The sequence below is a fragment of the Kosakonia pseudosacchari genome, assembly GCF_015167415.1.
GTDB classification, from domain to species: Bacteria; Pseudomonadota; Gammaproteobacteria; order Enterobacterales; family Enterobacteriaceae; genus Kosakonia; species Kosakonia pseudosacchari.
In genome coordinates this window covers 1-57671 of record NZ_CP063425.1, presented here as the reverse complement: position 1 = coordinate 57671, position 57671 = coordinate 1, and the positions used below count along the sequence as shown (strand labels likewise).

Genomic DNA, 57671 nt, shown 5'->3' with positions numbered 1-57671 from the left:
GCGGTATCGCCACCCTTTCTGTCGGCACTTATTTGATGCGTCTTGGCGGCGCAAAACTTGGCAGCCGGCTGGCGCTTTCCGAACACTCGCAGGCGCTGCTGTCGGATGCGGCAACTACCCTGCTTTTCGCGGTCGCACTGGCGTCGATGCTCTATGAAGGTGAACATTTCGCTGGCATGGCGCGCGTACTGGGCGTGCTTTTCGCGCTGTTTCTCGCCTGGCGCAAAATGCCGCTGATTGTGGTGATCCTTTCCGCTGCGGTTGTCACCGCGTTGCTGCGCCTGGCCGGAATAGCATAAGAAACGGGCGCGTTAATGGATACTCACGGAAACCGGGTTAGCCGAACCGCCCTGCGCGCTCATGTCAACGCGCACCTCCCCCGCGTCAATACCGCGTATTTCCACCCCCTGCGCCACCGTCTGCCCGGTGGTGACCACCACTTTTCGCGGTGTCGCACCGGATGATGCTCGCCAGAGCACCCAGCGCGAACCCGATTGCTGATCGAAATGTAATGCCTGAGCGGGCACCGCAAAACCGTGTTCGTTCTGCCAGGTGATCACCGCCAGCCGGGCGCTCATCCCCAGCCGAATATCTTGCTGTAAATCCGCCAGTGGGGTATCTACCGACACCGTGACATCGTAATAAGCGCCCTGCGTCTCTGCCGGGCTGCTCTGCACGCCAATTTCGCGGATCTGCCCGCTGAGCGTTTTTCCGGCAAACCCTTCACCGGTGATGTTAACCGGCATCCCCTCTTTTAACTGGTGGAGATCCGCTTCCTCAACACGCGTTACCACCTGGATCGTGTCCAGCCCTGTCACCGTTAACAACGCCGCGCCCTGGCTCACCGACAAACCCGGCTGGAGAGTCACCGGTTTACCGCTATCCGGCGCGACCGGGCGCACGATAAAACCGGCATAGGGCGCACGTATGGTTTGTCGCTCCACCTGCGCCTTCAGCGCAGCGTAGCGGGCCTGCGCATTCGCCAGTTCCATATCGGCAATTTTGCTGTCCTCGCCTTTACCCCGCGCTTCTATCGTTTGTAACTCTTCCTGCGCGGCCGCCAGATCCTGCTGCTGCGTTTGTGCCTGCTGCGTCAGCGCATCGACTTCCATACGGGCGACAATCCCGCGCTTAAAAAGCGCAGTGGTATCGCGAAGGTTGGCCTGCGTATTGGAGAGCGTCGCGCGCGCGGCCTGCACCATGCGCCTGGCGCGCGAGACATCCGGGCTACTGTTCCAGTTGCGAAACAGCGCCACCTCCTTTTGCGCTTTCAAAAGCTCCGCCTGCGCCTGGCGAAGTTGGATCTCAATCTGTCCGGGATCAAGCACTATCAACATTTGTCCCTTTTCAACGCGCTGCCCTTCGTGAACCGCGATTTCGCGGATCACCCCATCAAATGGCGCGGCAAGGGTTTGCTGGCGGGCCGCCTGAATACGCCCCACCAGCCCCAGTTGGTTTTCCAGCCGCTGCGGCTGAACCGGCAGCCAGATCTCCTGCGTAACGCCACTGTCAGGTTCGTGTGCAACGGCCCACCAGAAGAGTGAGCCGCCAGCCATCACTGCAAACATCAGCAATAAAAGCAGGCGTTGCTTGTGCGTAAGAAACTTAATCATTGAGCGAAATATCCCAACTTTGCAGCGTGGTGCCCAGCGTTTGATCGAGCCCGGCCTGCGCATTCAAATAGCTGATAAGTGCATTTAGCCTGGCGTTTTCCGCGTTGCGAAGATCGTTTTCAAAGCTCAGCACCTGGAAGTTGCTGGAGCGTCCGGCGGTCAGTTTTTCCCGTTCAATTTCCAGTTTGCGGCGTGACAAATCCCGTGCGCGTTGGGCTATCTCAAACTGCCGCCAGCGGGTACCCATATCGCGCACGGCGTTGGTGACATCACGGTCAAGCTGCTGGTGCGCTTCCGCCAGCTGGATTTGCTGATTTTTCACATTGACCTGCGCTTGCACTTCCGCCTGCCGAGCGGTCATGTCGCCGATGGGGATCTCCACCTGAATCCCAACATAGTTATCCCAGTTGCGCGCGCCATCACCTCGCGCCGCACGGTTACGCTGCTGCGTCGCGCCGCCGACCAGTGAAACATCCCACAACCGGTCATTCCGGGCGACGGCGAGGTTAATCGCAGCCTGTTCGCCAACAAGCAGCTGCGCCAGGTAAGCGGGCTGCGACGCCTCCGCCTGTTTCAACGCGCGATCGGCCTGCACCTCGACAGGCTTTGCCTGTAGCGCTTCGGTCGCGACGATTGGCGCATGCAGATCCAACGCCAGCAATTGCAACAGCGCCAGCCGCGCTATATCCACCCGATTTCGCGCCTCTTCATGCGCCAGTTCTTGTGAGGCCACTTCGGCCTCGGTTTGCACAATTTCAAACTCCGCCATGCGCCCGGCGCTGATCATCGCCTGGTTCACGTCCACCAACTGGCGCGCCCGCGCCAGCGAGTCCTGAGCAATCTTCAACTGCTCCTGCGCCAGCAACAGATCGCGGTAAGCGGTAATAATTTGGGTGATCGTCTGCGAAACGGTGGATTTCAAATTCAGGCGGTTGATTTGCTCGGTCATCTGCGCAAGGCGAACCGGCGCGGTGGCAATATCTTTACCCGCCCCGCGCAACAACGGCTGAATAACAGAAAAGTTCGCGCCGTCATTGTGGGATAACCCCGCCAGGTTGGCGTCGGTGTGTTGATATGTCCAGCCGAGGCTAACGCGCGTGCCGTAAGGGGTGAGCAGCGTGGAGGTCGGCGTCAGGTTTCCCTGCCGGTAGCGGTCGTCCTGGTTACGCGTGGAGAGATAATTGCCGGAGAGCACCAGTTTTGGCGTGAAGCGATCTTCGGCCACGCGCAGGTCAAATTTCTGCGCAACCCTGTCGAGATACGCGCTACGAATGGCGCGGTTATCACGCAGTCCAAGATAGATGGCATCACTCAGGGTGAGATCGATACTGTCGCCTTTCAGCGCAATACGCGCTATCTCGCCGTCTCGCGTGGCGTGGGAAGGGTTCACCGGCATTTCCGCACGCACCGGGCAAACACTCAGGCTTGCCAGGAATATCAGCCAGACATTTTTACGCATCGCGCAACGCCTCCACCGGCTCCAGCCGGGACGCCGCCAGTGCGGGAGATAAGCCAAAAAACAGCCCAATAACAATGGCGCTGCCAATGCCCAACGGCAACGCCGCGGCGGATAAGGCAAAATCAGACCAGCCAGAAAACCAGACAAACAGCCACGCCGCCGCGAAACCCGCCGCCGCGCCAAGCAGCGCGCCTGCCGTCGCTAGCACGATGGCTTCCAGCAAAAAGAGCATCGCGATATCGCGCGGACGCGCGCCCAGCGCCATGCGCACACCAATTTCCCGGCGGCGCTCCGACACATTCATCACCATCACATTCATCACGCCCACCCCGCCGACCAACAGCGAGATGCCGCCAAGCCCGGCGAGCAACCCTGAAAACAGGCGCGACTGCTGCTCAATGCCTTCCAGCAACTGCTGAGGAACCTGCACATTAACCTCGAAGCCGGGCATCTTTTCGTTGAGCCACGCCTGTAGCCTGGGCGCGATGTGCTCCAGTTGTTCACCGCTGCGGCTACGCGCCGCGACGCCAGTGATTTGCGGAAAATCGATCACCCGGCGCATACCGGTTATCGGCAGCAAAATGGCATCATCCACGGAGACAGGAATGATCGGATTTGGTCCTTGCGCGCGCAGAATGCCGACTATCTCAAAGAGATAACCGCCAATCTGGATGCGGTCGCCCAGCAGTACAGGGCGGTCGGGCTGGGCCCATTGTGCGGCGACATTCGCCCCGATAACGGCGTAGGTGCTCTGCGCGTCAAAACGGCTCAGAAAGCGGCCCTGTTCCAGTTGCAGTCGCAGAACAGAAGGCAACTCAGCGCCGCTACCGACCAGTGTTGCCGCCGCCGTTCGGCCATTAAAACGCGCTTGCGTGTTGCTGGGAATGAGCGCAGAGGCAGCGTCAATTTCCGGGATATGTTGATGCAAGGCATCGATATCCAGATCGGCGGGGGCAACCAGCGGTTTTCGGCCGGAACCGACAGGCTGCTGAATGTTGGCAACCAGTAACTCACTGCCCATACCGCGAAAAATGCTCATCGCCTCACGTTCGGCGTTGTAGCCAATGTTGAGCAACGCCACCACCGCCGCGCAGCCCACCGCGATACCCAATAGCGCCAGCACCGCACGGCGCCCCAGCAGCCGCAGGTTATCCAGCGACTCCAGCAAAAGTTGCAGCCACGGCATTCCGTAGCGTGAAGGCGGAGAAACGCGCAGTGCGACGGGCAGGCGGCGATCAGACATGCGTGGCCTCGCTGATCCGCCCGTCAGCCACCTGAATGCAGCGCGACATGCGGCGGGCAATGGCATTGTCATGCGTTACCAGCACCAGTGTGGTGCCACTGTCGCGATTCAAGGCCAGCAGTAAGTCGATGATGTCAGCGGCGTTTTGGCTATCAAGGTTACCGGTGGGTTCATCGGCGAGCAGCAAAGCCGGTTCACCAACCAACGCACGGGCAATGGCCACACGCTGGCGCTGCCCACCGGACAAATCTGCAGGGCGGTGATGCGCGCGATCACTTAAACCGACGCGCTGAAGCTGCTTGCGGGCAGCCTCCTGAGCCTCATGGCGCAGGACGCCGCGGTAGAGTAGCGGCAAGGCAACATTGTCCAGCGCGGTAAGCCGGGGCAGCAAATTGAAACTCTGAAAGACAAAACCAATGATGTGATTACGCGCCGTCGCGCGGGCGTCTGCGCCACAGCGGGACATATCTTCGCCATGAAACATCACGCGTCCGGACGTGGGCGTATCAAGCAATCCCAGCAGATTGAGCAGTGTGCTTTTCCCCGATCCAGACGCGCCAACAATGGCGCAACTTTGCCCGGCGGGGATAGATAACGAAATATTGTGCAGGATAGTCTGCCGCGCGGCACCAGCGGCGTAGGAATAGGTCACCGAATCCAGGCGTATCAAATCAGCGCCAGATGTCGTGTGGTGAGTTTCGCTTATCCCTGAGTCGTGCGACCGTTCCATGTTTGCCAATAATTCATCCTGAAGAACACGGATATGGTGTGAACTACATATCAATATTAACGGCCAGAAAAACGAAACCTTTAGTGTTTTTGTCGTAGATGCATTTCAACAAAACCTACCAAAATTGATATCTAAAGAATTAACTGCAATCGCCGATAGGTATTTGGTACATTTTACCTAACATATTTAAATATTAAACAACAATTAAGCCATGCTTAATTAAAATAATAAGCATTGACAAAAATAAATATATTATCTAGCTTTCCATGGGCAAACGGAAATTAGAGCTGGCAAATAAGAATTATTGAGTTACCTTGTATTCACGCAGGGCAACTCAATAATTCCCATGATTTAAGGTAAATATCATGGATATGAGTTAGCTTACTCTTTAATGAGGCTTTAAATGAAACGGAAATCGATCCTGCTGGCTTTATCAGGCTTAATGTTTATCTCTTCAAGCGCATTTGCCACGGGTGGTACTGCCACTTCCTCAATGGTGCCGCCATCAATTAGCGTTAAAAACCAATGGTATAACAAAGCATTTCCTGTCCCTGCCGGTACACCATCAACCGGTAAAGTTGGCCAGGTTTATTACACCTGGACTTACAGTTCCTACCCGGCTGGAATGCAGGTTTACTTATGCTATAACAACGGTAATACCTGCTATGATGTCTCCAACGCGCGTTCAGGCAGCGTTAACTTTACCAACGATAATATTGCACCGAACCAGCCAATTAGTCTTTGGGCTCGTGTAAACGGCACCGGTAAAATGGTGACAGTCAATGGCCAGTCAAGCCAGGTTATTGTTAACTACACATTCTAATTAATAATTCGCTTCCCGCGTAATTTTATTATTACTGATAACGCACTGTAATAATAAGAATGTGAATTTACTTTACCCATAATAATAATGCCCGATGTCTTATATGCCATCGGGCATTTCAGTGATATATGGATATTTTTAAAACACTTCAGGAAATGGCTGAATACCACTACCTCCCCGGTAATACGCTATCATCCCATCATAGAAATAAAAAAAGCGCCCGCAGGCGCTCTTTCGACAGGACAACATTGCTTATTTGCTCAGTTCAGCGGTCATGTGAACCTGGTTGCCGGTATAGGCTTCAGTGATCTGGTAAGAAGATGCACCAGCCTGCTGAGCCTGAGCAGCAATTTTCGCTTCAGCGCCGGCAAGTGTGGTGTCCGTTGCGGTCACAGACTGTGCAGCGAAAGAACCAAAAGAGGTAGCCAGAGCGATAACTGCGACAAAAGTTTTGATGCTTTTCATGATATAAACCCTTACGTTAATTTGTTTGAGTGAGGCGTTCTGCCTCGATGAAATAAATAATAGGCCTGTTTACTCACAACAAAAAGCGGAAGTATTTGCCGTTAAAATTCAAAATTACTGAACAAACGAGTTTCCGATGATAGCGACTGAATTAGCACCGCTGCTGGCGGGTCGAAAAACGGTACAGGTCAGCCCGACAACAACCCTGCTCAGGCAGGGTGACAGGCAACAAAACATGTTTGTCTTGCAGGAGGGTATTGCCAGGGCGGTCTGGCATTCGCCGGAGGGGAACGAACGGATCAAAGAGTTTTATTTCCCCGGCGAGTGCTGCTTTCTCTATCTCAGTTGGCTAACCGGTAGCGTGGCGGATTACAGCCTGCAAATGCTGACGTCAGGCGCGCTCTGCGAAGTACCGCTGCGTTTACTGGAACAAGAAGAACATCAGGCGGCCAAAATAGCGCTCCTGCGCCAGCAACTGATCTTTAAAGAGAAGAAGGAGCAGATGTTTTTGCTCAATAACCCGGAGCAACGCTATCGCTATGTGCAGACCCATTTCCCGGCATGGGAGGCACAATTAACGCAAAAAGATCTCGCCAGTTATATCGGCATCTCGCCGGTGAGCTTGTCGCGCATCCGCGCGCGTCTTAACAAAGGTTAACGAAAGCCTGCCGCCGGGCCGCTACCATCGCCGTCATCTCGCACCCGAGGAGACGATGATGAGCGCTTTTTGGTTATCACAAATGCTGGCTGGCTTTTCTTTCATTTTTGATTTGTTGGCGTTTCAGTTTGCCCGCCGGCGGATCACCCTGGCGATACTTGCCGCCTCCACCAGCCTGCTGGCGATACATTTCTGCTTGCTGAACGCGCCTGTAGCCGCGAGTTTGATGGCGCTGGCCGCATGCCGTTATCTGACCGCCATCATGACGACCGCGCGGAAAATGAAAAATGGATTTATTGTCGCAACCTGCTTGTGCAGCGCACTAAGCTGGCAGCAACCCACCGATGTTTTACCGCTACTCGGTAGCCTGCTGATGACCAGCGCTGCTTTTCACCCGGCGGCCAAAAGTATGCGGCGGCTCACCCTCTGCGGGAGCGGCTGCTGGCTGGTGAATAATATGGTGATCGGATCGCCCGTGGCGGTTGTCATGGAGAGCGCCTTCATTCTCAGTACGCTGGTGTCGTACTGGCGGCTCACCCGGCAGGCGGGATAACAGGCAAAAAAAAGCGCCCGCAGGCGCTCTTTCGACAATACAGCGTGACTTATTTGTTCAGTTCGGCGGTCATATGAACCTGGTTGCCGGTATAGGCTTCAGTGATCTGGTAAGAAGATGCGCCAGCCTGCTGAGCCTGCGCGGCGATTTTCGCTTCTGCGCCGCTCAGGGTTAAATCAGTTGCGGTCACAGACTGTGCAGCGAAAGAACCAAAAGAGGTAGCCAGAGCGATAACTGCGACAAAAGTTTTGATGCTTTTCATGATATAAACCCTTACGTTAATTTGTTTGAGTGAGGCGCTGTGCCTCGATGAAATAAATAGTAGACCTGTTTACTCACAACAAAAAGCGGAAGGATTTGTTCTCAATATTCAACTTTTTTGACTAATTTATACACCGATTAATCTCTGCGGATGGGTATAAATGGTCGCCCTGCCCGGCTTGCAAAAACCCACCAGCGTCAGGTTACAGCGCTGCGCCACTTCTACCGCCAGCGTGGTCGCGGCAGAGACGGCAAACAGGATCTCAACGCCGCACATGGCGGACTTTTGCACCATCTCATAGCTGGCGCGGCTGGAAACCAGCACCGCACCGCTCGCCCAGGCTCGCGCTTCACGGGCGCGATGACCAAGCAGCTTATCCAGCGCGACATGACGCCCGACATCTTCATGGCCCCCCGCTAACGCACCGGATGGCAACATCCAGGCAGCGGCGTGCGTGCAGCCGGTTAGCTGCCCGGCAGGCTGAAAATCGGTTAAATGCGCCAGCCCGGCATCCAGCGCCTGTAAGTCAAAAGTCTGCGTAAAAGGCAGCGGCGCGATGGGTTTGCCAATGTCGTTTAGCTGCTCGACGCCGCATACGCCACAACCGGTGCGCCCGGCCAGCGCGCGTCGCCGCTCTTTTAACCCCATAAAACGGCGGCTGGAGAGCTCAATTTGTACTTCAAGGCCGTTACAGGAGGGGACCACATCCATCCCGTAAATGTCTGATGCGTTTTCGATAATCCCTTCGGATAAGGAGAAGCCGATCGCGAAGAGTTCGAGATCCTTTGGTGACGCCATCATCACCACGTGCGAAATGCCGTTGTACACCAGTGCAACAGGCACTTCCTCCGCCAGCATATCCGGCACGGCATGCTGCAAATCAGCGCGTTTCCACAGGCTAACCTCGCGGGCTCCTGTGACTGATGTTGCATTTTTGTGCTTTTTTGTCTGCAAATCGTTCACTTTGTCTTAACCGTTATCGAACAAGCGTATCGACATTATGGTATTCTCCGCGCATATCCCTTGGGGAAAAGAGGGAATAGCAGCAGTTCTGAACCCTTCACGTCAGAATGAGCATACCTACATTGTGGTATTCTTCGTTGCTAATCCCCCTGGATATGAGGGATTAACAGCAATTCTGAACCTTTGCGAAAACCACCGCAAAGAAAAAAACGATAAGAGTAATGTCGAACCAGGAGCAAACCATGCAGGTCAGCAGAAGGCAGTTCTTTAAGATCTGCGCTGGCGGTATGGCAGGAACCACGGCAGCGGCGCTGGGCTTTGCCCCGAGTGTTGCGCTCGCGGAAACACGGCAGTATAAGCTGCTGCGTACCCGCGAAACCCGGAATACCTGCACATATTGTTCCGTCGGCTGTGGGCTGTTGATGTACAGCCTCGGCGATGGAGCGAAAAACGCCAAAGCGTCAATCTTCCATATCGAGGGTGACCCCGATCATCCGGTAAACCGTGGGGCGCTGTGCCCGAAAGGGGCAGGTCTGGTGGATTTCATCCACTCAGAAAGTCGCCTGAAATACCCGGAATACCGCGCGCCAGGCTCAGATAAGTGGCAACAAATTTCGTGGGATGAAGCCTTTACCCGCATTGCCAAACTGATGAAAGCGGATCGTGACGCCAACTATATCGCGCAAAACGCGGAAGGGACGACCGTCAACCGCTGGCTGAGCACCGGGATGCTGTGCGCATCCGCATCCAGTAACGAAACCGGCTATTTAACGCAAAAATTCACCCGCGCACTCGGCATGTTAGCCGTCGACAACCAGGCGCGTGTCTGACACGGACCAACGGTAGCAAGTCTTGCTCCATCTTTTGGTCGCGGTGCGATGACCAACCACTGGGTCGACATGAAAAACGCCAACCTTATCGTTGTGATGGGGGGGAACGCGGCAGAAGCGCATCCGGTGGGATTCCGCTGGGCGATGGAAGCCAAGATCCACAATGGCGCGAAGCTGATTGTTATCGATCCGCGCTTTACGCGTACCGCCTCTGTGGCGGATTTCTATGCGCCGATTCGTTCCGGTACTGACATTGCCTTCCTGTCAGGCGTGTTGCTGTACCTGATGACCAACGAAAAATATCAGCGCGAATACACCGAGGCCTATACCAACGCCACGCTTATTGTGCGTGAAGATTTTGGCTTCGAAGATGGCCTGTTCACCGGCTATGACGCGGAAAAACGTAAATACGACAAAACCAGCTGGAACTACGAGCTGGATGAGAAAGGTTTCGCCAAACGCGATACCACGCTCACCCATCCGCGTTGCGTGTGGAACCTGCTGAAAGCGCACGTCTCCCGCTATACGCCGGACGTGGTGGAAGACATCTGCGGGACGCCAAAAGCGGACTTCCTGAAGGTGTGCGAATACATCGCCGAAACCAGCGCTCGTGATAAAACCGCGTCGTTCCTGTATGCACTTGGCTGGACGCAGCACTCCGTTGGCGCGCAGAACATCCGCACCATGGCGATGATTCAGTTGCTGCTCGGCAACATGGGGATGGCGGGCGGCGGAGTGAACGCCCTGCGCGGTCACTCCAACATTCAGGGGCTGACGGATCTTGGCCTGTTGTCACAAAGCCTGCCGGGCTATATGACGCTGCCAAATGAAAAACAGACCGATCTCCAGACCTATCTGACCGCCAACACGCCAAAACCGCTGCTGGAAGGCCAGGTAAACTACTGGGGCAACTACCCGAAATTCTTCGTTTCGATGATGAAATCCTTCTTTGGCGACAAAGCGACAGCGGAAAATAGCTGGGGCTTTGACTGGCTGCCGAAGTGGGACAAGGGTTACGACGTTCTGCAGTACTTCGACATGATGAACCAGGGCAAGGTCAACGGCTATATCTGCCAGGGCTTTAACCCGGTGGCGTCGTTCCCGAACAAAAATAAGGTGGTCGCCTCACTGTCAAAACTGAAGTTCCTGGTAACGATTGACCCGCTCAACACGGAAACCTCGAACTTCTGGCAGAACCACGGCGAATTTAACGACGTCGATCCGTCGAAAATTCAGACCGAGGTGTTCCGACTGCCATCAACCTGCTTCGCGGAAGAGAACGGTTCTATCGTTAACTCGGGCCGCTGGTTGCAGTGGCACTGGAAAGGCGCGGACGCCCCGGGCGATGCGCTGAACGACGGCGAGATCCTGGCGGGCATCTTCCTGCGCATGCGTAAAATGTACGCGGCAGAAGGCGGCGCCAACCCGGAACAGGTGCTGAACATGACCTGGAACTACTCGACGCCGGAAAACCCGTCGCCGGAAGAAGTGGCCATGGAAAGCAACGGTAAAGCGCTGGCGGATATTATCGATCCGGCAACCGGCACCGTGCTGGCGAAGAAAGGCGAGCAACTGAGCACCTTCGCTCACCTGCGCGATGACGGCACCACCTCAAGCGGTTGCTGGATTTTCGCCGGGAGCTGGACGCCGAAAGGCAACCAGATGGCGAACCGCGATAACGCGGATCCGTCGGGCCTCGGCAATACGCTGGGCTGGGCATGGGCATGGCCGCTTAACCGTCGCATTCTCTACAACCGCGCTTCCGCTGATCCGCAGGGCAACCCGTGGGATCCGAAGCGTCAGTTGCTGAAATGGGACGGCGCGAAATGGGGCGGCGTGGATATTCCGGACTACAGCGCCGCCGCACCGGGTAGCAATGTCGGGCCGTTTATCATGCAGCAGGAAGGCATGGGCCGCCTGTTCGCACTCGATAAGATGGCAGAAGGGCCGTTCCCGGAACATTACGAGCCGTTTGAAACGCCGCTGGGCACCAACCCGCTGCACCCGAAAGTGGTTTCCAACCCGGCCGCCCGCGTATTTAAAGGCGATCTGGAAGCGATGGGTAAAGCGGATAAGTTCCCGTATGTCGGTACCACTTACCGTTTAACCGAGCATTTCCACTACTGGACCAAGCACGCGCTGCTTAACGCTATTGCGCAGCCGGAGCAGTTTGTGGAAATTGGCGAAAAACTGGCAAACAAGCTGGGCATCACGCAGGGCGATACGGTGCGCGTCTCCTCTAACCGTGGCTATATCAAAGCCAAGGCGGTGGTGACCAAACGTATTCGCACGCTCAACGTGCACGGTAAGGAAGTCGATACCATCGGTATTCCGATCCACTGGGGTTATGAAGGTGTGGCGAAGAAAGGCTTTATCGCCAATACGTTAACGCCGTTCGTCGGCGATGCGAACACCCAAACGCCGGAGTTTAAGGCGTTCCTGGTGAATGTGGAAAAGGTGTAACGGAGACGACTTATGGCTTATCAATCGCAAGACATCATCCGTCGTTCCGCGACTAATGGTTTCACTCCCGCGCCGCAGGCGCGGGATCACCAGCAGGAAGTGGCGAAGCTTATCGACGTCACCACCTGTATCGGCTGCAAAGCCTGTCAGGTGGCCTGTTCCGAGTGGAATGACATTCGTGATGAGGTGGGACATAACGTCGGGGTGTATGACAACCCGGCAGATTTGACCGCCAAGTCGTGGACGGTCATGCGCTTCTCGGAAGTGGAGCAGAACGACAAACTGGAGTGGCTGATCCGTAAAGATGGCTGCATGCACTGCGCCGATCCTGGCTGTCTGAAAGCATGTCCGTCAGAAGGGGCTATCATTCAGTATGCCAACGGCATTGTCGACTTCCAGTCCGAGCAGTGCATCGGCTGCGGTTACTGCATCGCCGGTTGTCCGTTCGACGTGCCACGCATGAACCCGGAAGACAACCGCGTCTACAAATGTACGCTGTGTGTTGATCGCGTGACCGTGGGCCAGGAACCGGCGTGTGTGAAAACCTGCCCGACCGGCGCTATCCACTTTGGCTCCAAAGAGGATATGAAAACGCTGGCTGGCGAGCGCGTAGCGGAACTGAAAACCCGTGGTTACGACAACGCCGGTCTGTACGATCCGGCGGGCGTTGGTGGTACGCACGTGATGTATGTACTGCATCACGCCGACAAGCCGAATCTGTATCACGGCCTGCCGGAGAACCCGGAAATCAGCTCTACCGTGAAGTTCTGGAAAGGTATCTGGAAACCTCTTGCGGCGGTCGGCTTTGCCGCGACCTTCGCTGCCAGCATCTTCCACTATGTCGGTGTCGGTCCGAACCGCGCAGAAGAGGAAGACGATAACCTGCATGAAGAGAAAGACGAGGTGCGCAAATGAAAAAACGTGACACCATCGTGCGCTACACGGCGCCAGAGCGCATCAACCACTGGGTCACCGCCTTCTGCTTCGTGCTGGCGGCGGTGAGCGGGCTGGGGTTTTTCTTCCCCTCCTTCAATTGGTTGATGGGGATTCTGGGTACGCCGCAGCTGGCGCGCATTCTCCATCCGTTTGTCGGTGTGGTGATGTTCGCGTCGTTTATAATCATGTTTTTCCGCTACTGGCACCATAACCTCATCAATAGGGATGATATCTTTTGGGCGAAGAATATTCGTAAGATCGTCGTCAATGAGGAAGTGGGTGACACCGGGCGCTATAATTTCGGTCAGAAATGTGTTTTCTGGGCGGCGATTATTTTCCTGGTGTTGCTACTGGTAAGCGGCGTGGTTATCTGGCGCCCTTACTTCGCGCCAGCGTTTCCCATTCCGGTGATCCGATTAGCGTTGATGGTGCATTCATTTGCCGCCGTCGCGTTAATTGTGGTTATTATGGTGCACATTTACGCCGCCCTGTGGGTGAAAGGCACGATAACCGCAATGGTGGAAGGCTGGGTTACCAGCTCGTGGGCGAAGAAACATCACCCGCGCTGGTACCGGGAAGTTCGCAAGACAACGGAAAAATCGACTGAATGAGTATTCGCATAATCCCGCAAGATGAGCTGGAGAAGAGCGATAAACGCACGGCGGAAGTGATTCCGCCGTTATTATTCCCCAGACTGAAAAATCTCTATAACCGCCGCGCAGAGCGTTTGCGTGAGCTGGCAGAGAGTAACCCGCTGGGTGATTATCTGCGTTTTGCTGCGCTTATCGCCCATGCCCAGGAAGTGGTGCTTTACGACCACCCTCTGCACCTTGACCTGACTGCGCGCATTAAAGAGGCCGCCGAACAGGGCAAACCGCCGCTGGACATTCATGTGCTGCCGCGTGATACGCACTGGCACAAGCTGCTGCATTCGCTGATCGCCGAGCTGAAGCCGGAGATGAGCGGCCCGGCGCTGGCGGTCATTGAGAACCTGGAAAAAGCCTCTGCGCAGGAACTGGAAGCAATGGCCAGCGCGTTGTTTGCCGCTGATTTCGCCTCCGTAAGCAGCGATAAAGCGCCTTTTATCTGGGCTGCGCTGTCGCTCTACTGGGCGCAAATGGCCAGCCTAATTCCTGGCAAAGCGCGCGCGGAATATGGTGAACAGCGCCAGTTCTGCCCGGTGTGCGGCGCAATGCCGGTCTCCAGCATGGTGCATATTGGCACGACGCAAGGGTTGCGCTATCTGCACTGCAACCTGTGCGAAACCGAATGGCATGTGGTGCGCGTCAAATGCAGCAACTGCGAGCAAACCCGTGATCTGCACTACTGGTCGCTGGATAACGAGCAGGCGGCAATCAAAGCGGAAAGCTGCGGCGACTGCGGCACTTACCTGAAGATCCTTTATCAGGAAAAAGACCCGAACGTCGAGCCGGTCGCGGACGATTTGGCCTCGCTGGTGTTAGATGCCCGCATGGAGCAGGAAGGTTTCGCCCGCAGCTCCATCAACCCGTTCTTATTCCCCGGCGAAGGGGAATAATACCCTTCAACCCTTGCCTTTCTGGCAAGGGTTGTCCGCCTGTCTGGTTCTCCACGTGTTTATCTCCGTCCTGCTTTTTGCCACACATTGCTAAAAAACGACCATTCCCATTCCGCATAAACCAGGCTATAAAGCTGGATATTTATACAGATAAAAGGTTAACGGAATGGCACTGGAAAAAGGTATTGCCGGGCTGGTGAGCGACTTTATTGCCGCAGGTCGCCCGTCTGCGCGGGCGAAGAGTATTGATGACCGGCGCAGTGGATATGTCGCCAGCACAGTGCTGGCAGGGGAAACGGAAACACGCGTTCAGGTTGAAGAGATAACGCTTGAAGGCATAACGTTTCGTCTGTTTTCGCCGCAGGACGCCAGCGGCCATCTTCCCGCGTTAATTTACTACCACGGCGGCTGCTTTATTAGCGGCGGCTTCGACACGCACGATAAGCAACTGCGTCAGCTGGCCTTTTATAGTGGCTGCCGGGTTGTTGCTGTGCAGTACCGTTTAGCGCCAGAACATCGCTGGCCTGCCGCACATGATGATGCACAATCTGGTGCCGATATGGTGTGGAAAAACGCCGATAAACTCGGTATCGACAAAGAACGCATCACGCTTGCGGGGGATAGCGCGGGCGGTCACCTGGCGCTGGTGACGGCGCTACGGCTGAAAGCCGCGGCGACATGGCAACCGGCGCAGCTGGTGTTGATTTATCCGATGCTCGACGCCACCGCCTATTTCGATAGCTATACCTTTAACGGTTCCGATTATGTGATTACCCGCGAGGCGCTGTTATCGGGCTACGAAATGTATCTCGGCGATACCGACCGCCTGTTACCGGATGTCAGCCCGCTGTGGCGCGATGATTTTTCCGGTCTGCCGCCAGTGCACATCATTACCGCCGAGTTCGATCCGTTATGCGATGAAGGTGAAGCACTGTTCCAGCACATGACCGAGCAGGGCGTCACCTGTACTTGTTCACAATATCAGGGCGTGATCCATGGCTTCTTCCAGCTTGCCGGGATCAGCCAAAGCGCAAGAGACGCGATAAGAGACGTGGCCGCACGGGTGGCCAGAATATAACCGCGCATAAAAAGGGGAGTCGATGTCTGTCGTAAGTCCTGTGGAAAAGCAGTTCGCTACTTACAATGCCCATGATATTGAGGCATTTACCGCCTGTTTTAGCGAGGATTTTATCGCTTATCGCTTGCCATCCACTGAGCCGTCGCTGCAGGGGCGTGAAGCATTACGCGCCTTTTATGCGACGCATCGTTTTAACAACCCCGCGTTACGTGCCGAGTTACTCTCACGCACGGTGATGGGTAATAAGGTGTTCGATCACGAAAAAATCTACGGCATAGGCGAGTCAGCCATTGAAAATATGGCGGTCTATGACGTGCAGGATGGGCTGATCAAAACCGCGTGGTTTTTCTTCGCGCAGTAGGGTGGTTCGCAGGACGTTGCGCGCCCGCATTAGCAGGCGCGCAACGGCTTACTCTTCCTCGTTACCGCCCTCTTCGAACGAGCCGAAGGGTTTGGCGGGCAACACGATATAAATGCCTTCGAAAATTGCGCCCTGCTTATCTTCGCCAAACAGTTCAACCTGGAGCTGAACGCGTGCTTTGCGCCCGCGCGCCAGGCGATCCAAATCGCCGCTTAGCGAGCCAAGATCGGCAATCGCGCTCGGCTTACCGGTGATCGGCGTGCTATAGCGGATATGCGCATCGGCAAGAATGATGGTGCCGCCGAGATGGCGCTCGCGCAGCATCAGCCAGATCAGCCCCCAACCGGTGAGTGTCGCGAGGGAAAACAGGCTACCGGCGAACAGCGTGTGGTGCGGATTCTGGTTGCCGGTCTCCGGCATGGTGGTGATAAATTTCTGCCCGGTGTACTGCTGAATGCGCACACCCATCTTTTCACTCAGCGGAATATGTTGATACCAGGCCTGCTGCAACTGCCCGCACCAGTCGCCGCGATGCAGAATATCATCAAGCGTGGCGATCGGTTTGATCATCAAAAAGTGGCGTACCGGCGTGGTTTGCGGCGCGGTGATTTCCCCTTCGTTGACGAAGCCCAGTTTCGCGAAGAACGCCACCGCATCTTCGCGGGCGCTACAGGTCACGCGTTTTACCCCTTCCTGGCGGGCCACGGACTCCAGCGTCATCGCCATCAGCGTGCCGAGGCCTTTTTCCTGCACGTCCGGGTGTACCGCCATAAAGCGAATAGACCCTTCGTTATCCGCGTTGATATACAACCGCCCGATAGCGACAATGTTGCCCTCTTCATCGACAACCATCTGGTGATGTGCCATCGCATCCCAGCCATCACGCTCGGAACCTTTCGGTTGATGCAGCGGTTTACGCAGCATTTCCCAGCGGAACTGGTAATAGAGTTCTAACTCTTCTTCCGTTTGCGGTACGCGAAGGTGGTACATAGCAGCACTCTCTCTTGTAACCAGGGGCCACGCCGCAAGCTGGCTCATACTTGCAACCAGAACGTGACGGGGCCGTCGTTGACCAGCGAAACCTGCATATCGGCAGCGAATCGCCCGGTTTGCGTTTCCATTTGCTGGCTGCGGCAACGTTCAACAAAATAGTGGTACAGCGCCTCGGCTTTTTCCGGCGCAGCGCCCCGGGAAAAGCCCGGGCGCATTCCACGTTCTGTATCCGCCGCCAGCGTAAATTGCGACACCACCAGCACACTCCCACCCGCCTGCTGGACGTTAAGATTCATCTTCCCTTCCGCGTCGCCAAAAATACGATACCCCAGCACACGTTCGCACAGGCGGTTCGCTTTTTGTTCATCGTCTTCCCTTTCGACGCCCAACAACACCAAAAGTCCAGGGCCGATTTCGCCCGTCACCTCACCCGCCACGCTAACGCTCGCGCGGGAAACACGTTGAATTAATGCAATCATGGTTGGTCTGCTTCTTCTTGCTGTGCGGCTATTTTGAGTTTTCGGTATTCACCGAGAGTGACAGTTATTTCAGCGCCAAGCAAGACGATACACCAGGTCCAGTAGACCCAGAGGAACAAAATGGGGATGACAGCCAGCACGCCATAAATCAGCTGGTAAGACGGAAACATGGTGATGTAGAGGCCAAAAATCTTTTTACCTAACTCAAACAACAGCGCCGCGATAAACGCGCCGACAATGGCATCGCGGTTCGGCACGCGCGTTGTTGGCACAATGCTGTACAGCAGCCAAAAAGAGAGCCAGGAGAGGATCAGCGGAAATATGCGCAGCACATCATCAATCACGCTATCCAGCTCGCTGGCCCAGCGCAGCGACAGCAAATAGGAGCTTATTGCCAGGCTGGCACCCGCCAGCAGCGGGCCGAGCGTCAGGATCATCCAGTAGACGGCAAAAGAATAAACATGCGGGCGTACACGCGTACTGCGCCAGATAGTATTTAACGCCGAGTCGATGGAGTACATCAGCAGTAGCGATGTCACCACCAGCCCGCATGCGCCCACCGCCGTCATTTTGGTGGAATTGGCAACAAACTGCTCAATATAGTTTTGGATCACATCGCCGGTGGTGGGAATGAAATTAGCAAACACAAAGTGGCGCAACTGGATGCTAATGTCAGAAAACATAGGAAAAACAGCGAACAATGCAAACACCACCGCGATCAGGGGCACCAGCGAAAGCAAAGAGACATAGGCGAGATTCCCCGCCAGCGTCGTCATATGGTCTTCATCAATGCGCCGCCATAGCAGCCGCAACCAGGCAACAAGCGGGCGCGTGCGATGTTTTGCATGATGCCGCAGATTTTTTAGCATAGCTGTTTCGCGAAATAGTCCGGAATAGTGGTTTTATCCGTTACCAGGATGCTGGTAATGCCCAGTTGTTCCGCACCGGCGATATTGTCGGCATTGTCGTCGAAAAAGACGCTATCTTCGGCAGAAAAACCTTCGCGCGCCAGTACCTGCTGATAAATTCGCGCTTCGGGTTTGCGCATTCCCATCTCCTGGGAAAGATAAATATGGTCAGCCGCCGCCTGAATTTCCGGATATTGCTCCGGCCAGTATGTGGTGTGCAGACGGTTAGTATTCGACAGCACGACGACCCGATGCCCCTGCTCACGCAATTTGTGCATGATGTCGACGACTTCTTTGCGCAGCGCGACAAACACCGCCTGCCAGCCGGTGGAAAACTGCTCGTAGCTGAGCGGGAGTGCCATTTCATGGCACAGCGCTTTGGCGAAATCTTCGTCACTGATTTCCCCTCGTTCATGCTGATGAAACGGCTCGCCCATGGTGAAACTTTGCTTTAAGGTCGCCAGCGGCACACGGCTAAAATCGCTCCAGGCACCCAGCACCCTGTTGAAGTCGATGTCGACAATCACGTTACCTAAATCAAAGATATAGAGCATTTCTCTCTCCTTGCCAGCCGTGGAGAGTTAACTGTAGCGGGAAAGTTCTGACTTGAATAGTTCGCGGCTTCACGCGAAGAGGATACGGGCATAAAAAAGCCGCTGAAAATCAGCGGCTTTTTACAGGCAAATAAAGCGGGATTACTCTTCTTTCGCCCCGCGCATTGCGCGTTTACGGTCGTTTTCCGTCAGGTGACGTTTACGAATACGGATAGAGAGCGGGGTCACTTCTACCAGTTCGTCATCATCAATGAACTCCAGAGCTTGCTCCAGCGTCATTTTCACCGGCGGAACCAGAACCGTGGCTTCGTCTGTACCAGACGCACGCATGTTGGTCAGTTTCTTACCGGTCAGGCAGTTTACCGTCAGGTCGTTGGAACGGCTGTGAATACCGATGATCTGGCCTTCATACACTTCCGCGCCGTGACCGAGGAACAACTTACCGCGATCCTGCAGACCGAACAGGGCGAAAGCAACCGCTTTACCCTGACCGTTGGAGATCAGCACGCCGTTGTTACGCTGGCCCACTTCGCCCGGACGAACATCGTCGTAATGGCTGAAGGTGGAGTACAGCAGACCAGTACCGGAAGTCATGGTCATGAACTCAGAACGGAAGCCGATCAGGCCACGGCTTGGGATCACGTAGTCGAGACGTACGCGGCCTTTGCCGTCCGGATTCATGTTTTTCAGATCGCCTTTACGCTCACCCAGCGCCTGCATCACAGAACCCTGGTGCTGCTCTTCAACGTCCAGCGTGACGTTTTCGAACGGCTCTTGTTTGCGGCCATCGATTTCACGGAAGATAACTTTCGGACGGGAAACCGCCATTTCGAAACCTTCACGACGCATGTTCTCGATAAGCACGGACAAGTGCAGCTCACCACGGCCGGAAACGCGGAATGCGTCAGCGTCTTCGGTCTCTTCAACGCGCAGCGCAACGTTATGTACCAGCTCTTTGTTCAGGCGGTCGAGGATTTGACGTGAAGTCACGTACTTACCTTCTTTACCACAGAACGGAGAGGTGTTGACGTTGAAGAACATGGTCACGGTCGGTTCATCAACAGACAGCGCCGGCAGCGCTTCGACGTTCTGCGGATCGCAGATAGTGTCGGAGATGTTCAGCTCGCCCAGACCGGTGATCGCAATGATATCGCCCGCTTCTGCGATTTCGCTATCAATACGCTCCAGCCCCAGGTGGGTCAGCACTTTACCGACTTTACCGTTACGGGTTTTGCCTTCGCTATCAATGATAGTGACTTGCTGGTTCGGTTTTACTTTACCGCGCTTGATACGACCGATGCCGATTACACCAACATAGTTGTTGTAGTCGAGCTGGGAGATCTGCATCTGGAACGTGCCGTCGAGATCGACGTTCGGTGCAGGGACATGGTCAACAATCGCCTGGTACAGCGGGGTCATGTCTTCAGCCATGTCTTCGTGGTCCATACCCGCGATACCGTTCAGCGCAGAAGCGTAAACGATCGGGAAGTCCAGCTGCTCGTCGGTCGCATCCAGGTTTACGAACAGGTCGAACACCTGATCGACAACCCAGTCCGGACGCGCGCCAGGACGGTCAACTTTGTTGATTACCACAATCGGTTTCAGGCCATGGGCAAATGCTTTTTTGGTCACGAAACGCGTTTGCGGCATAGGGCCGTCAAATGCGTCAACCACCAGCAGCACGGAATCGACCATGGACATCACACGCTCAACTTCACCACCGAAGTCGGCGTGCCCTGGGGTATCAACGATGTTGATACGGTAATCATTCCATTTGATAGCGGTGTTTTTAGCGAGGATGGTAATCCCACGCTCTTTCTCCAAATCGTTGGAGTCCATCACACGCTCTTGAGTTTCAGCACGTTCGTCGAACGTACCGGATTGCTGCAGCAGCTTGTCAACCAGGGTCGTTTTACCGTGGTCAACGTGAGCAATGATGGCGATGTTACGCAGATTTTCGATCACAACTTTGCCTCAGGCATTAGAAATAGCGCGTTATTGTACACGTATTAATCGAAGGACTAAACAGGATCACAAACATCCTCCGCAAACAAGTATTGCAGAGTTGCTTTGTGATCGTTTTCACGGAGCGTTAAAAGGGGCATTTAACGAAAATTGCACCAATATAGTGCCCGATGTTCACATAAAGGCACTATATTGGTGCAACATAACCATCATGGTGCAGCCCTTTTGCACTATACCGAGCATGATAACGCCTTTTTAGGGGCATTTAAAAGTTGGCATAGATTTCGCTTTAACGATTGTACGATAACTACGCCAGCTTACGTAGTAATTAGAAGACCTCGTTACCACGACGACAATGACAAATCCGGGAGAGTTTAAGTATGTCCGCTGAACACGTTTTGACGATGCTGAATGAGCACGAAGTGAAGTTTGTCGATCTGCGCTTCACCGATACCAAAGGTAAAGAACAGCACGTCACTATCCCAGCCCATCAGGTAAACGCCGACTTCTTTGAAGAAGGTAAAATGTTTGATGGTTCTTCGATTGGTGGCTGGAAAGGCATCAACGAATCAGACATGGTGCTGATGCCGGACGCGACTACCGCTGTCATTGACCCGTTCTACGAAGAGTCTACTCTGATTATTCGTTGCGATATCCTCGAGCCAGGCACCATGCAGGGCTACGATCGTGACCCGCGCTCCATCGCTAAACGCGCTGAAGAGTACCTGCGCTCCACCGGTCTGGCAGACACCGTGCTGTTCGGGCCAGAGCCGGAATTCTTCCTGTTCGACGACGTGCGCTTCGGCAGCTCCATTTCCGGTTCCAGCGTTGCTATCGACGATATCGAAGGCGCATGGAACACCTCCACCAAATACGAAGGTGGTAACAAAGGTCACCGTCCGGCAGTGAAAGGCGGTTACTTCCCGGTTCCGCCGGTAGATTCATCACAGGATCTGCGTTCCACCATGTGTCTGGTGATGGAAGAGATGGGCCTGGTTGTTGAAGCTCACCACCACGAAGTGGCAACGGCTGGTCAGAACGAAGTGGCTACTCGCTTCAACACCATGACCAAAAAAGCGGACGAAATTCAGATTTACAAATATGTAGTGCACAACGTTGCTCACCGCTTCGGCAAAACCGCGACCTTTATGCCGAAACCGATGTTCGGTGATAACGGTTCCGGTATGCACTGCCACATGTCCCTGTCCAAGAACGGCACTAACCTGTTCTCTGGCGACAAGTACGCTGGCCTGTCTGAAATGGCGCTGTACTACATTGGCGGCGTAATCAAACACGCAAAAGCGATCAACGCCCTGTCTAACCCGACCACCAACTCTTACAAGCGTCTGGTCCCGGGTTATGAAGCACCGGTCATGCTGGCTTACTCTGCACGTAACCGTTCTGCTTCTATCCGTATTCCGGTTGTGGCTTCACCGAAAGCGCGTCGTATCGAAGTGCGCTTCCCGGACCCGGCTGCTAACCCGTACCTGTGCTTCGCAGCGCTGCTGATGGCCGGTCTGGATGGTATTAAAAACAAAATCCACCCGGGCGAAGCGATGGACAAAAACCTGTATGACCTGCCGGCTGAAGAAGCGAAAGAGATCCCGCAGGTTGCAGGCTCTCTGGAAGAAGCGCTCAACGCGCTGGATGCTGACCGCGAGTTCCTGACTGCAGGTGGTGTGTTCACCGACGACGCTATCGATGCTTACATCGCGCTGCGTATGGAAGAGAACGACCGCGTTCGCATGACGCCGCACCCGGTAGAGTTTGAACTGTACTACAGCGTTTAATATTAAGACTCGGCAGAAGTCTTTTCGCAGCAAGGCGGCAACCGAAGATGTCCCGATGAGCTTAGTCGATAAGTGATTCGGGCGAATGAGGGCAGCCAACGCCGCTACGGTGAGAAAGAGGCCAGAGGATTTTTAGTTGCCGTGGAACTTTTAGCCCATCCCTGGATGGGCTTTTTTCTCCACCAACAACCTGATCTAACGCGCTTTTTACCAATAAAACGCTATACTGCACTAAATTGGTGCACACCTCCGGGAGACTGCTAAATGGCAAGCGGCGTGCTGCCCGATGCTGGGCAGATCCTCAATTCTTTGATCAACAGCATCTTGCTGGTTGATGACGACCTGGCGGTACATTACGCCAACCCTGCGGCACAGCAACTGCTGGCGCAAAGTTCTCGTAAGCTATTCGGCACACCGCTCCCCGAACTGCTGAGTTACTTTTCACTGAACATCGATTTGATGCGGGAAAGTTTGCACGCCGGGCAGGGGTTTACCGATAACGAAGTGACACTCGTTATTGACGGGCGCTCACACATTCTTTCGCTGACGGCGCAACGTCTGCCGGATGGTTTGATTCTGCTGGAAATGGCGCCGATGGATAACCAGCGCCGTCTTAGCCAGGAGCAACTCCAGCACGCCCAACAAGTTGCGGCGCGCGATCTGGTACGCGGTCTGGCGCATGAAATTAAAAACCCGCTTGGCGGTTTACGCGGCGCGGCGCAGTTGCTGAGCAAAGCTCTGCCCGATCCGGCACTGCTGGAATACACCAAAGTGATCATTGAGCAGGCTGACCGCTTGCGTAACCTGGTGGATCGCCTGTTGGGGCCGCAACAGCCGGGGATGCATGTTACCGAAAGCATTCACAAAGTGGCCGAGCGCGTGGTGAAACTGGTTTCAATGGAGCTGCCGGATAATGTCACCTTAACCCGTGATTACGATCCGAGTTTGCCGGAGCTCGCGCACGATCCCGACCAAATTGAGCAGGTTTTACTGAATATTGTGCGTAACGCTTTGCAAGCGCTGGGGCCGGAAGGGGGCGAAATCATTCTGCGCACCCGTACCGCCTTCCAGCTGACGCTGCACGGTGTGCGTTATCGCCTTGCGGCGAGAATAGATGTGGAAGATAACGGCCCGGGTATTCCGTCGCAGCTCCAGGATACATTGTTCTATCCGATGGTGAGCGGGCGCGAAGGCGGTACCGGGCTTGGATTATCTATCGCACGCAGTTTGATTGATCAACATTCTGGCAAAATTGAATTTACCAGTTGGCCAGGCCATACCGAATTCTCGGTATTTCTGCCTATTCGGAAGTAGAGGTGTTTATGCAACGAGGGATAGTCTGGATCGTTGATGACGATAGCTCCATCCGTTGGGTGCTGGAACGCGCGCTCACCGGGGCAGGCTTGAGTTGTACAACGTTTGAAAGTGCCAATGAAGTGCTAGATGCACTCACCACCAAAACCCCGGATGTACTGCTTTCGGATATTCGTATGCCAGGGATGGATGGTCTTGCGTTACTGAAACAGATCAAACAGCGCCATCCGATGCTCCCGGTCATCATTATGACCGCGCATTCCGATCTTGATGCGGCGGTAAGCGCGTATCAGCAAGGGGCATTCGATTATCTGCCCAAACCGTTTGATATCGACGAAGCTGTTGCGCTGGTTGAGCGCGCTATCAGCCATTATCAGGAACAGCAGCAGCCGCGCAATGTGCAAGCCAGCGGCCCGACAACAGACATTATCGGCGAAGCACCAGCGATGCAGGATGTGTTTCGCATTATCGGTCGCCTGTCGCGCTCGTCGATCAGCGTATTGATTAATGGTGAATCGGGGACCGGTAAAGAACTGGTGGCACATGCGCTGCATCGCCACAGCCCGCGCGTGAAAGCGCCCTTTATCGCCCTCAATATGGCCGCCATTCCGAAGGATTTGATTGAATCGGAACTGTTTGGTCACGAAAAAGGGGCGTTTACCGGCGCGAATACGATTCGTCAGGGACGTTTTGAGCAAGCCGATGGTGGGACACTGTTTCTGGACGAAATAGGCGATATGCCGCTGGATGTGCAGACACGTTTGCTGCGCGTACTGGCCGATGGTCAATTTTACCGCGTTGGCGGCTATGCGCCGGTGAAGGTCGATGTCCGCATTATCGCCGCCACGCACCAGAATCTGGAACAGCGCGTTCAGGAGGGCAAATTCCGTGAGGATCTGTTCCACCGCCTGAACGTGATCCGCGTCCATTTGCCGCCGCTGCGCGAACGCCGGGAAGATATTCCACGTTTAGCACGCCACTTTTTGCAAGTCGCCGCACGTGAACTTGGTGTGGAAACGAAACAATTGCATCCGGAAACTGAAACCGCGCTAACGCGTCTGGCATGGCCGGGTAACGTCCGCCAGCTGGAAAACACCTGCCGCTGGTTAACGGTTATGGCCGCAGGCCAGGAAGTGTTGATTCAGGATTTGCCAGGCGAATTGTTTGAAACCACCGTGCCGGACAGCCCTTCGCAGAGTCTGCCGGACAGTTGGGCAACACTGCTGGCGCAATGGGCGGATCGCGCATTACGTTCCGGTCATCAAAACCTGCTTTCAGAAGCGCAACCGGAAATGGAGCGTACCTTACTGACTACGGCGCTGCGTCACACACAGGGCCACAAACAGGAAGCGGCGCGACTGCTCGGATGGGGTCGTAACACCCTGACGCGTAAGTTGAAAGAGCTGGGAATGGAATAGCTGTCAGGTGAAGTGTAAAGAATGAACCGCGATCGCAAATTGCCGTTATTTTGCGCTTTACTGTTACCGGCAGTGACGTATGATCTTGCCCGTTCATGGGAGAGGTCATCATGCTGGAATCATTAATCAATGTGGTCACTGCAGGCGTAGAAGCAGGCGCGTCGGCAAGCCACACACCGCAAACGGCCATCGCGGCTGTTCTGTGTGCCGCGTTGGTTGGGCTGTTTAGCTAACCTTCGCGTTATACTGCGCTTATCAGGCCTACAGAACGTGTTTTGTAGGCTTGATGCGCCGTCTTCGTTAAATCACTCGTGAAAACTGCTGCAAACGCGCTTTGCGACGCAGATAAGCATCGAAACACATGCAGATATTGCGGATCAGCAAACGCCCTTTCGCTGTGACCTGCAACCCTTGCTCGCTCATCGCCACCAGCCCGTCCTCCACCAGCGGCGCCAGCAGGCGCAAATCCTCGGCAAAATAGTCACGGAAGTTAAGATCCCAGGCGCGCTCCACCGCAGCGAACTCGAGGCGGAAGTTGCAAATCAGCCCTTTGATCACATCGCGGCGAATACAGTCGTCACGGGTTAACGCGATACCGCGCCACAGCGCATTTCCGCGCTCGTCCACTTGCTGATAATAGTGTTTCAACTCTTTTTGGTTTTGCGCGTAGCTATCGCCGATCATACTAATGGCAGAAACACCCAGCCCCAGCAGATCGCTGTCGCCCTGCGTGGTGTACCCCTGGAAATTACGGTGCAATACACCTTCACGCTGAGCAATAGCGAGCTCGTCGTCCGGGCGGGCAAAGTGATCCATGCCAATAAACTGGTAACCGGAGCCGGTCAGCGAAGTGATAGTTTGCTGCAAAATGTCGAGCTTCTGCTGCGCCGTTGGCAAATCAACGTCTTTAATTTTGCGCTGCGCGGCGAACAGTGTCGGCAAATGCGCGTAGTTAAAAACGCTCAGGCGATCCGGGCTAAGCGCCGCCACGCGTTGTAACGTAAAAGCGAAGCTTTCCGGCGTCTGTTTGGGCAGGCCGTAAATCAGGTCAATATTGGTCGAGGTAAAACCAATATCGCGGGCATGATTGAGCAGCGCGAAGATAAACTCTTCATCCTGCTCGCGGTTGACCAGACGCTGAACCTCTTTGTTGAAATCCTGCACACCCATGCTCAGGCGATTAAAGCCTTCGCTGCGCAGATGATCGAGCACATCCAGTTCGATTTCCCGCGGATCAACTTCGATCGAGATTTCCGCATCAGCATTAAACGCAAAATGACCGCGCAACAGGTTCATCAGACGGCTGATTTGCGCTTTGTTCAGATAGGTCGGCGTACCGCCGCCCCAGTGCAACTGGCTGACGTGGCGACCAGAAAAAAGCGGTGCGCGGTGAATAATTTCCTGCTCGAGCGCGTCCAGATACTGATCGGCTTTATGCTGCTGACGGGTGACAATCTTATTGCAGCCGCAGAAGTAGCACAGCTTGTGACAAAACGGGATATGCACATATAGCGACAGTAGTCGCTCAGGATAACGCGCCACAGCCTGGCGAAAATCGTCTTCGCCGTAAGCGTCGGAAAACTCCAGCGCGGTAGGATATGAGGTGTAACGCGGCCCGGAATAGTTATATTTCTGGATCAGGGCCAGGTCCCAGTCGATGACTTGCTCAGACATTGTTTACTCCTTCCGATGACGCCGCTGGCGGTTCCGGCGGCCCGGCCTGACCTCGTTTCGGGTCATAAGCCGGTTGCGCAGCCACAGTTTGCGCCGCGACAACCGCTGTAGTTTAACGAATAACCACACCAGATAACATATAACCGGAAGGGTTATAAGCAGGACAGAAAGCCCCATAGAAAAGGATTAGTTGCCGCCCTTCAGCAGACGCATCATATCTTCTTTGCCTTCTTCTTCCTCTTCTTCGTCATCATCGTAAGAGAGGCCGAGTTTCTGCATCAGTTCATCAATGCGATCCAGTTTGGCATCGACCCACGCCTGATCGTCAGCGCTCAGGGTTTCCCCCTCTTCCAGACGTTCCAGTAGCGCGTCCAGGCGCTCATCCGTTTCCAGCATTTCCAGCTCAGCCTGCGGTGAAAGCATAGGTTTCTCGCTCTTAGGTTTGTGCTGCTTGTTGACCGGCGTGTCGGTGACACCCAGCGGGATCGGTTTTTTACTGCCAATACGCGGATCTTTTTGCTGTTTACTCCTTCCGGAGCCAGAAGCGCCGTCGCCACCGTTCGCACGGCTGCCTGAAGCATTACCGCGGTGCTTTTTCTCACGCTTACGATCGCGGCCTTCCTGATTTAACTCTTCACGGGTTTTACGGCGCACTTTACCGCGCGGATTGGTGGACGGTTTTTTCATATTAGTGATCTTAAGTCGTTTTTCATCAGTATAGAATTGCGGCGGAATCTAGCAGAAAGCAAGCAAAGAAAAAAGGCGACAGTGCAAACTGTCGCCTTTTTTCTTGACCCTTTACCCGTAACGGGTTTTACATTCCGTGTTCGCTATCAACTTACCCTGTTTATCCGTTAGCGTAGAACGTTCCCTGTTACGGTTCCTTTTCCTTGTTCAACGTCTTCTGACGTTAGTCTCCGGTCTTCGCCTCCTGGCGCTCCTGACCCCTCATTCCGTGAGTTATCCTTCCACAAGCAGCATCCGGCCTTGGTGGGTTACTTTACCCTTCTGAGCTAAACTGACAAGCAGGAAAAGCCCCAGAACCCGCAGTTTAAGAAAATTCTATATAGATAACCCTTTGATTAGAGACATTTTAGCCATTTTTTAATCTGCAACTTCTCCGAAAGTTCGTATAACGAAAAGGGCAAATATCTTACATATCGCACGGTAATGGCTCACAGCAGAGTTTCTGGCGAGAAAAACAGCCTTTTGCGTGGGTTCAGGTATAATCGCCGCATGCTTTGACGATGGAGACGACCATTTTGACTAACTGGAATTACCAACAGACGCACTTTGTCACCAGTGCGCCTGATATTCGCCACTTACCCGCCGATACCGGCATTGAAGTGGCTTTTGCTGGCCGCTCCAACGCAGGTAAATCGAGCGCACTTAATACCCTGACCCACCAGAAAAACCTGGCGCGGACCTCGAAAACGCCCGGCCGTACGCAGCTGATCAACTTGTTTGAAGTCGCTGATGGCAAACGTCTTGTCGACTTGCCGGGCTACGGTTACGCGGAAGTGCCGGAAGAGATGAAGCTCAAATGGCAACGCGCGCTGGGTGAATACCTCGAAAAACGCCAGTGCCTGCAAGGTTTGGTAGTGCTGATGGATATTCGTCATCCGCTGAAAGATCTTGATCAGCAGATGATCCTGTGGGCAGTCGAGAGCAATCTGCAAGTGCTGGTGCTGCTGACCAAGGCGGATAAACTGGCCAGCGGCGCGCGGAAAGCGCAGCTGAATATGGTGCGTGAAGCCGTGCTTGCTTTTAACGGCGACATACAGGTTGAAACTTTCTCGTCGCTGAAGAAACAGGGCGTGGACAAATTACGTGAGAAACTGGATGGCTGGTTCAATAACCTGCCGCCAGTGGAAGAAGCAACCGGCGAGTAACCTTTATCTCAAGCGTGGCATTCGCCGCGCTTTTTCTTTCTTTTGCACAATAAAAAACGCCCCAGTCATTTCTGACTGGGGCGGCTAAATATTCAGCCAAATCCGATTACGTGAAGTAAAAGGTCTGAAAGATAGAACATCTTACCTCTGTACCCTACGCGAATAACTCTACTCCCTTTTTAGATCCGGACAAAGCACTTTTTGTAATTTCTTTTCAATTTTTACATAGGGAATTCTAATGATTGTCACAAAACTGACGGCTATTTGTTGCTTACTTACAGAAAAAGCCCTTTACCCGCCGTATACTTAGTGCGCTTGATCCCAGTTTTGACCGCTCCCGACTTCCACCAGCAACGGCACATCCAGTTTGGTGCTGCTCTCCATCAGTTCATGGATCTTTTTCGACACAGCCTCGACATCATCTTTGTGCACTTCAAATACCAGTTCATCGTGCACCTGCATGATCAACCGCACGCGCGGTTTCTCGCTTTGCAACCAGCTATCTACAGCAATCATCGCGCGTTTAATGATGTCCGCCGCCGTGCCTTGCATCGGCGCATTGATCGCCGCACGCTCTGCCCCCGCTCGTCTGGCCCCATTGCTGGATTTAATGTCCGGCAGGTAAAGACGGCGCCCGTCCAGTGTCTCAACATAGCCACGCTCTTTCGCCTGTGCGCGGGTACGCTCCATATATTCCAGCACGCCAGGATAACGCTCGAAGTAGAGATCCATGTACTTCTGCGATTCTTTACGCGGAATATTGAGCTGGCGCGACAAGCCAAAGGCGCTCATGCCGTAAATCAGCCCGAAGTTGATCGCTTTCGCGCTGCGACGCTGTTCGTTACTGACACTTTCCAGTGGCAAACCAAATACTTCTGCCGCCGTTGCGCGGTGAATGTCTTTACCTTCGGCAAATGCAGACAGCAGACCTTTGTCGCGTGACAGATGCGCCATAATACGCAACTCAATTTGCGAGTAGTCCGCCGAGACAATGACGTAATCTTTCGGCGCGACAAAGGCCTGGCGAATACGGCGGCCTTCCTCATTACGCACCGGAATATTCTGCAGGTTCGGATCGGTTGAAGATAAACGGCCCGTTGCCGTCACCGCCTGATGATACGAGGTATGCACGCGCCCGGTTTTCGGGTTGATCATCAGCGGCAACTTATCGGTATAAGTCGATTTCAGTTTTGCCAGCCCACGGTGTTCGAGAATAACTTTTGGCAACGGGTAATCCAGCGCGAGCTCTTCGAGCACCTCTTCCGACGTCGACGGCGCGCCACCAGGCGTTTTCTTCAGCGGTTTAATACCCTGCTTCTCAAAGAGAATGGTTTGCAACTGCTTGGTTGACGAGAGGTTAAACGGCTCACCCGCGATTTCATGCGCCTTTTTCTCCAGCTCAGCCAGACGCAGCGTCAACTCTTCGGAGTGCTTGTGTAACACGGCGGGATCGATATTGACGCCGTTACGCTCGATACGAGAAATTACCGGCACCAGCGGCATTTCAATGTTCTGGAAGACGTTCAGCGGCCCGGCATTATTTTGCAGCTCCGGCCACATCTTCAGATGCAGTTGCAGCGTGACATCGGCATCTTCCGCCGCATAACGCCCGGCCTGCTCGAGATCAATCTGATTAAACGTCAGTTGGTTTTTACCTTTTCCGGCAATCTCTTCAAAGGTAATGGTTTTGTGCTTCAGCCAGCGCTCGGAGAGGCTGTCCATATCATGACGGCCTGCGACGCTATCCAGCGTGTAGGATTCCAGCATGGTATCGAAGGCAATGCCGCGCAGTTCAATGCCGTAGTTTTCCAGCACACCACGATCGTATTTGAGGTTCTGTCCCACTTTACGGACATTTTCATCTTCCAGCAGCGGTTTCAGTAATTCCAGCACGCGCTCGCGCGGGATTTGATCCGGTGCGTCAAGATAATCATGCGCAACAGGCACATAAGCCGCGATACCTGGTTCAGTCGCAAAAGAGAGACCAACCAGGTTGGCGCTGATATTATCGAGGCTGTCGGTTTCAGTATCGAAAGCAAAGAGCGGTGCACTTTTCAGTTTGCCGATCCATGCTTGTAACGTCTCTTCATCGAGAATAGTGACATAATTTTCCGCCGACAGCGCAGCTGCGGGAATATCAGCTTCTGCCGCAATCTCAATGGTTTCCTGCGGTTTCGCCGCCGGTTTACCGCCTTTCGCCTGAAGCCATTTACCCGCTTCTACATCTGCGCTCCAGCGTTTGAATTCATATTTCTTAAACAGCTCAAGGAGCGACTGCGCCGCAGGCTGCTGAACTTCCAGCTGTTCGCAGGTCAGTTCCAGTTCGACATCAGTTTTAATCGTGGCCAGTTGGTAAGAGAGGTAGGCCACTTCTTTATTCTGTTCAAGTTTCGCCGCCATGGTTTTGGCACCGCGGAAAGTAAGCCCGGCGATTTTATCCGACTCGGCATAGAGCGTATCCAGGCCACCCAGCCCTTGTAGCAGCGCCTGCGCCGTTTTCTCGCCAACGCCCGGCACGCCTGGAATGTTATCTGAGGAGTCACCCATCAGGGCGAGGAAATCGATAATTAACTCCGGTGGGACACCATATTTTGTGACGACTTCATCCGGTCCGAGGATCGTATTGGTCATAGTGTTGATAAGCGTAATATGCGGCGTCACCAGCTGTGCCATATCTTTATCGCCGGTGCTTATCAGCACGGGCCGACCCGCTTTTTCGGCTTCACGCGCCAGCGTGCCGATGACATCATCCGCTTCAACGCCGGAGACCGCCAGTAACGGCAACCCCATCGCTTTTACCATGGCGTGCAGCGGCTCTATTTGCGCACGCAAATCGTCCGGCATTGGCGGGCGATGTGATTTGTAATGCTCAAACAGTTCATCACGGAAGGTTTTGCCTTTCGCATCAAACACCACCGCAGCATGTGTCGGCTGGTATTGCAAAATCAGGCTGCGCAACATGTTGAGTACGCCGTACATGGCGCCAGTAGGCTCACCGGCGCTGTTAGTCAGCGGCGGAAACGCATGATACGCGCGATAAAGGTAAGACGAGCCGTCAACAAGGATAAGTGGGTTTTCTGGGATCTGAACCATGATGTCCATGCCTGTTTATCAAATTATGGTTAAAGGATGCCACAGACAGGGAGAAAACATGAGTTTTTCGCGGAAAATGCCGAAAAGATTTCGCGATCGTCGGGATCGCTCGCATAAACATCCTGTGGATAAGTTTGTGAATAGTTTTTGTCAGGCTGGACTTTTGTGCCATTCCGTCGATCGCAGGATTATACAAACCATTTATATTCAATGGCTTATACGATAAAAGATGATCGTTATTGCTGTTTGCTGGCAATTTACGCTATGTGGATATAAGTAATTTTGATTTTATTTATTGCCGATAATTTCTCAGGTATTACCAGCAAGGTTTACGCATTCCTGATAACAGTTTTCTGTTAAGATCTGCGCCTTGCGCTTTTATTAGTGTGCTTTTACCAGCTAACTTTCTGAATAATAAAACTATGTCGAGATTTCTTGCGGTAACCACTCTATTTTTGAGTGTCCTGCTCACCATATTGGTTACCATTATTTGCTCCGTGCCCATTATTATCGCCGGAATGCTCAAGTTGTTAATTCCTGTTCCCGCGGTATGGCGCGCGATCTCCACTTTCTGCAATTTTATGATGTATTGCTGGTGTGAAGGGCTTTCATGGCTATTGCACCTCAACCCTTATTTAAAATGGGATGTAGAGGGGCTGGAAGGCCTGGATAAGAAGAACTGGTATTTGCTGATCTGCAATCATCATAGCTGGGCGGATATTGTGGTGTTATGTGTGCTGTTTCGTAAACATATTCCCATGAACAAGTATTTCCTTAAACAGCAACTGGCGTGGGTACCTTTTATTGGCCTTGCCTGTTGGGCGCTGGATATGCCTTTTATGCGCCGTTATTCCAGAAGTTATTTGATTCGCCACCCTGAACGTCGGGGTAAAGATGTCGAAACCACACGCCGTTCATGCGAGAAATTTCGCTTTCACCCCACCACCATTGTGAACTTTGTCGAAGGTTCACGCTTTACGGAAGAAAAGCGCCAACAGACACGCTCTTCTTTCAAAAACCTGCTGTCGCCAAAAGCTGCAGGTATTGCCATGGCGCTAAATGTGTTAGGTAAACAGTTCGATAAATTGCTTGATGTTACGCTCTGTTACCCGGAAAACGACCGTACGCCGTTCTTTGATATGCTCAGCGGTAAGCTGACGCGTATTGTCGTGCGAGTCAATTTATTGCCGGTGGATGAAGCGCTACATGGGGATTACGTAAACGATAAGAATTTTAAACGGAGCTTCCAGCAGTGGCTAAATAAACTGTGGCTTGAGAAAGATGAACTGATTGATACCATCAAAGCAGAATACAAAAACGCCGGTCAGTGACCGGCGTTATTTTTACTTCTTCTCAACCAGATATTTCACGGTGTTTGCGTAATCCTGAACGAAGGCGTCCAGGCTGCTGCCGTCCATGCCCTGCTGGTTAACCTGGTATTTCCCGTTAACAAACATGGCTGGCACACCCTGAAGTTGTAAATCCGCAGCTGCTTTTTCTTGCTGAGCAACCAGTGATTTCACCACGAAGCTGTTCCACGCAGCATCATACTCTTCGCCTTTCACGCCCGCGCTGATGAAGACATCGCGAATATCGGCAACAGACTGCACGGTTTGCGTTTTCTGCACCGCTTCAAACAGTGGAGAGGTGATTTTATCCTCTACACCAAGCGCCATGGCCACAGCCCACGCCTGCGTCATCTCTTTACCCAGTGGGCCTAAGAATTCCACGTGGTATTTGGTCATTTTTGTGCCTTCTGGCAGCTTCTTCTTCACCGCGTCAGCAATATGCCAAACCTGTTCAAAGTCGTAGCAGTGCGGGCAATAAAACGAGAAGAACTCAAGCACCTGCGGCTCACCCGCCACTGGCTTATCAAGTGTAATAAATTGCTTACCGTCTGTAGGTTGTGCTGCTGAGGCGCTAAAAGCCAGAATCATTCCTGCCAGCGCCAGCCAAATCTTCTTCATGGTCAATTCTCTCCATTTAATACATTGGTGTTAATGCTAAAGGTGGTTCTTGAAGAACTTTCACCTGTTCAAGAAAAATCAATATCTGTCTGTGCCAGTGATCTTCACTGCTCAGCCACGGGAAATTTTTGGGAAATGCCGGGTCGTCCCAACGACGAATCAGCCATGCCAGATAGTAAACCAGGCGCATGGCGCGTAGCGGCTCTATTAATCCCAGCTCAGCCACGTTGAATTCACTGAACTCTTCGTAGGCCTCGACGATCATCTCCAGTTGCATACGCTGTTCGGCTTTATCGCCGTGTAGCAACATCCACAAATCCTGTACGGCAGGGCCATTACGGGCATCGTCTAAATCAACAAACATTGGCCCGTCACGCCAGAGAATATTCCCTGCGTGGCAATCACCGTGCAGGCGCAGAAGATTAAAACGGTTATGCCATTGCGCCATTACAGCATCGATAAGCTTATCGGCTGCACGCAAAAATTCATCTTTTAAACCAGAAGGAATGAGCGTTGATGTTTCAAAGAGGTGGCGTGGCTCAATCAGATATTCTTTAACACCTATTTCCGGACGGCTTGTAAAACGCTTTTTACTGCCGGTTTGATGCATACGGCCAAGGTAGCGGCCCACCCACTCCATTTGATCCAGATTGTCGGCTTCAAACTGACGGCCACCAACGCTTGGGAAAACAGCGAAAAAGAAGTCCTGATGAGTAAGTAAGGTTTGATTGTTGAAAGCAAGCGGTGCCGCGACCGGAACGTCATCACGATGCAAATCTAAAGCAAATTCATGCTCTTCAAGAATTTGTTCTGCAGACCAACGCTCCGGGCGATAAAACTTCACCACATAACGTTTGCGATCTTCATCCTGAAATTGATAAACACGGTTTTCATAGCTGTTAAGCGGGGTAAGCCCGGAATCCACCCGAATCCCCTGCTCAAACAGCGCATCCATAATGGTATCCGGGTGTAATGTCTGGAAGGTAAAAGCGTTGCAGGTCATCCTGGGATCCGAAAATACGACGAATAACTCAGGATATCATTTCGTAGCGTATTCGGTTGCGTCGCTTACAAGCTTTTACTCTTTAATAACGCCGCGCGCGCGCAGCAGCGCGGTTTTAAAATCCTCTTCATAATCTTTCTGAATGCCAGGGATCACCGCATCTTTCGAGGAGTCGCGCATTTTCAGGTGATAGATCAGGATGTCATCACTTAAATCCACAAGGTCGCCTTGATAACCTGACTCTTGCGCCAGTTTCTGCAAAAATTGCACTAAATTAAGCTCTGGCTCTTTTTGCCATGCGGGCTGGAGAAGTTCGATAACTTCATTCAGGCGTTTACATTTCATAATTGTGCTCCTTACTCTGGGTACAGACACGGTAGCAGGGTAAAACCCACAATAAAAGAGGCGATAAGGGTGACGGACAGTCATGCAGTAACAGGTGTGGTGCTGGCGGGAGGAAAAGCCTCGCGGATGGGTGGGAAAGATAAAGGGCTGCAGGAATTAAATGGTAAACCGCTGTGGCAACATGTTGCCGAACGGCTGGCACCACAGGTATCCAGCTTAGTTATCAGCGCCAATCGAAACCTTGAAATTTATCGCGCCAGTGGCTTACCGGTTCTCACAGATACGCTGAATGATTTTCCCGGCCCGCTGGCGGGAATGCTCTCCGTTATGCAGCAAAGCGATGGAGAGTGGTTTCTGTTTTGTCCGTGCGATACGCCACGTATACCAACGGATCTTATGGCACGGTTACAAAAGAACCGGCAGCATAATGCGCCGGCAGTGTGGGTTAATGATGGCGAGCGAGATCACCCGGCAATTGCACTGGTACACCGCAGCGTTTTACCATTTTTGCAGGATTATTTCGCCAACGGCGAACGTCGAGTGATGGTATTTATGCGACAAGCAGGAGGGCATGCGGTCGATTTTAGTGATGTGAAATTCGCATTCACCAATGTGAACACCCCTGATGATCTTGCACACTGGCAGGAGAGAATATGATCCCATTACTTGCCATTGCCGCCTGGAGCGGAACCGGGAAAACAACACTACTTAAGCAGTTGATTCCGGCGCTCTGTGAACAAGGTATTCGCCCCGGGTTAATCAAACATACTCATCACGATATGGATGTCGATAAGCCTGGTAAAGACAGTTATGAATTACGTAAAGCAGGTGCGGCGCAAACGTTGGTAGCCAGTTCACAACGGTGGGCGTTAATGACAGAAACGCCGGATGAAGCAGAGTTAGATTTGACCTATCTGGTTAGCAGAATGGATGCGACAAAACTGGATTTGGTACTGGTCGAGGGTTTTAAACACGAGTCTGTGCCCAAAATCCTGCTCTGGCGGCATGACTGTGGTCATGATTTAGCAGAGTTGACGCTGGACGAGCATGTTATCGCCATCGCCAGTGATATCCCTCTTAGGCATGGTGTGCCGGTACTAAACCTGAATGATATTGAGCAGATAGTAACGTTTATTTTGCGCTGGATTAGGAAAGTGGAGTAGCTTCTGGTACGCACTGCCTGTTCCGCATGAGGCTTTCTGAACGTGAGCGGGTTCCGGCAGGCAGTCTGTTTTTTCCGTCACTCACAGAGGACTGCTGGATACCAGCAACCTGTTTCGCAAGCAGAAGTTTCGCTGCATAAAAACGCAAAAAGGCCATCCGTCAGGATGGCCTCTTCACTTAATTGATGCCTGGCAGTTCCCTACTCTCGCATGGGGAGACCCCACACTACCATCGGCGCTACGGCGTTTCACTTCTGAGTTCGGCATGGGGTCAGGTGGGACCACCGCGCTGTTGCCGCCAGGCAAATTCTTTGTGCCCTGTCCTGTGTCTTTTGCACCGGTACCGCGTTGGCTGCATTCACGAACGTCAGTCACATACCCCTGTATGCTCCTTCCGTCGCCTCATTTGCCGCCTTGTCCCAGCGCAAAATCCTTCGGACTCTGAATCAATGCTGAAAATTCTGTCTCTCACGCCAAAACACCTTCGGCGTTGTAAGGTTAAGCCTCACGGTTCATTAGTACCGGTTAGCTCAACGCATCGCTGCGCTTACACACCCGGCCTATCAACGTCGTCGTCTTCAACGTTCCTTCAGGAGACTCAAAGTCTCAGGGAGAACTCATCTCGGGGCAAGTTTCGTGCTTAGATGCTTTCAGCACTTATCTCTTCCGCATTTAGCTACCGGGCAGTGCCATTGGCATGACAACCCGAACACCAGTGATGCGTCCACTCCGGTCCTCTCGTACTAGGAGCAGCCCCCCTCAATTCTCCAGCGCCCACGGCAGATAGGGACCGAACTGTCTCACGACGTTCTAAACCCAGCTCGCGTACCACTTTAAATGGCGAACAGCCATACCCTTGGGACCTACTTCAGCCCCAGGATGTGATGAGCCGACATCGAGGTGCCAAACACCGCCGTCGATATGAACTCTTGGGCGGTATCAGCCTGTTATCCCCGGAGTACCTTTTATCCGTTGAGCGATGGCCCTTCCATTCAGAACCACCGGATCACTATGACCTGCTTTCGCACCTGCTCGCGCCGTCACGCTCGCAGTCAAGCCAGCTTATGCCATTGCACTAACCTCCTGATGTCCGACCAGGATTAGCTGACCTTCGTGCTCCTCCGTTACGCTTTAGGAGGAGACCGCCCCAGTCAAACTACCCACCAGACACTGTCCGCAACCCGGGTAACGGGTCCACGTTAGAACACCAGCCATTAAAGGGTGGTATTTCAAGGACGGCTCCACGCAGACTGGCGTCCACGCTTCAAAGCCTCCCACCTATCCTACACATCAAGGACCAGTGTTCAGTGTCAAGCTATAGTAAAGGTTCACGGGGTCTTTCCGTCTTGCCGCGGGTACACTGCATCTTCACAGCGAGTTCAATTTCACTGAGTCTCGGGTGGAGACAGCCTGGCCATCATTACGCCATTCGTGCAGGTCGGAACTTACCCGACAAGGAATTTCGCTACCTTAGGACCGTTATAGTTACGGCCGCCGTTTACCGGGGCTTCGATCAAGAGCTTCTCCTTACGGATGACCCCATCAATTAACCTTCCGGCACCGGGCAGGCGTCACACCGTATACGTCCACTTTCGTGTTTGCACAGTGCTGTGTTTTTAATAAACAGTTGCAGCCAGCTGGTATCTTCGACTGGTTTCAGCTCCATGAGCAAGTCACTTCACCTACGCACCAGCGTGCCTTCTCCCGAAGTTACGGCACCATTTTGCCTAGTTCCTTCACCCGAGTTCTCTCAAGCGCCTTGGTATTCTCTACCTGACCACCTGTGTCGGTTTGGGGTACGATTTCGTGTTACCTGGAGCTTAGAGGCTTTTCCTGGAAGCAGGGCATTTGTTACTTCAGCACCGTAGTGCCTCGTCATCACGCCTCAGTGTTAAAGCACTCCGGATTTGCCTGGAGCACACACCTTCACGCTTAAACCGGGACAACCGTCGCCCGGCTAACATAGCCTTCTCCGTCCCCCCTTCGCAGTAACACCAAGTACAGGAATATTAACCTGTTTCCCATCGACTACGCCTTTCGGCCTCGCCTTAGGGGTCGACTCACCCTGCCCCGATTAACGTTGGACAGGAACCCTTGGTCTTCCGGCGAGCGGGCTTTTCACCCGCTTTATCGTTACTTATGTCAGCATTCGCACTTCTGATACCTCCAGCATGCCTCACAGCACACCTTCGCAGGCTTACAGAACGCTCCCCTACCCAACAACACATAGTGTCGCTGCCGCAGCTTCGGTGCATGGTTTAGCCCCGTTACATCTTCCGCGCAGGCCGACTCGACCAGTGAGCTATTACGCTTTCTTTAAATGATGGCTGCTTCTAAGCCAACATCCTGGCTGTCTGGGCCTTCCCACATCGTTTCCCACTTAACCATGACTTTGGGACCTTAGCTGGCGGTCTGGGTTGTTTCCCTCTTCACGACGGACGTTAGCACCCGCCGTGTGTCTCCCGTGATAACATTCTCCGGTATTCGTAGTTTGCATCGGGTTGGTAAGCCGGGATGGCCCCCTAGCCGAAACAGTGCTCTACCCCCGGAGATGAATTCACGAGGCGCTACCTAAATAGCTTTCGGGGAGAACCAGCTATCTCCCGGTTTGATTGGCCTTTCACCCCCAGCCACAGGTCATCCGCTAATTTTTCAACATTAGTCGGTTCGGTCCTCCAGTTAGTGTTACCCAACCTTCAACCTGCCCATGGCTAGATCACCGGGTTTCGGGTCTATACCCTGCAACTTAACGCCCAGTTAAGACTCGGTTTCCCTTCGGCTCCCCTATTCGGTTAACCTTGCTACAGAATATAAGTCGCTGACCCATTATACAAAAGGTACGCAGTCACACCCCGAAGGATGCTCCCACTGCTTGTACGTACACGGTTTCAGGTTCTTTTTCACTCCCCTCGCCGGGGTTCTTTTCGCCTTTCCCTCACGGTACTGGTTCACTATCGGTCAGTCAGGAGTATTTAGCCTTGGAGGATGGTCCCCCCATATTCAGACAGGATACCACGTGTCCCGCCCTACTCATCGAGCTCACAGCCTGTGCATTTTTGTGTACGGGGCTGTCACCCTGTATCGCGCGACTTTCCAGACGCTTCCACTAACACACAAGCTGATTCAGGCTCTGGGCTCCTCCCCGTTCGCTCGCCGCTACTGGGGGAATCTCGGTTGATTTCTTTTCCTCGGGGTACTTAGATGTTTCAGTTCCCCCGGTTCGCCTCATTAACCTATGGATTCAGTTAATGATAGTGTGACGAGTCACACTGGGTTTCCCCATTCGGACATCGCCGGTTATAACGGTTCATATCACCTTACCGGCGCTTTTCGCAGATTAGCACGTCCTTCATCGCCTCTGACTGCCAGGGCATCCACCGTGTACGCTTAGTCGCTTAACCTCACAACCCGAAGATGTTTCGTGAAACATCCGCGTGTCGCAAAAATTTGAGAGACTCACAGAACAGTTCGCACTGTTCAGTGTTTCAATTTTCAGCTTGATCCAGATTTTTAAAGAGCAAATATCTCAAACATGACTCGTGAGTCAGTTTTGAGATACAGATGGGCAACGCCTTTCACACATTACCGCGCAAGTGGCGTCCCCTAGGGGATTCGAACCCCTGTTACCGCCGTGAAAGGGCGGTGTCCTGGGCCTCTAGACGAAGGGGACGTAAAGTCTCGCTCGCAAGACGCCTTGCTTTTACTTTTCATCAGACAATCTGTGTGGACACTGCAGAGAACGGTTCTTTAAGGTAAGGAGGTGATCCAACCGCAGGTTCCCCTACGGTTACCTTGTTACGACTTCACCCCAGTCATGAATCACAAAGTGGTAAGCGCCCTCCCGAAGGTTAAGCTACCTACTTCTTTTGCAACCCACTCCCATGGTGTGACGGGCGGTGTGTACAAGGCCCGGGAACGTATTCACCGTGGCATTCTGATCCACGATTACTAGCGATTCCGACTTCATGGAGTCGAGTTGCAGACTCCAATCCGGACTACGACGCACTTTATGAGGTCCGCTTGCTCTCGCGAGGTCGCTTCTCTTTGTATGCGCCATTGTAGCACGTGTGTAGCCCTGGTCGTAAGGGCCATGATGACTTGACGTCATCCCCACCTTCCTCCAGTTTATCACTGGCAGTCTCCTTTGAGTTCCCGGCCGGACCGCTGGCAACAAAGGATAAGGGTTGCGCTCGTTGCGGGACTTAACCCAACATTTCACAACACGAGCTGACGACAGCCATGCAGCACCTGTCTCACAGTTCCCGAAGGCACCAAGCCATCTCTGGCAAGTTCTGTGGATGTCAAGACCAGGTAAGGTTCTTCGCGTTGCATCGAATTAAACCACATGCTCCACCGCTTGTGCGGGCCCCCGTCAATTCATTTGAGTTTTAACCTTGCGGCCGTACTCCCCAGGCGGTCTATTTAACGCGTTAGCTCCGGAAGCCACGCCTCAAGGGCACAACCTCCAAATAGACATCGTTTACGGCGTGGACTACCAGGGTATCTAATCCTGTTTGCTCCCCACGCTTTCGCACCTGAGCGTCAGTCTTCGTCCAGGAGGCCGCCTTCGCCACCGGTATTCCTCCAGATCTCTACGCATTTCACCGCTACACCTGGAATTCTACCTCCCTCTACGAGACTCAAGCCTGCCAGTTTCGGATGCAGTTCCCAGGTTGAGCCCGGGGATTTCACATCCGACTTGACAGACCGCCTGCGTGCGCTTTACGCCCAGTAATTCCGATTAACGCTTGCACCCTCCGTATTACCGCGGCTGCTGGCACGGAGTTAGCCGGTGCTTCTTCTGCGGGTAACGTCAATCAACACGGTTATTAACCGTATCGCCTTCCTCCCCGCTGAAAGTGCTTTACAACCCGAAGGCCTTCTTCACACACGCGGCATGGCTGCATCAGGCTTGCGCCCATTGTGCAATATTCCCCACTGCTGCCTCCCGTAGGAGTCTGGACCGTGTCTCAGTTCCAGTGTGGCTGGTCATCCTCTCAGACCAGCTAGGGATCGTCGCCTAGGTGAGCCGTTACCCCACCTACTAGCTAATCCCATCTGGGCACATCTGATGGCAAGAGGCCCGAAGGTCCCCCTCTTTGGTCTTGCGACGTTATGCGGTATTAGCTACCGTTTCCAGTAGTTATCCCCCTCCATCAGGCAGTTTCCCAGACATTACTCACCCGTCCGCCACTCGTCACCCGAGAGCAAGCTCTCTGTGCTACCGTTCGACTTGCATGTGTTAGGCCTGCCGCCAGCGTTCAATCTGAGCCATGATCAAACTCTTCAATTTAAAAGTTTGATGCTCAATGTTTCTTTATTTCTAAAGAAAAGAACTTCGTAATGAATTACGTGTTCACTCACTGAGACTTGGTATTCATTTTTCGTCTTGCGACGTTCAAGAATCCAGTCACCCTGAGTGCCCACACAGATTGTCTGATAAATTGTTAAAGAGCAGTGCCGCCTCGCTTTTTGCTGCGGCGCGGGTTGCGTATACTACGCTTTCCCGCCGTGAAGTCAACTGTTTATTTTCAGATTTCTTCACCTGACAGGCCGGTGTATTTGCCGTTGTGCCGTGTCAGTGGTGGCGCATTATAGGGCGTTAATTCCCGCTGACAACCCCTAATTTCAAAAAAGTTTTCAACCGTCTCTTTTTTCAACAAAGCGTGGTAAAAAGCGGCATAAATTGCCGATTTCGCTGTTTTTACCACCACTGAAAGGTATCGAATGGCATACTAGCCAGTGAAATAAAGAGATAAGGAAGTAAAAATGCCGCTAAACGCACAACAACTTGCCGCGCAGAAAAACATCTCCTGGGTTCTGGCTGAGAAACTGGCGCAACAAATCCTGAAGGGAGAATATGCCCCTGGCAGTATTCTGCCGGGTGAGATGGAGCTGGGCGAGAAGTTTGGCGTAAGCCGCACCGCTGTCAGAGAGGCGGTAAAGACATTAACAGCAAAAGGGATGGTGCTCCCGCGCCCGCGTATTGGTACTCGCGTTATGCCGCGCGGAAACTGGAACTTCCTTGATAAGGAACTGCTCTCCTGGTGGATGCATGAGGATAACTTCCAGGAAGTTGTTCAACACTTTCTTATTATGCGCAGTAGCCTTGAGCCTCAGGCGTGTCTGCTTGCCGCCACGTTGGGTAGCGCGGAACAAAAAGCGTATCTCAACACATTAATGGAAGAGATGGTGTTCCTGAAAAAGAACTTCAACCGCGAACGCTGGGTGGAAATCGATACGGCGTGGCATGAACATATCTACGCAATGAGCGATAACCCTTTCCTAATCTCTTTTTCCACGCTCTTCCATTCGGTTTATCACAGCTACTTTACTTCTATTACCCAAAATGAAGTGGTCAAGCTCGACCTTCACCAGGCGATTGTGGACGCCATCCAGGAAAGCGATGGCGACAGCGCGTTCCGGGCGTGCCAGCTGTTACTGAATACGCCGAATTAACAGGACATGGTATGACAGAAAAAAAAGCGCGCAGTATGGCCGGCCTGCCGTGGATTGCGGCAATGGCCTTTTTTATGCAGGCTCTGGATGCCACGATTCTTAACACCGCACTTCCCGCAATAGCACAAAGCCTTGGCCGTTCCCCTTTAGCAATGCAATCGGCGATTATCAGCTACACACTGACCGTCGCCATGCTTATCCCTATGAGCGGCTGGCTGGCCGATCGCTTCGGTACACGGCGCGTCTTTATGCTGGCAGTCAGCTTGTTTACCCTTGGCTCGTTGGCCTGCGCACTTTCTAATTCATTATCGATGCTGGTTATGTTCCGCGTGGTTCAGGGGATTGGCGGCGCGATGATGATGCCGGTCGCACGCCTGGCATTGCTTCGGGCTTATCCGCGTAGCGAATTGCTGCCGGTACTGAACTTCGTCACCATGCCTGGGCTTGTCGGGCCAATTCTTGGGCCGGTGATGGGAGGCGTGTTAGTCACCTGGGCGAGCTGGCACTGGATCTTCTTAATTAATATCCCGATTGGCCTCGCCGGTCTGTTTTATGCGCGCAAATATATGCCGAACTTCACTACGCCACGACGCAGTTTCGATATGGGCGGTTTTTTCCTGTTCGGTTTAAGCCTGGTGCTGTTCTCAAGCGGAATGGAGTTGTTCGGTGAGAAGCTGGTCGCCAGTTGGATCGCTTTTACTATCATTCTGAGCGGCATTTTGCTGTTACTGGCCTACGTTCGCCATGCGCGTCGACACCCGACGCCGCTGATATCGCTCAACCTGTTTAACACCCGGACCTTTTCCGTCGGGATCGCCGGGAACATAGCTTCACGCCTGGGTACTGGCTGTGTGCCTTTTTTGATGCCGTTGATGTTACAAGTTGGGTTCGGTTATCCGGCATTGATTGCCGGTTGCATGATGGCCCCCACTGCGCTGGGTTCTATCCTGGCGAAATCCACGGTAACTCAGGTACTGCGCTGGTTTGGCTACCGGAAAACACTGGTTGGTATCACGCTGTTTATTGGTTTGATGATTGCGCAGTTCGCCTTACAAACACCGGCGATGGCAATATGGATGCTGGTGCTGCCGCTGTTCATCCTTGGGATGGCGATGTCCACGCAGTTCACCTCAATGAACACCATTACGCTTGCAGACTTAACCGATGAGAACGCCAGCAGCGGTAATAGTGTGCTGGCAGTAACACAGCAACTGTCGATTAGCCTCGGCGTGGCGGTTAGCGCAGCGGTACTACGTTTCTATGAAGGGTTTGACGGCACAAACACCGTTGAGCAATTCCACTATACCTTTATTACTATGGGCGCGATTACGCTGATTTCCGCGTTAGTTTTTATGTTGTTAAAAGCAAAAGATGGCCGCAACCTGATTAAAGAACGGCACAAAAAATCAGGCTGAGCCGCGCTCCATCAATATTGGTGTGAGCTGCAAACGCTGCTGTTGCAAACCTGGCTCCGCAATCCGGTGGATAAGCACATCAATCGCCAGCTCACCCAGTTCATCTTTTGGCTGATGAATAGTGGTGAGCGGCGGCGTCATATAGCGCGCCAGTTCAATGTCGTCATAACCGACGATCGCCATGTCCTGCGGGATTTTCAGCCCCGCCTGGTAAAGCGCCTGATACGCGCCAACGGCCATCGCATCATTGCCAATAAATACCGCCTGCGGGCGCTCGTTCATTGCCAGTAATGTCTGCATCGCGTCGAAGCCGCCGCCAAACTCAAAATCGCTCTCGATCTCATCCCCTTCACGAATCACCAACCCGGCGCGAGCCATCGCTTCGCGATACCCTTCCAGGCGCAAACGTGCGGGGGTTTTATCCAGCGGACCAGTAATGCAGGCGATACGCGTATGCCCTTTGCCAATCAGATATTGCGTCGCCATATCGCCGCCGAGCAGCGAGTTGTCCTGAATCAGATCGCTGTCACCATCGAATGGCGCCCAGTCCATCATTACGGTAGGAATTGAAGGGTAGCGCTGCATGATCTCTTGCGAAGGCTGGTGCGTTTCGGTACACAGCAACAGCAACCCATCGACGCGTTTTTGCATCAGAGTTTCCAGGTTGCGATTCATCCGCTGCTCGTCACCTTCGGTGTTGCACAACACCAGGCTGTAACCCCGCTCGAAACAGCTGCGCTCCACGCCGCGTACCAGCTCCGAGTAAAACGGATTGGTACTGGCGGTGATCAGCATACCAATCGTACGCGTCTGGTTGATCTTCAGGCTACGCGCGATAGCAGAAGGCGCGTAGTTCAGCGTCTTGATCGCCGTTTCCACTTTTTCGCGGATAGCCTCACTGACAAAGCGATCTTTGTTAATTACGTGGGAAACGGTTGAAGTAGAAACGCCCGCCAGGCGGGCAACATCCTTCATGGTCGCCAAGCGTCACCCCTGCGAAGAGAGAAAATCGTCAATCTCATTGCGCCACGGCACAGACGGTTGCGCACCCTTACGCGTGACGGCAATCGCCGCCGCCGCATGAGCAAAACGAATCGCCTCATCCAGAGGTTTATCTTCCAGTAACGCGGTTAGCAACGCGCCGTTAAACGTGTCACCCGCCGCAATGGTATCGATGGCTTTCACTTTAAAGCCCGGTACCCGTTTGCCTTCGCCATTAACGCTGGTCCACACACCACGGCTACCGAGAGTAATAATCACCGTGTTAATACCTTTGGCGTGCAGCGCCTGCGCAGCCCGCGCGGCGTCTTCGTCGCTGGCTACCTTAATGCCGGTGAGTTTTTCCGCTTCGGTCTCGTTCGGCGTGATGATATCCACCAGCGCCAGCAGTTCATCGGAAAGCTCGCGCGCCGGAGCCGGATTCAGCGCCACAATGGTATTGTTTTGATGCGCAATACGCGCCGCAGCCAGTACACTCTCAACCGGTGATTCCAGCTGCATTAACAGTGCAGAAGCCTGCGCGATCAGATCATGCTGCGCGTTGACGCGATCAATTGAGAGCGCCGCATTCGCTCCCGCATGAATACCGATAACATTCTCACCTTCACCGTTAACGAAAATCAGCGCAACACCTGTGGATTCGCCCGCAATCACGCTCACCGGCGTAACATCAATATTGTCGCTCTCAAGCTGTTTACGTACGCGCGCACCGGTATCGTCATCGCCGGTACAGGCGATAAACGCAATATCCGCACCGCTACGCCCGGCGGCTACCGCCTGGTTTGCCCCTTTACCGCCAAAAGCCACCTGATACTGGCTGCCCGTCACGGTTTCGCCCGGTGTCGGGAAAGATTCAAGGTTAAGAATGTGATCGGCATTGATACTGCCAAGGACAACGAGTTTGCCTGCGGTTTTCATGATGAGCTTGTCCGTAAAATGCGCCACCTTTCGGTGGCGCGTGCCATGCTTTTCTTTTTTGCATTGTCCCTCAGGTGAAAGGTGTTTGCCCTCCACCAGAATGACGAATTACTGCTTAACCACCAGCTTCAGATCAACCGGGTTTTTGGCGTAGACTTTTTCACCTTTCAGCACTTTGTCTGCGGTATCCACGCCTTTCGCGCCGATCTGCTCCGGCAACTGAGCGATAGTCGCCGCCAGTTTACCGTCGTTAACCGCTTTCACGCCGTCTGGCGTACCGTCGAAACCAACAACCATGACGTCGGATTTACCGGCGGTTTGCAGTGCGCGCAGCGCACCCAGCGCCATTTCGTCGTTCTGCGCGAAAACAGCCTGCACATCCGGATGCGCGGTCAGCAGGTTCTGCATGACGTTCAGGCCTTTAGTGCGGTCGAAGTCAGCCGGCTGGCTGGCCAGTACGTTAAATTTGTGCGCAGCAACTGCCTGCTGGAAGCCTTCACCACGTTCACGCGCAGCGGACGTCCCGGCAATACCCGCCAGTTCAATCACTTTCGCGCCTTCGCCCGCTTTCTTAGCAATGTAATCCCCGGCAATTTTGCCGCCGAGCACGTTATCAGAAGCGATATGGCTTACCACTTCACCGCTGGAAGCCACACGGTCAAGGGTGATCACCGGGATTTTCGCCTGGTTTGCCATTTTCACAGCGTTACCTACAGCGTCGGAATCGGTCGGGTTGATCAGCAGCAATTTGGTGCCGCGCACGGTCAGGTCCTGCACGTTCGCAAGTTCTTTCGCCGGGTTGTTTTGCGAGTCCAGCACCACCAGGTCATAACCCAGTTTGTCCGCTTCTTTCTGCGCGCCATCCTTCAGGGAAACGAAGAACGGGTTGTTCAGCGTGGAAATCACCAGAGCAATAGAGTCTTTCGCCATCGCGTTTGCGCTTACGGTGGCGCTCAGTGCAACAGCAGAAACCAGAGTGGCCAGTTTTTTCATGTTCATTTTCATGAGTCCTGTTGTGTAGGTAATTACTGCTTTTTGTTGTCTACCAGCACCGCGAGCAGAATCACCACTGCTTTAACGATCATCTGGTAATAGGAGGAAACGCTCAACAAATTCAATCCATTATTGAGGAAGCCAAGGATCAGTGCGCCGATTAACGTTCCGACAATACGTCCTTTGCCACCTGCGAGACTGGTCCCACCCAAAACAACCGCAGCGATAGCATCCAGCTCATAACCTGCTCCCGCAGTAGGTTGCGCCGAGGAAAGACGCGCCACTTCAATAATGCCCGCCAGCGAGGCCAGAAGGCCGCACAGGGAGTAAACGATAACTTTAACTTTATCAACGCTGATACCGGACAAGCGCGTTGCTGCCTCGTTACCGCCTAACGCATAGATATAACGACCCAAACGGGTGTGATGCAACAGATACCACGCCGCGATAAAGACGACGGCCATCAGCCACACCGGCGTCGGAATGCCGAACGGGCGACCGATACCGAACCAGCCAAATACGTCAGCGTTATCGGTAAAGCCGGTGTTAATCGGGCTACCGTTGGTATAAACCAGCGTCACACCGCGCAGCAGCAGCATCATCACCAGCGTGGCGATAAACGCCTGTACGCGGCCTTTCGCGACAATCGTACCGGTCAGTGCGCCAACAGCCGCGCCGAGCGCCAGCGCGCCGAAAACCGCCACCAGCGCGTTAACTTCCATTCCCACCAGCGAGGCGGCAACCGCGCCGGTGAGCGCTAACAGAGATCCGACGGACAGATCGATTCCCGACGTTAAAATAACCAGCGTCATACCGACCGCCATAATGGCGTTGACCGAGGTCTGTTGCAGGATGTTTAACAGGTTATTGACGGTAAAAAAGTTCGGGCTCATGGTCGAGACAATCGCAATCAGCACCAGCAGGGCAATCAACGATTTTTGTTCCATCAACCATGCTTTGGTGAAATAACGGCGACCAGAAACAGCCTGGGTAGTCATCTTTTTTACTCCTGATTCACACGATTAAGCTTGCCCACAGCGGCAGCCATCAACACTTCCTGAGTGGCCTGCTCGCGCGTGAATTCCCCGCCGAGATGCCCTTCATGCATCACCATTATGCGATCGCTCATGCCCAGCACTTCCGGCATTTCGGAGGAGACAAGAATGATGCTCAGGCCATCGGCCTTAAACTGGTTAATTAGTTGATAAATCTCTTTTTTCGCCCCAACATCGACACCACGCGTCGGCTCGTCGAGGATCAGCACTTTCGGCCGCGTCATCAAACCGCGCGCGATCGCCACTTTTTGCTGGTTCCCGCCGGAGAGCAAACCAATGGCCTGCTCCATAGAAGGCGTTTTCACATTAAACAGACGAATAAAATCATTTACTGCCTGCTGCTCATCTTTGTGTTTCAGCGTACCGCCCGCATGGCTGAAGTAACGCAGCGCAGTCAGCGACATGTTCTCTTTCACCGACATGCCGAGGACCAGCCCGTCACGCTTGCGGTCTTCCGAAATATAAACAATACCGTTTGCCAGACCGTCCTGCGGTGAGCGGGTTATGACTTCATGGCCGTCGAGCGTCACATAACCGCTGGTGCGCGGCAGCGCGCCATACAGCACTTTCATCAGTTCAGTGCGCCCCGCGCCCATCAGCCCGGCCACGCCCAGGATCTCGCCTTTACGCAACGTGAAACTGACGTTTTCCACCCCCGGCCCGCACAGATTATCAACGGTCAGGCGGATCTCGCCCGGCGCTTTATCCAGCCGCGGATATTGATCTTCCAGTTTGCGGCCAACCATCATTTCAATCAGCGTATCTTCGGTCAGCGTGGCCACTTCGCGCTCGGCGATAAATTGCCCGTCACGGAAAACGGTCACGTCATCGCAAATCTCGAAGATCTCTTTCATGCGGTGAGAAATATAGACGATGCCGCGCCCCTGCGATTTCAGCTCGCGAATAACACGGAACAGCGATTCGGTTTCGGTATCGGTCAGGGCATCGGTTGGCTCATCCATAATGATGACCTGCGATTCGTAGCTCATCACTTTGGCGATTTCGACCATCTGCTGATCGCCAATCGACAGTTCGCCGACCAGCCGATCGCTTTTAAAACGCAGATTCAGCTTCGCCAGCAGTTTGTCCGCTTCGGCAAACATCTTTTTCCAGTCGATTTTGCCAAAGCGATTCACAAACTCACGGCCAAGGAAGATGTTCTCGGCGATGGTGAGTTGCGGGATCAGGTTCAGTTCCTGGTGAATGATGCCAATACCGGCTTCCTGGGAGGATTTCGGCCCGCTGAACGTGGTCTCTTTGCCTAACCACAGCAGCGAACCGGCGTCACGGGTGTAGATGCCCGTCAGCACTTTCATCATCGTTGATTTGCCGGCACCGTTTTCACCCACCAGCGCCATCACGCGGCCAGGGTAAACATTTAGCGCCGCGCCGGAGAGGGCTTTTACGCCGGGAAAGGCTTTATCAATGCCTTTGAGTTGTAGTAACGCGTCCATGATGGCCTCAGAAGGTCACGCCAGCACAGAGAATGATATTCGCAAACGGGGAACACTCCCCGCTGCGAATCACCGCATGACTGTCCGCGGTGTGTTTTTTAAATTGCTCGTGCGTAACGTACCGCACATTGATGTTATTTCCCTGGTGTTTTTGCAGCTGCTCAATATGCTTGAGCAACGTTTCATGGAGCTGCGGATTATGCTGCTTAATCTCCGAGGCGATAATCGCGGTCTCAACCTGCATTTCCGCCGTCACTACTTCCAGTACTTGCATAAAGGAAGGCACGCCTTGAGTGAGTGCCATATCAATGCGTTGGGTGTTACGCGGTACCGGCAACCCGGCATCACACACCACCAGCGAATCAGTATGACCAAGACGAGAGATGACTGACGAGATGTCAGCGTTCAGCACACGACCTTTTTTCATTTTTTATGCTCCATCAGCGAAACGTTTCGCTGTATTGCAGTGTAGTACGAAGAATGTGCAGAAAACTATCTTGCCGTTACAGAAGTGTGATCGATATCGAAACGTTTCGCTTGCCGAATTGATGAAAAAAACAGCTTTCCTGTTTTAAGTAAAATAGCCAGTAATTAATAGCAAAAACCCCTCATAAAGAGGGGTTTTATTAGCATTAAATTTCGACCTGCGTTCCCAGCTCTATCACCCGGTTTGGCGGGATCTCAAACTGGTCTGGTGCGCGCAGCGCGTTACGCTGCAGCACCAGATAAAGTTTCCCGCGCAGACGCAAATACCAGGGGCGTTTGCCCAGGATCAGCGATTCATGCGACATAAAGAACGAGGTCTCCATCATGCGGCAGTTCAACCCTTCCAGACCGCAGCGGTGGAACACTTCTTCCACGTTCGGCGTTTCGCGCCAGCCATAGCTCGCCACCACACGCCAGAAGGTTGGCGACAATTGCTCAATCTGCACGCGGCGCACATTGTGCACATACGGCGCATCTTCAGTACGCAGCGTCAGCAGGATCACGCGCTCATGCAGCACCTTGTTGTGCTTCAGGTTATGCATCATCGCGAACGGGATAACATTCAGTGCACGCGACATATAAACCGCGGTTCCCGGTACGCGCACCGGCGGTGATTTCTCCAGCGAGGCAATCATTGCCTCCAGAGAGTTACCATGTTCATGCATACGGCGCAGCAAGCGGAAACGCTCGCTCTTCCAGGTCGTCATCACCATGAACATCACCAGCCCAAGGGTTAATGGCAACCAACCACCGGAGACGATTTTGTCGAGGTTCGCCGAGAACAGCGGCACATCGATAGAGAGGAATAAGAGCAGAAGCAGCCCCACCAGCACTTTGTTCCAGTGCCAGTTTTTGCGCGCCACCGTGGTGGAGAGAATAGAGGTCAACACCATGGTGCCGGTCACGGCGATGCCATATGCCGCCGCCAGGTTACTGGAGTGCTCAAAGCTGACAATCACCAGCACCACCGCAAAGTAGAGCAGCCAATTAATGAACGGGATATAGATCTGCCCGGATTCCATCTCCGAGGTATGGATGATACGCATCGGTGCCAGATAACCCAGACGTACGGCCTGGCGCGTCAGGGAGAACACGCCGGAAATCACCGCCTGCGAGGCAATCACCGTCGCCAGCGTGGCAATAATCAGCATCGGGATCAGCGCCCATTCCGGCGCAAGCAGGAAGAAGGGGTTTTTAATCGCTTCCGGCGTTTTCAGCAATAACGCGCCCTGACCAAAGTAGTTCAGCACCAGCGACGGCAATACCACAATAAACCACGCCACGCGGATCGGCAGCTTACCGAAGTGGCCCATATCCGCATACAGCGCTTCCACCCCGGTGATAGAGAGCACGACCGCGCCCAGCGCCACAAAGGAGATAGCTTTATATTGCAGGAAGAAATTCACCGCCCACATCGGGTTCAGTGCCTGCAATACTTCAGGGTTGGCAATAATACTACGTGCGCCGAGCACCGCGAGAATCAAAAACCACGCCAGCATAATGGGCGCAAACAGCTTCCCCACAAGGCCTGTACCGTGTTTTTGAATCGCGAACAGCAGGGTTAACACCACAATCGACAGCGGCACAATCCAGTCGTCGAGCGAAGGCGCGATAATTTCCAGCCCCTCTATCGCCGACATCACAGAAATCGCGGGGGTTATCACCACCTCGCCATAAAAGAAGCTGCCGCCAATCAGCCCCATGATCACCAGCACCGAGGTCATCCTTGCGGAGGTATTGCGCCCGGCCAGCGACATCAACGTTAAGATCCCGCCTTCACCGGCGTTATCCGCCCGCATGACGAAGGTCAGGTACTTAATGGAGACGACAAAAATCAGCAGCCAGAAGATGAGCGACAAAAAGCCGAACACAGCATCGCGCTCAACGCCAAAACCAAACTGACCAGACAAACATTCACGAAGTGTATAAAGTGGGCTGGTGCCGATATCACCGTAGACAACCCCAATCGCCGCAAGCGTAACCGCAGGTAATGATTGCTTATTATCAGTGCTCATAGACTAATCTTTTGATTGAATGCCAAAATGTGTGCTTAGTCCCTTGGCCCACAAAAAGCGCACAGTATGCACGATTATTTGTGAAATCGTACCCCTAAATGCGGCCACATTAATCTGGCGCAAAGAAAATAAAGCCGTTCTTCAGTCTATTACAAGCCCTTTCAGGAACGTCTATACTCGCTTTTGCAAGCCGGATAACACGGCGAAAGGACGCAAATCTATTATGGCTCACTCACATTTATTAGCAGAAAGAATTTCCCGCTTGAGCAGCGCGCTGGAAAAAGGGCTTTTTGAGCGCAGCCACGCCATTCGCCTGTGTTTGCTGGCGGCACTAAGCGGTGAGAGTGTGTTTCTTCTTGGCCCGCCGGGCATTGCCAAAAGCCTGATTGCTCGCCGTCTGAAGTTTGCCTTCAAACATGCCCGCGCGTTTGAATATTTGATGACCCGTTTCTCGACGCCGGAAGAGGTGTTTGGCCCGCTTTCCATCCAGGCATTAAAAGATGAAGGGCGCTACGAGCGCTTAACCAGCGGCTATTTACCGGAAGCTGAAATTGTCTTTCTGGATGAAATCTGGAAAGCAGGTCCGGCCATTCTCAACACGCTGCTGACGGCGATTAACGAACGACGTTTTCGCAATGGTGCCAGCGAAGAGAAAATCCCCATGCGCTTGCTGGTGGCCGCCTCTAACGAACTGCCGGAAGCGGATAGCAGCCTTGAAGCGCTGTATGACCGCATGTTGATTCGCCTGTGGCTCGACAAAGTGCAGGAGAAGGGTAACTTCCGCTCGATGCTGATTAGCCAGCAGGATGAGAACGACAACCCGGTGCCTGCGGAGTTGCAAATCACTGATGACGAGTACGCCAGCTGGCAACAGGAAATCAGCAAGGTCAAACTACCGGATAATGTTTTTGAGCTTATCTATACGTTGCGCCAGCAGCTTGATGCATTGCCGAGCGCGCCGTATGTTTCCGATCGTCGCTGGAAAAAGGCCATCCGCCTGTTGCAGTCCAGCGCCTTTTTCAGTGGCCGCGATGCGGTCGCGCCGATTGATTTAATCTTGCTGAAAGATTGTCTGTGGCACGACGCTGAAGGCATGCGCCTGCTGCAACAACAACTGGAAATTTTGATGACCGGGCACGCCTGGCAACAACAATCGATGCTCGCGCAGCTCACCACTATTTCGCAGCGCCACCTGCAACTTCAGCAACAGCAAAGCGACAAAACGGCGCTCAAAGTGAGCCGCCAGGGCGGGATGTTCAGCCGACGCCCTCATTACGATTTACCCGCCGATGTAACCGAACCGGTGCTGACACTCCTCCTGCAACAGCCGTTAAAATTACATGATTTGCAGGTTATTCACGTCACCATTGAACGCAGCGCGCTGGAGCAGTGGCTGGCGAAAGGCGGTGAGATCCGCGGCAAACTTAACGGCATTGGTTTTGCGCAAGTGCTGAATCTGGAAGTGGATGCCAGCCTGCATCTGTTGATCCGCGACGTCAGTCTGCAAGGATCGCGTCTTGCCCTGCCCGGTGGCAGTACCTCAGAAAATGTGCCGGAAGAGATTAAGCAGCAACTGGAAGCACTGGACAACACCTGGCACCAGCAGCACACCCGTTTTAGCGAGCAGCAAAAATGCCTGTTTATTGCCGCCGACTGGTTAGGTCGCATTGAAGCCAGCCTGCAGGATGTCAGAGCGCAGATCCAACAGGCGCGGCAATGCTAACGCTGGAAACACTCAATGTAATGCTCACTATCAGTGAGGAGGCGTTGGTTGAAGAACTGATAGTTCTGCTGCTGGCGTCCCCGCAACTGGCGCTGTTTTTCGAAAAATTTCCCAAACTCAAACACGCCATCACCGAGGACGTCCCGCGCTGGCGTGAAGCGCTAAAAAAGCACCTCAAAGAGAGTGAAGTGCCGCCAGAGCTGGCACAAGAAGTGTTGAGCTACCAGCAAAGTCAGCTGCTTTCAACGTCGCAATTTACTGTTCAGTTGCCACAAATTCTGGCTTTGCTGGATAAGCTGCGCTCGCCTTTCGCAACACAAGCGAGGCAAATGGTTGCCGATAACCCGGTCTTTACGCCCGCGCTGCATACTCTGTTTTTGCAACGCTGGCGGTTGAGTCTGGTGGTGCAAACCACCGCTTTCAACCAGCAGTTACTGGAAGAAGAGCGCGAGCAATTGCTCAGTGAAGTGCAGGAACGCATGACGCTCAGCGGCCAGCTAGAGCCGGTGCTGATCGAAAATGAAAACGCCGCAGGCAGGCTATGGGATATGAGCGCCGGTCAGCTTAAACGCGGTGATTATCAGTTGATCGTTAAGTATGGTGATTTTCTCAAAGAACAACCGGAACTCCAGCAGCTCGCGGAACAACTTGGCCGCTCACGGGAAGCCAGGTCGGTGCCGCGAAAAGATGCGCCAATGGAAACCTTCCGCACCCTGGTGCGCGAACCGGCAATCGTACCGGAGCAGGTTGACGGGCTGCATCAGAGCGACGATATCCTGCGCTTATTGCCGCCGGAACTGGCGACGCTGGGCATCACCGAACTGGAGTATGAGTTTTACCGGCGGCTGGTGGAAAAGCAGTTGCTGACTTACCGACTGCATGGCGATGCCTGGCGGGAAAAAGTGACAGAACGCCCGGTTGTTCACCAGGATTTTGACCAGCAACCGCGCGGCCCCTTTATTGTTTGTGTCGATACCTCCGGTTCCATGGGTGGTTTCAACGAACAGTGCGCCAAAGCGTTCTGCCTCGCACTGATGCGCGTGGCACTGGCGGACAAACGACGCTGTTTTATTATGCTGTTTTCCAGCGAAGTGGTGCGCTATGAACTTACCAGTGCGCAGGGGCTGGAGCAGGCGATCCGTTTTCTCAGCCAGCGCTTTCGCGGTGGCACCGATCTGGCGAGCTGTTTTCGCGCGATCATCGAACGGATGCAGGGCGGAGAGTGGTATGACGCGGACGCGGTGGTGATTTCTGATTTTATCGCCCAGCGCCTGCCGGACGATGTCGTTAATAAAGTGAAAGAGCTTCAACAGGTTCATCAGCATCGCTTTCACGCCGTGGCGATGTCGTCGCACGGCAAGCCCGGCATCATGCGTATCTTCGACCATATCTGGCGCTTTGATACCGGGATGCGCAGCCGCCTGTTACGGCGCTGGCGGCGTTAAAGCAGGCCGGAAACCTGCTCGCGAACATGCGCAGGCCACACGCCGCACTGCACTTGCCCGATGTGCGGTAATTGCAGCAGCAGCATGGTAAGGCGCGATTGACCGATCCCGCCGCCGATCGTTTGTGGCATCTCACCGCGCAGCAGCGCCTGGTGCCACTCCAGCTGTAAGCGATCTTCATCGCCGGTCAGCTTCAACTGCCGTTTTAAGGCATCGGCATCAACGCGAATGCCCATCGACGATAGTTCCAGCGCGTCTTCCAGTACCGGGTTCCACACCAGAATATCGCCGTTCAAACCGCTGAAACCCGTTTCCGCCGGCGTACTCCAGTCATCGTAATCCGGCGCACGCACATCATGGCGCTTGCCGTCGCTAAGTTTGCCGCCAATGCCCATCAGGAACACTGCGCCCAGCTCTTTCGCGATCGCTCTCTCGCGCCCTTTGGCATCGAGATGCGGAAAGCGGCTAAGCAGCGTTTCGCTATGTACAAAGTGGATCTGTTCTGGCAGGAACGGTACCAGGCCAAATCGCTCGCTAACGGCAGCTTCAGTCTCTTTGATCCCTGACCAGATCGCCTCAACGGTGCTTTTTAAGGTTGCCAGCTGACGCTGATCGTCACCCAACACACGTTCCCAGTCCCACTGATCCACATAAACGGAGTGAATAGAAGAAAGGCGATCTTCATCCGGGCGCAGGGCTTTCATGTGCGTGTATAGCCCTTCACCAGCGCTGAAGTCATGCTGGCCCAGCGTCTGGCGTTTCCATTTAGCCAGTGAATGCACCACTTCGAAACGGGCATCCGGCAGCGTTTTCACATTGACCTGTACCGCTTTTTCACACCCCGACAGGTTATCTTGCGTGCCATCACCCACGCGGCTAAGGATCGGCGCCTGAACTTCAATCAGGCCCAGTTTCTCCTCCAGCTGGCGAGAGAAAAAAGATTTCACGAAAGCAATCTGGCGTTGTTTTGCGATGTAAGCGGTTTTCATTATGTCACTCCTGTGTCCTGTTGCTATTCATTAAGCAATAAAACATCGCAATAACTCAATAATTCACAATTAAAAAGCCAGTAACGCTTTTGATTCGTCAATACAGCAAGCTAAAATAGAAATATTCATTATTCTTAATAAGAAAATCCTATGGAAAATTATCAGATCGATAATCTGGACCGCGGCATCCTCGACGCGTTGATGGCGAATGCGCGTACTGCATACGCCGAACTGGCCAAACAGTTTGGTGTCAGCCCTGGCACCATTCACGTACGCGTGGAGAAAATGAAGCAAGCAGGGATCATTACCGGTGCACGCATTGACGTAAGCCCAAAACAATTGGGATATGACGTTTGCTGCTTTATCGGCATCATTTTGAAAAGCGCCAAAGATTACCCCTCCGCGCTGGCGAAGCTGGAAAGTCTGGAAGAGGTGACCGAGGCTTATTACACCACCGGTCACTACAGCATCTTTATTAAGGTGATGTGTCGATCCATAGACGCCTTGCAGCAGGTACTTATCAACAAGATCCAAACCATTGATGAAATTCAGTCCACGGAGACACTGATCTCCCTGCAAAACCCGATCATGCGTACGATCCGCCCTTAACCGGGCGTTTTCATCCTCAAATAATACCCGTATTGTCCACAGGTAGATCCCAGCCCATTCACAGCGTACAATGCCCCCCTATTTATCGCCGAATGGCGAGTAAAACGGAGCGGGCTTCATGGCAGACATCACTCTTATTAGCGGCAGTACTCTTGGCGGCGCGGAATACGTGGCGGAACATCTGGCGGAAAAGCTGGAAGACGCGGGTTTCAGTACCGAGACGCTGCACGGCCCGCTTTTAGAGGATCTTGTTTTGCAGGGCACCTGGCTGGTGGTCAGTTCCACCCATGGTGCGGGCGATCTGCCCGAAAACCTGCAACCGCTTTTAGATGATTTGAATGAGCAAAAGCCGGATCTGTCCCAGGTACGTTTTGGCGCTATCGGTATCGGTAGTCGTGAATATGACACTTTCTGTCAGGCGATCGAAAAACTGGAAGCGTCATTAACAGCGTGCGGTGCAAAACAGATCGGCGAAACGCTGAAGATCAACATCCTTGATCACGATATTCCGGAAGATCCAGCAGAAGAATGGCTGGGATCCTGGAAAAATTTACTCAATAACGATTAAAGATCGTGCGA

Annotated in this window: 51 protein-coding genes, 1 tRNA gene and 3 rRNA genes (1 of these 55 running past the window's edge); 24 read left to right on the top strand and 31 right to left on the bottom strand. The window is 53.5% G+C overall.

The window, feature by feature from the left end; genetic code table 11:
* Nucleotides 1-299 carry the 3' portion of an AzlD domain-containing protein gene (locus IP581_RS00270; protein WP_097401905.1) on the top strand. 25 nt of this gene lie to the left of the window's left edge, so only the last 299 of its 324 coding nucleotides appear in the window; its start codon lies beyond the left edge, outside the window; its stop codon occupies nt 297-299.
* Nucleotides 300-311: 12 nt separating this feature from the next.
* On the opposite strand, the gene IP581_RS00265 is transcribed toward IP581_RS00270, so the two are convergent.
* The 4 genes from IP581_RS00265 to IP581_RS00250 are packed head-to-tail and all read right to left on the bottom strand — an operon-like array spanning nt 312 to nt 4985.
* Nucleotides 312-1613: an efflux RND transporter periplasmic adaptor subunit gene (locus tag IP581_RS00265; RefSeq protein ID WP_193821502.1), complete on the bottom strand. Its 1302-nt coding sequence runs from the start codon at nt 1611-1613 to the stop codon at nt 312-314.
* A complete protein-coding gene (locus IP581_RS00260) occupies nt 1606-3072 on the bottom strand; it encodes a TolC family protein (protein WP_193821501.1) in 1467 nt (488 codons plus the stop codon). The genes IP581_RS00265 and IP581_RS00260 overlap by 8 nt, the downstream gene beginning before the upstream one ends.
* A complete protein-coding gene (locus IP581_RS00255; protein WP_193821500.1) occupies nt 3065-4315 on the bottom strand; it encodes an ABC transporter permease in 1251 nt (416 codons plus the stop codon). Before IP581_RS00255 ends, IP581_RS00260 begins: the two co-directional genes overlap by 8 nt.
* The gene (locus IP581_RS00250) at nt 4308-4985 is read right to left on the bottom strand and encodes an ABC transporter ATP-binding protein (RefSeq protein ID WP_097401901.1); all 678 of its coding nucleotides are present in this window, start codon (nt 4983-4985) and stop codon (nt 4308-4310) included. The genes IP581_RS00255 and IP581_RS00250 overlap by 8 nt, the downstream gene beginning before the upstream one ends.
* Before the next feature lie 463 nt (nt 4986-5448).
* On the opposite strand from IP581_RS00250, the gene IP581_RS00245 reads away from it, so the two are divergent.
* Nucleotides 5449-5868, top strand: coding sequence for a flagellar protein FlhE (locus IP581_RS00245; protein WP_097401900.1), 420 nt, complete (start codon nt 5449-5451; stop codon nt 5866-5868).
* A gap of 252 nt (nt 5869-6120) precedes the next feature.
* On the opposite strand, the gene IP581_RS00240 is transcribed toward IP581_RS00245, so the two are convergent.
* Nucleotides 6121-6333, bottom strand: a complete 213-nt coding sequence (locus IP581_RS00240; protein WP_017459685.1) for a YdgH/BhsA/McbA-like domain containing protein — start codon at nt 6331-6333, stop codon at nt 6121-6123.
* Nucleotides 6334-6469: 136 nt separating this feature from the next.
* Between IP581_RS00240 and IP581_RS00235 the strand changes: the two genes are divergently transcribed.
* Nucleotides 6470-6991, top strand: coding sequence for a Crp/Fnr family transcriptional regulator (locus IP581_RS00235; RefSeq protein WP_097401899.1), 522 nt, complete (start codon nt 6470-6472; stop codon nt 6989-6991).
* 55 nt (nt 6992-7046) lie between these two features.
* A complete protein-coding gene (locus tag IP581_RS00230) occupies nt 7047-7544 on the top strand; it encodes a YgjV family protein (protein ID WP_228007798.1) in 498 nt (165 codons plus the stop codon).
* A 49-nt stretch (nt 7545-7593) separates the two neighbouring features.
* Here IP581_RS00230 and IP581_RS00225 read toward each other — a convergent pair whose 3' ends face one another.
* Entirely contained in the window at nt 7594-7806 is a 213-nt protein-coding gene (locus tag IP581_RS00225) for a YdgH/BhsA/McbA-like domain containing protein (protein WP_017460122.1), read from the bottom strand.
* A 126-nt stretch (nt 7807-7932) separates the two neighbouring features.
* Nucleotides 7933-8769 carry a formate dehydrogenase accessory sulfurtransferase FdhD gene (fdhD, locus tag IP581_RS00220; protein ID WP_193821499.1) on the bottom strand — a complete coding sequence of 279 codons (837 nt, stop codon included), beginning with the start codon at nt 8767-8769 and terminating at the stop codon, nt 7933-7935.
* 242 nt (nt 8770-9011) lie between these two features.
* Between fdhD and fdnG the strand changes: the two genes are divergently transcribed.
* The 6 genes from fdnG (at nt 9012) to IP581_RS00190 (ending at nt 15974) form a co-directional block, all read left to right on the top strand.
* Nucleotides 9012-12062 carry a formate dehydrogenase-N subunit alpha gene (gene fdnG / locus IP581_RS00215; RefSeq protein ID WP_097401896.1) on the top strand — a complete coding sequence of 1017 codons (3051 nt, stop codon included), beginning with the start codon at nt 9012-9014 and terminating at the stop codon, nt 12060-12062.
* 12 nt (nt 12063-12074) lie between these two features.
* Nucleotides 12075-12977 carry a formate dehydrogenase subunit beta gene (fdxH, locus tag IP581_RS00210; protein WP_017459689.1) on the top strand — a complete coding sequence of 301 codons (903 nt, stop codon included), beginning with the start codon at nt 12075-12077 and terminating at the stop codon, nt 12975-12977.
* On the top strand, nt 12974-13609 hold the full coding sequence (gene fdoI / locus IP581_RS00205; protein WP_017459690.1) for a formate dehydrogenase cytochrome b556 subunit: 636 nt from the start codon (nt 12974-12976) through the stop codon (nt 13607-13609). Before fdxH ends, fdoI begins: the two co-directional genes overlap by 4 nt.
* A complete protein-coding gene (gene fdhE, locus IP581_RS00200; RefSeq protein WP_086873332.1) occupies nt 13606-14535 on the top strand; it encodes a formate dehydrogenase accessory protein FdhE in 930 nt (309 codons plus the stop codon). Before fdoI ends, fdhE begins: the two co-directional genes overlap by 4 nt.
* Before the next feature lie 166 nt (nt 14536-14701).
* Nucleotides 14702-15613: an alpha/beta hydrolase gene (locus IP581_RS00195; RefSeq protein ID WP_193821498.1), complete on the top strand. Its 912-nt coding sequence runs from the start codon at nt 14702-14704 to the stop codon at nt 15611-15613.
* Nucleotides 15614-15635: 22 nt separating this feature from the next.
* Nucleotides 15636-15974: a nuclear transport factor 2 family protein gene (locus tag IP581_RS00190; RefSeq protein WP_193821497.1), complete on the top strand. Its 339-nt coding sequence runs from the start codon at nt 15636-15638 to the stop codon at nt 15972-15974.
* Nucleotides 15975-16022: 48 nt separating this feature from the next.
* Here IP581_RS00190 and fabY read toward each other — a convergent pair whose 3' ends face one another.
* From fabY to typA, 5 genes are all read right to left on the bottom strand, one after another.
* Nucleotides 16023-16964, bottom strand: coding sequence for a fatty acid biosynthesis protein FabY (gene fabY / locus IP581_RS00185; protein WP_020455892.1), 942 nt, complete (start codon nt 16962-16964; stop codon nt 16023-16025).
* Nucleotides 16965-17008: 44 nt separating this feature from the next.
* On the bottom strand, nt 17009-17446 hold the full coding sequence (dtd, locus tag IP581_RS00180; RefSeq protein WP_017459695.1) for a D-aminoacyl-tRNA deacylase: 438 nt from the start codon (nt 17444-17446) through the stop codon (nt 17009-17011).
* Entirely contained in the window at nt 17443-18315 is an 873-nt protein-coding gene (locus IP581_RS00175) for a virulence factor BrkB family protein (protein ID WP_097401893.1), read from the bottom strand. Before IP581_RS00175 ends, dtd begins: the two co-directional genes overlap by 4 nt.
* Nucleotides 18309-18908, bottom strand: coding sequence for a glucose-1-phosphatase (gene yihX / locus IP581_RS00170; protein ID WP_097401892.1), 600 nt, complete (start codon nt 18906-18908; stop codon nt 18309-18311). Before yihX ends, IP581_RS00175 begins: the two co-directional genes overlap by 7 nt.
* Nucleotides 18909-19049: 141 nt before the next feature.
* Nucleotides 19050-20873 (bottom strand): ribosome-dependent GTPase TypA, encoded by a 1824-nt coding sequence (typA, locus tag IP581_RS00165; protein WP_086873339.1) that lies wholly within the window; start codon nt 20871-20873, stop codon nt 19050-19052.
* Nucleotides 20874-21253: 380 nt separating this feature from the next.
* Here typA and glnA point away from each other — a divergent pair, with 380 nt between their 5' ends.
* The 4 genes from glnA (at nt 21254) to IP581_RS00145 (ending at nt 25628) form a co-directional block, all read left to right on the top strand.
* Nucleotides 21254-22663, top strand: a complete 1410-nt coding sequence (gene glnA, locus IP581_RS00160; protein ID WP_020455889.1) for a glutamate--ammonia ligase — start codon at nt 21254-21256, stop codon at nt 22661-22663.
* A 264-nt stretch (nt 22664-22927) separates the two neighbouring features.
* On the top strand, nt 22928-23977 hold the full coding sequence (gene glnL, locus IP581_RS00155) for a nitrogen regulation protein NR(II) (RefSeq protein WP_193821496.1): 1050 nt from the start codon (nt 22928-22930) through the stop codon (nt 23975-23977).
* Between the two features lie 8 nt (nt 23978-23985).
* Nucleotides 23986-25395 carry a nitrogen regulation protein NR(I) gene (glnG, locus tag IP581_RS00150; RefSeq protein WP_017460100.1) on the top strand — a complete coding sequence of 470 codons (1410 nt, stop codon included), beginning with the start codon at nt 23986-23988 and terminating at the stop codon, nt 25393-25395.
* A gap of 110 nt (nt 25396-25505) precedes the next feature.
* Nucleotides 25506-25628 (top strand): YshB family small membrane protein, encoded by a 123-nt coding sequence (locus IP581_RS00145; RefSeq protein WP_141399381.1) that lies wholly within the window; start codon nt 25506-25508, stop codon nt 25626-25628.
* 67 nt (nt 25629-25695) lie between these two features.
* Here the strand turns inward: IP581_RS00145 and hemN are convergent, their stop codons facing one another.
* A complete protein-coding gene (gene hemN, locus IP581_RS00140) occupies nt 25696-27069 on the bottom strand; it encodes an oxygen-independent coproporphyrinogen III oxidase (protein WP_193821495.1) in 1374 nt (457 codons plus the stop codon).
* Nucleotides 27070-27255: 186 nt separating this feature from the next.
* Entirely contained in the window at nt 27256-27756 is a 501-nt protein-coding gene (gene yihI / locus IP581_RS00135) for a Der GTPase-activating protein YihI (RefSeq protein WP_086873343.1), read from the bottom strand.
* A gap of 575 nt (nt 27757-28331) precedes the next feature.
* On the opposite strand from yihI, the gene yihA reads away from it, so the two are divergent.
* Nucleotides 28332-28961 (top strand): ribosome biogenesis GTP-binding protein YihA/YsxC, encoded by a 630-nt coding sequence (yihA, locus tag IP581_RS00130; RefSeq protein WP_086873351.1) that lies wholly within the window; start codon nt 28332-28334, stop codon nt 28959-28961.
* A 92-nt stretch (nt 28962-29053) separates the two neighbouring features.
* Here yihA and IP581_RS24160 read toward each other — a convergent pair whose 3' ends face one another.
* Nucleotides 29054-29101 carry a spot 42 RNA, inhibition of DNA synthesis gene (locus IP581_RS24160; protein WP_071892919.1) on the bottom strand — a complete coding sequence of 16 codons (48 nt, stop codon included), beginning with the start codon at nt 29099-29101 and terminating at the stop codon, nt 29054-29056.
* Between the two features lie 166 nt (nt 29102-29267).
* On the bottom strand, nt 29268-32054 hold the full coding sequence (gene polA / locus IP581_RS00125; RefSeq protein ID WP_086873344.1) for a DNA polymerase I: 2787 nt from the start codon (nt 32052-32054) through the stop codon (nt 29268-29270).
* 422 nt (nt 32055-32476) lie between these two features.
* On the opposite strand from polA, the gene IP581_RS00120 reads away from it, so the two are divergent.
* Complete coding sequence (locus IP581_RS00120) at nt 32477-33385, top strand: acyltransferase (RefSeq protein WP_086873345.1); 909 nt, start codon at nt 32477-32479, stop codon at nt 33383-33385.
* Between the two features lie 12 nt (nt 33386-33397).
* Here IP581_RS00120 and dsbA read toward each other — a convergent pair whose 3' ends face one another.
* From dsbA to IP581_RS00105, 3 genes are all read right to left on the bottom strand, one after another.
* Entirely contained in the window at nt 33398-34021 is a 624-nt protein-coding gene (dsbA, locus tag IP581_RS00115; RefSeq protein WP_017460093.1) for a thiol:disulfide interchange protein DsbA, read from the bottom strand.
* Nucleotides 34022-34037: 16 nt separating this feature from the next.
* Nucleotides 34038-35024 carry a serine/threonine protein kinase gene (locus tag IP581_RS00110; protein WP_086873346.1) on the bottom strand — a complete coding sequence of 329 codons (987 nt, stop codon included), beginning with the start codon at nt 35022-35024 and terminating at the stop codon, nt 34038-34040.
* A gap of 75 nt (nt 35025-35099) precedes the next feature.
* A complete protein-coding gene (locus IP581_RS00105; RefSeq protein WP_017460091.1) occupies nt 35100-35369 on the bottom strand; it encodes a YihD family protein in 270 nt (89 codons plus the stop codon).
* A gap of 69 nt (nt 35370-35438) precedes the next feature.
* Here IP581_RS00105 and mobA point away from each other — a divergent pair, with 69 nt between their 5' ends.
* Together mobA and mobB are read left to right on the top strand one after the other, a co-directional pair.
* A complete protein-coding gene (gene mobA / locus IP581_RS00100) occupies nt 35439-36026 on the top strand; it encodes a molybdenum cofactor guanylyltransferase MobA (protein WP_193821494.1) in 588 nt (195 codons plus the stop codon).
* Nucleotides 36023-36532: a molybdopterin-guanine dinucleotide biosynthesis protein MobB gene (mobB, locus tag IP581_RS00095; RefSeq protein WP_193821493.1), complete on the top strand. Its 510-nt coding sequence runs from the start codon at nt 36023-36025 to the stop codon at nt 36530-36532. Before mobA ends, mobB begins: the two co-directional genes overlap by 4 nt.
* A gap of 187 nt (nt 36533-36719) precedes the next feature.
* Here the strand turns inward: mobB and rrf are convergent.
* From rrf to IP581_RS00075, 4 genes are all read right to left on the bottom strand, one after another.
* A 5S ribosomal RNA gene (rrf, locus tag IP581_RS00090) occupies nt 36720-36835 on the bottom strand.
* Between the two features lie 191 nt (nt 36836-37026).
* Nucleotides 37027-39933, bottom strand: a 23S ribosomal RNA gene (locus IP581_RS00085).
* 193 nt (nt 39934-40126) lie between these two features.
* Nucleotides 40127-40202, bottom strand: a tRNA-Glu gene (locus IP581_RS00080).
* Nucleotides 40203-40285: 83 nt separating this feature from the next.
* Nucleotides 40286-41825, bottom strand: a 16S ribosomal RNA gene (locus tag IP581_RS00075).
* Together the 16S, 23S and 5S rRNA genes with 1 tRNA gene alongside form the textbook arrangement of a ribosomal RNA operon.
* 476 nt (nt 41826-42301) lie before the next feature.
* On the opposite strand from IP581_RS00075, the gene IP581_RS00070 reads away from it, so the two are divergent.
* Nucleotides 42302-42991 (top strand): FadR/GntR family transcriptional regulator, encoded by a 690-nt coding sequence (locus IP581_RS00070; RefSeq protein ID WP_193821492.1) that lies wholly within the window; start codon nt 42302-42304, stop codon nt 42989-42991.
* A gap of 11 nt (nt 42992-43002) precedes the next feature.
* Nucleotides 43003-44406, top strand: coding sequence for a multidrug transporter subunit MdtD (gene mdtD, locus IP581_RS00065; RefSeq protein WP_193821491.1), 1404 nt, complete (start codon nt 43003-43005; stop codon nt 44404-44406).
* On the opposite strand, the gene rbsR is transcribed toward mdtD, so the two are convergent.
* The 7 genes from rbsR to kup form a co-directional block, all read right to left on the bottom strand.
* Complete coding sequence (gene rbsR / locus IP581_RS00060; protein ID WP_086872160.1) at nt 44398-45390, bottom strand: ribose operon transcriptional repressor RbsR; 993 nt, start codon at nt 45388-45390, stop codon at nt 44398-44400. The genes mdtD and rbsR overlap by 9 nt on opposite strands.
* A 3-nt stretch (nt 45391-45393) precedes the next feature.
* A complete protein-coding gene (gene rbsK, locus IP581_RS00055; RefSeq protein WP_193821490.1) occupies nt 45394-46323 on the bottom strand; it encodes a ribokinase in 930 nt (309 codons plus the stop codon).
* A 108-nt stretch (nt 46324-46431) separates the two neighbouring features.
* Entirely contained in the window at nt 46432-47322 is an 891-nt protein-coding gene (rbsB, locus tag IP581_RS00050) for a ribose ABC transporter substrate-binding protein RbsB (protein ID WP_086872165.1), read from the bottom strand.
* A gap of 26 nt (nt 47323-47348) precedes the next feature.
* Entirely contained in the window at nt 47349-48314 is a 966-nt protein-coding gene (gene rbsC / locus IP581_RS00045) for a ribose ABC transporter permease (protein ID WP_086872167.1), read from the bottom strand.
* Between the two features lie 5 nt (nt 48315-48319).
* Nucleotides 48320-49825 carry a ribose ABC transporter ATP-binding protein RbsA gene (gene rbsA / locus IP581_RS00040; RefSeq protein WP_193821489.1) on the bottom strand — a complete coding sequence of 502 codons (1506 nt, stop codon included), beginning with the start codon at nt 49823-49825 and terminating at the stop codon, nt 48320-48322.
* A gap of 7 nt (nt 49826-49832) precedes the next feature.
* Complete coding sequence (gene rbsD / locus IP581_RS00035) at nt 49833-50252, bottom strand: D-ribose pyranase (RefSeq protein WP_193821488.1); 420 nt, start codon at nt 50250-50252, stop codon at nt 49833-49835.
* 205 nt (nt 50253-50457) lie between these two features.
* Entirely contained in the window at nt 50458-52326 is a 1869-nt protein-coding gene (kup, locus tag IP581_RS00030; RefSeq protein WP_086872173.1) for a low affinity potassium transporter Kup, read from the bottom strand.
* A gap of 223 nt (nt 52327-52549) precedes the next feature.
* On the opposite strand from kup, the gene ravA reads away from it, so the two are divergent.
* Both ravA and viaA read left to right on the top strand, forming a co-directional pair.
* Entirely contained in the window at nt 52550-54049 is a 1500-nt protein-coding gene (gene ravA, locus IP581_RS00025) for an ATPase RavA (RefSeq protein WP_193821487.1), read from the top strand.
* Nucleotides 54043-55494, top strand: coding sequence for an ATPase RavA stimulator ViaA (viaA, locus tag IP581_RS00020; RefSeq protein ID WP_086872177.1), 1452 nt, complete (start codon nt 54043-54045; stop codon nt 55492-55494). The genes ravA and viaA overlap by 7 nt, the downstream gene beginning before the upstream one ends.
* Here the strand turns inward: viaA and asnA are convergent.
* Complete coding sequence (gene asnA, locus IP581_RS00015) at nt 55491-56483, bottom strand: aspartate--ammonia ligase (RefSeq protein WP_086872179.1); 993 nt, start codon at nt 56481-56483, stop codon at nt 55491-55493. The two genes, viaA and asnA, sit on opposite strands and share 4 nt — an antisense overlap.
* 150 nt (nt 56484-56633) lie before the next feature.
* On the opposite strand from asnA, the gene asnC reads away from it, so the two are divergent.
* Together asnC and mioC are read left to right on the top strand one after the other, a co-directional pair.
* Nucleotides 56634-57092: a transcriptional regulator AsnC gene (gene asnC / locus IP581_RS00010; protein ID WP_007369362.1), complete on the top strand. Its 459-nt coding sequence runs from the start codon at nt 56634-56636 to the stop codon at nt 57090-57092.
* A gap of 118 nt (nt 57093-57210) precedes the next feature.
* A complete protein-coding gene (gene mioC, locus IP581_RS00005; protein WP_193821486.1) occupies nt 57211-57660 on the top strand; it encodes an FMN-binding protein MioC in 450 nt (149 codons plus the stop codon).
* Nucleotides 57661-57671 lie beyond the last annotated feature (11 nt).

Coding starts and splice junctions, on each gene's coding strand:
- viaA (WP_086872177.1), top strand. CDS start 54,043: ATGCTAACGCTGGAAACACTCAATGTAATGCTCACTATCAGTGAGGAG.
- IP581_RS00230 (WP_228007798.1), top strand. CDS start 7,047: ATGATGAGCGCTTTTTGGTTATCACAAATGCTGGCTGGCTTTTCTTTC.
- dsbA (WP_017460093.1), bottom strand. CDS start 34,021: ATGAAGAAGATTTGGCTGGCGCTGGCAGGAATGATTCTGGCTTTTAGC.
- yihX (WP_097401892.1), bottom strand. CDS start 18,908: ATGCTCTATATCTTTGATTTAGGTAACGTGATTGTCGACATCGACTTC.
- IP581_RS00245 (WP_097401900.1), top strand. CDS start 5,449: ATGAAACGGAAATCGATCCTGCTGGCTTTATCAGGCTTAATGTTTATC.
- mioC (WP_193821486.1), top strand. CDS start 57,211: ATGGCAGACATCACTCTTATTAGCGGCAGTACTCTTGGCGGCGCGGAA.
- rbsB (WP_086872165.1), bottom strand. CDS start 47,322: ATGAACATGAAAAAACTGGCCACTCTGGTTTCTGCTGTTGCACTGAGC.
- mobB (WP_193821493.1), top strand. CDS start 36,023: ATGATCCCATTACTTGCCATTGCCGCCTGGAGCGGAACCGGGAAAACA.
- IP581_RS00225 (WP_017460122.1), bottom strand. CDS start 7,806: ATGAAAAGCATCAAAACTTTTGTCGCAGTTATCGCTCTGGCTACCTCT.
- fdxH (WP_017459689.1), top strand. CDS start 12,075: ATGGCTTATCAATCGCAAGACATCATCCGTCGTTCCGCGACTAATGGT.
- rbsK (WP_193821490.1), bottom strand. CDS start 46,323: ATGAAAACCGCAGGCAAACTCGTTGTCCTTGGCAGTATCAATGCCGAT.
- IP581_RS00235 (WP_097401899.1), top strand. CDS start 6,470: ATGATAGCGACTGAATTAGCACCGCTGCTGGCGGGTCGAAAAACGGTA.
- glnA (WP_020455889.1), top strand. CDS start 21,254: ATGTCCGCTGAACACGTTTTGACGATGCTGAATGAGCACGAAGTGAAG.
- IP581_RS00110 (WP_086873346.1), bottom strand. CDS start 35,024: ATGACCTGCAACGCTTTTACCTTCCAGACATTACACCCGGATACCATT.
- polA (WP_086873344.1), bottom strand. CDS start 32,054: ATGGTTCAGATCCCAGAAAACCCACTTATCCTTGTTGACGGCTCGTCT.
- IP581_RS00255 (WP_193821500.1), bottom strand. CDS start 4,315: ATGTCTGATCGCCGCCTGCCCGTCGCACTGCGCGTTTCTCCGCCTTCA.
- rbsA (WP_193821489.1), bottom strand. CDS start 49,825: ATGGACGCGTTACTACAACTCAAAGGCATTGATAAAGCCTTTCCCGGC.
- IP581_RS00195 (WP_193821498.1), top strand. CDS start 14,702: ATGGCACTGGAAAAAGGTATTGCCGGGCTGGTGAGCGACTTTATTGCC.
- rbsD (WP_193821488.1), bottom strand. CDS start 50,252: ATGAAAAAAGGTCGTGTGCTGAACGCTGACATCTCGTCAGTCATCTCT.
- IP581_RS00070 (WP_193821492.1), top strand. CDS start 42,302: ATGCCGCTAAACGCACAACAACTTGCCGCGCAGAAAAACATCTCCTGG.
- IP581_RS00265 (WP_193821502.1), bottom strand. CDS start 1,613: ATGATTAAGTTTCTTACGCACAAGCAACGCCTGCTTTTATTGCTGATG.
- IP581_RS00145 (WP_141399381.1), top strand. CDS start 25,506: ATGCTGGAATCATTAATCAATGTGGTCACTGCAGGCGTAGAAGCAGGC.
- ravA (WP_193821487.1), top strand. CDS start 52,550: ATGGCTCACTCACATTTATTAGCAGAAAGAATTTCCCGCTTGAGCAGC.
- hemN (WP_193821495.1), bottom strand. CDS start 27,069: ATGTCTGAGCAAGTCATCGACTGGGACCTGGCCCTGATCCAGAAATAT.
- yihI (WP_086873343.1), bottom strand. CDS start 27,756: ATGAAAAAACCGTCCACCAATCCGCGCGGTAAAGTGCGCCGTAAAACC.
- dtd (WP_017459695.1), bottom strand. CDS start 17,446: ATGATTGCATTAATTCAACGTGTTTCCCGCGCGAGCGTTAGCGTGGCG.
- IP581_RS00120 (WP_086873345.1), top strand. CDS start 32,477: ATGTCGAGATTTCTTGCGGTAACCACTCTATTTTTGAGTGTCCTGCTC.
- IP581_RS00240 (WP_017459685.1), bottom strand. CDS start 6,333: ATGAAAAGCATCAAAACTTTTGTCGCAGTTATCGCTCTGGCTACCTCT.
- IP581_RS00190 (WP_193821497.1), top strand. CDS start 15,636: ATGTCTGTCGTAAGTCCTGTGGAAAAGCAGTTCGCTACTTACAATGCC.
- glnG (WP_017460100.1), top strand. CDS start 23,986: ATGCAACGAGGGATAGTCTGGATCGTTGATGACGATAGCTCCATCCGT.
- IP581_RS00175 (WP_097401893.1), bottom strand. CDS start 18,315: ATGCTAAAAAATCTGCGGCATCATGCAAAACATCGCACGCGCCCGCTT.
- asnC (WP_007369362.1), top strand. CDS start 56,634: ATGGAAAATTATCAGATCGATAATCTGGACCGCGGCATCCTCGACGCG.
- fdoI (WP_017459690.1), top strand. CDS start 12,974: ATGAAAAAACGTGACACCATCGTGCGCTACACGGCGCCAGAGCGCATC.
- kup (WP_086872173.1), bottom strand. CDS start 52,326: ATGAGCACTGATAATAAGCAATCATTACCTGCGGTTACGCTTGCGGCG.
- fabY (WP_020455892.1), bottom strand. CDS start 16,964: ATGTACCACCTTCGCGTACCGCAAACGGAAGAAGAGTTAGAACTCTAT.
- fdhE (WP_086873332.1), top strand. CDS start 13,606: ATGAGTATTCGCATAATCCCGCAAGATGAGCTGGAGAAGAGCGATAAA.
- IP581_RS00260 (WP_193821501.1), bottom strand. CDS start 3,072: ATGCGTAAAAATGTCTGGCTGATATTCCTGGCAAGCCTGAGTGTTTGC.
- rbsC (WP_086872167.1), bottom strand. CDS start 48,314: ATGACTACCCAGGCTGTTTCTGGTCGCCGTTATTTCACCAAAGCATGG.
- glnL (WP_193821496.1), top strand. CDS start 22,928: ATGGCAAGCGGCGTGCTGCCCGATGCTGGGCAGATCCTCAATTCTTTG.
- mdtD (WP_193821491.1), top strand. CDS start 43,003: ATGACAGAAAAAAAAGCGCGCAGTATGGCCGGCCTGCCGTGGATTGCG.
- asnA (WP_086872179.1), bottom strand. CDS start 56,483: ATGAAAACCGCTTACATCGCAAAACAACGCCAGATTGCTTTCGTGAAA.
- IP581_RS00105 (WP_017460091.1), bottom strand. CDS start 35,369: ATGAAATGTAAACGCCTGAATGAAGTTATCGAACTTCTCCAGCCCGCA.